Annotated in this window: 44 protein-coding genes and 2 pseudogenes; 17 read left to right on the forward strand and 29 right to left on the reverse strand. The window is 67.8% G+C overall.

Going from position 1 to position 50,630, the window contains the following annotated elements; translation table 11 throughout:
- Positions 1–82: 82 nt before the first annotated feature.
- Positions 83–1,105, forward strand: coding sequence for an NAD(P)-dependent oxidoreductase (locus tag CQY20_RS21285; RefSeq protein ID WP_097942074.1), 1,023 nt, complete (start codon positions 83–85; stop codon positions 1,103–1,105).
- On the opposite strand, the gene CQY20_RS21290 is transcribed toward CQY20_RS21285, so the two are convergent.
- The 3 genes from CQY20_RS21290 to CQY20_RS21300 all read right to left on the reverse strand — a co-directional run bounded on the left by CQY20_RS21290 (position 1,106) and on the right by CQY20_RS21300 (position 3,768).
- Complete coding sequence (locus CQY20_RS21290; protein ID WP_234816342.1) at positions 1,106–1,762, reverse strand: hypothetical protein; 657 nt, start codon at positions 1,760–1,762, stop codon at positions 1,106–1,108.
- Positions 1,759–2,394 (reverse strand): PaaI family thioesterase, encoded by a 636-nt coding sequence (locus CQY20_RS21295; protein ID WP_097942075.1) that lies wholly within the window; start codon positions 2,392–2,394, stop codon positions 1,759–1,761. The genes CQY20_RS21290 and CQY20_RS21295 overlap by 4 nt, the downstream gene beginning before the upstream one ends.
- Positions 2,395–2,472: 78 nt before the next feature.
- Positions 2,473–3,768 carry an adenylosuccinate synthase gene (locus tag CQY20_RS21300; protein ID WP_097942076.1) on the reverse strand — a complete coding sequence of 432 codons (1,296 nt, stop codon included), beginning with the start codon at positions 3,766–3,768 and terminating at the stop codon, positions 2,473–2,475.
- Positions 3,769–3,837: 69 nt separating this feature from the next.
- On the opposite strand from CQY20_RS21300, the gene CQY20_RS21305 reads away from it, so the two are divergent.
- From CQY20_RS21305 to CQY20_RS21320, 4 genes are read left to right on the forward strand one after another with little or no spacing between them, the layout of a single operon-like run.
- Positions 3,838–4,437 (forward strand): peptidase M50, encoded by a 600-nt coding sequence (locus CQY20_RS21305; protein WP_097942077.1) that lies wholly within the window; start codon positions 3,838–3,840, stop codon positions 4,435–4,437.
- A gap of 5 nt (positions 4,438–4,442) precedes the next feature.
- Entirely contained in the window at positions 4,443–5,252 is an 810-nt protein-coding gene (locus tag CQY20_RS21310) for an SDR family NAD(P)-dependent oxidoreductase (protein ID WP_097942078.1), read from the forward strand.
- A gap of 15 nt (positions 5,253–5,267) precedes the next feature.
- A complete protein-coding gene (locus tag CQY20_RS21315; protein WP_097942079.1) occupies positions 5,268–6,047 on the forward strand; it encodes a site-2 protease family protein in 780 nt (259 codons plus the stop codon).
- 55 nt (positions 6,048–6,102) lie between these two features.
- Positions 6,103–6,993 carry a cation diffusion facilitator family transporter gene (locus CQY20_RS21320; RefSeq protein WP_097942080.1) on the forward strand — a complete coding sequence of 297 codons (891 nt, stop codon included), beginning with the start codon at positions 6,103–6,105 and terminating at the stop codon, positions 6,991–6,993.
- On the opposite strand, the gene CQY20_RS21325 is transcribed toward CQY20_RS21320, so the two are convergent.
- Positions 6,990–7,406, reverse strand: a complete 417-nt coding sequence (locus tag CQY20_RS21325; protein WP_097942081.1) for a DUF3151 domain-containing protein — start codon at positions 7,404–7,406, stop codon at positions 6,990–6,992. The genes CQY20_RS21320 and CQY20_RS21325 overlap by 4 nt on opposite strands.
- A 122-nt stretch (positions 7,407–7,528) precedes the next feature.
- On the opposite strand from CQY20_RS21325, the gene CQY20_RS21330 reads away from it, so the two are divergent.
- Positions 7,529–8,398: an Rv0361 family membrane protein gene (locus CQY20_RS21330; protein WP_371871029.1), complete on the forward strand. Its 870-nt coding sequence runs from the start codon at positions 7,529–7,531 to the stop codon at positions 8,396–8,398.
- Positions 8,399–8,409: 11 nt separating this feature from the next.
- On the opposite strand, the gene fbaA is transcribed toward CQY20_RS21330, so the two are convergent.
- The gene (gene fbaA / locus CQY20_RS21335) at positions 8,410–9,447 is read right to left on the reverse strand and encodes a class II fructose-bisphosphate aldolase (RefSeq protein ID WP_097942082.1); all 1,038 of its coding nucleotides are present in this window, start codon (positions 9,445–9,447) and stop codon (positions 8,410–8,412) included.
- A gap of 123 nt (positions 9,448–9,570) precedes the next feature.
- On the opposite strand from fbaA, the gene CQY20_RS21340 reads away from it, so the two are divergent.
- Positions 9,571–10,254 (forward strand): DedA family protein, encoded by a 684-nt coding sequence (locus tag CQY20_RS21340; protein ID WP_097942083.1) that lies wholly within the window; start codon positions 9,571–9,573, stop codon positions 10,252–10,254.
- On the opposite strand, the gene CQY20_RS21345 is transcribed toward CQY20_RS21340, so the two are convergent.
- The 8 genes and pseudogenes from CQY20_RS21345 to CQY20_RS21380 all read right to left on the reverse strand — a co-directional run bounded on the left by CQY20_RS21345 (position 10,251) and on the right by CQY20_RS21380 (position 18,804).
- Positions 10,251–11,447, reverse strand: a complete 1,197-nt coding sequence (locus CQY20_RS21345; protein ID WP_097942084.1) for a vWA domain-containing protein — start codon at positions 11,445–11,447, stop codon at positions 10,251–10,253. The genes CQY20_RS21340 and CQY20_RS21345 overlap by 4 nt on opposite strands.
- Positions 11,444–12,124 carry an SRPBCC family protein gene (locus CQY20_RS21350; RefSeq protein ID WP_097942085.1) on the reverse strand — a complete coding sequence of 227 codons (681 nt, stop codon included), beginning with the start codon at positions 12,122–12,124 and terminating at the stop codon, positions 11,444–11,446. Before CQY20_RS21350 ends, CQY20_RS21345 begins: the two co-directional genes overlap by 4 nt.
- Before the next feature lie 39 nt (positions 12,125–12,163).
- Positions 12,164–13,048 (reverse strand): AAA family ATPase, encoded by an 885-nt coding sequence (locus tag CQY20_RS21355; RefSeq protein ID WP_097942086.1) that lies wholly within the window; start codon positions 13,046–13,048, stop codon positions 12,164–12,166.
- A 10-nt stretch (positions 13,049–13,058) separates the two neighbouring features.
- The gene (locus CQY20_RS21360) at positions 13,059–13,793 is read right to left on the reverse strand and encodes an XdhC family protein (RefSeq protein ID WP_097942087.1); all 735 of its coding nucleotides are present in this window, start codon (positions 13,791–13,793) and stop codon (positions 13,059–13,061) included.
- A 10-nt stretch (positions 13,794–13,803) separates the two neighbouring features.
- Positions 13,804–16,203 (reverse strand): aerobic carbon-monoxide dehydrogenase large subunit, encoded by a 2,400-nt coding sequence (locus tag CQY20_RS21365; RefSeq protein ID WP_097942088.1) that lies wholly within the window; start codon positions 16,201–16,203, stop codon positions 13,804–13,806.
- A complete protein-coding gene (locus CQY20_RS21370; protein ID WP_097942089.1) occupies positions 16,200–16,691 on the reverse strand; it encodes a (2Fe-2S)-binding protein in 492 nt (163 codons plus the stop codon). The genes CQY20_RS21365 and CQY20_RS21370 overlap by 4 nt, the downstream gene beginning before the upstream one ends.
- Positions 16,692–16,704: 13 nt before the next feature.
- Positions 16,705–17,594 (reverse strand): annotated as a pseudogene (locus tag CQY20_RS21375) (FAD binding domain-containing protein).
- Positions 17,595–17,604: 10 nt separating this feature from the next.
- A complete protein-coding gene (locus tag CQY20_RS21380) occupies positions 17,605–18,804 on the reverse strand; it encodes an XdhC family protein (protein ID WP_165789287.1) in 1,200 nt (399 codons plus the stop codon).
- A gap of 23 nt (positions 18,805–18,827) precedes the next feature.
- Here CQY20_RS21380 and CQY20_RS21385 point away from each other — a divergent pair.
- Positions 18,828–19,790, forward strand: a pseudogene (locus tag CQY20_RS21385) (LysR family transcriptional regulator).
- Here the strand turns inward: CQY20_RS21385 and nhaA are convergent.
- From nhaA to clpB, 8 genes are all read right to left on the reverse strand, one after another.
- On the reverse strand, positions 19,779–21,602 hold the full coding sequence (gene nhaA, locus CQY20_RS21390) for a Na+/H+ antiporter NhaA (RefSeq protein WP_097942113.1): 1,824 nt from the start codon (positions 21,600–21,602) through the stop codon (positions 19,779–19,781). The pseudogene CQY20_RS21385 and the gene nhaA sit on opposite strands and share 12 nt — an antisense overlap.
- 50 nt (positions 21,603–21,652) lie before the next feature.
- Positions 21,653–23,593 carry an acetoacetate--CoA ligase gene (locus CQY20_RS21395; RefSeq protein WP_097942091.1) on the reverse strand — a complete coding sequence of 647 codons (1,941 nt, stop codon included), beginning with the start codon at positions 23,591–23,593 and terminating at the stop codon, positions 21,653–21,655.
- Positions 23,590–24,717, reverse strand: a complete 1,128-nt coding sequence (locus CQY20_RS21400; RefSeq protein WP_097942092.1) for a glycoside hydrolase family 76 protein — start codon at positions 24,715–24,717, stop codon at positions 23,590–23,592. Before CQY20_RS21400 ends, CQY20_RS21395 begins: the two co-directional genes overlap by 4 nt.
- Positions 24,718–24,732: 15 nt before the next feature.
- The gene (locus tag CQY20_RS21405; RefSeq protein ID WP_097942093.1) at positions 24,733–25,377 is read right to left on the reverse strand and encodes a TrmH family RNA methyltransferase; all 645 of its coding nucleotides are present in this window, start codon (positions 25,375–25,377) and stop codon (positions 24,733–24,735) included.
- Entirely contained in the window at positions 25,370–26,269 is a 900-nt protein-coding gene (locus tag CQY20_RS21410; RefSeq protein WP_097942114.1) for a hypothetical protein, read from the reverse strand. The genes CQY20_RS21405 and CQY20_RS21410 overlap by 8 nt, the downstream gene beginning before the upstream one ends.
- A 6-nt stretch (positions 26,270–26,275) precedes the next feature.
- Complete coding sequence (locus CQY20_RS21415; RefSeq protein WP_097942094.1) at positions 26,276–27,052, reverse strand: SDR family NAD(P)-dependent oxidoreductase; 777 nt, start codon at positions 27,050–27,052, stop codon at positions 26,276–26,278.
- Between the two features lie 13 nt (positions 27,053–27,065).
- Positions 27,066–27,878, reverse strand: coding sequence for a trehalose monomycolate transport factor TtfA (gene ttfA / locus CQY20_RS21420; protein WP_097942095.1), 813 nt, complete (start codon positions 27,876–27,878; stop codon positions 27,066–27,068).
- Between the two features lie 183 nt (positions 27,879–28,061).
- Positions 28,062–30,608: an ATP-dependent chaperone ClpB gene (clpB, locus tag CQY20_RS21425; protein WP_097942096.1), complete on the reverse strand. Its 2,547-nt coding sequence runs from the start codon at positions 30,606–30,608 to the stop codon at positions 28,062–28,064.
- 123 nt (positions 30,609–30,731) lie between these two features.
- Here clpB and CQY20_RS21430 point away from each other — a divergent pair, with 123 nt between their 5' ends.
- The 4 genes from CQY20_RS21430 (at position 30,732) to CQY20_RS21445 (ending at position 36,545) form a co-directional block, all read left to right on the forward strand.
- On the forward strand, positions 30,732–31,916 hold the full coding sequence (locus tag CQY20_RS21430) for a macrolide family glycosyltransferase (RefSeq protein ID WP_163700954.1): 1,185 nt from the start codon (positions 30,732–30,734) through the stop codon (positions 31,914–31,916).
- A 128-nt stretch (positions 31,917–32,044) separates the two neighbouring features.
- Positions 32,045–32,851 carry an FAD binding domain-containing protein gene (locus tag CQY20_RS21435; RefSeq protein ID WP_097942097.1) on the forward strand — a complete coding sequence of 269 codons (807 nt, stop codon included), beginning with the start codon at positions 32,045–32,047 and terminating at the stop codon, positions 32,849–32,851.
- The gene (locus CQY20_RS21440; RefSeq protein WP_097942098.1) at positions 32,848–35,565 is read left to right on the forward strand and encodes a molybdopterin-dependent oxidoreductase; all 2,718 of its coding nucleotides are present in this window, start codon (positions 32,848–32,850) and stop codon (positions 35,563–35,565) included. The genes CQY20_RS21435 and CQY20_RS21440 overlap by 4 nt, the downstream gene beginning before the upstream one ends.
- Positions 35,566–35,573: 8 nt before the next feature.
- A complete protein-coding gene (locus CQY20_RS21445) occupies positions 35,574–36,545 on the forward strand; it encodes an antibiotic biosynthesis monooxygenase (protein WP_097942099.1) in 972 nt (323 codons plus the stop codon).
- On the opposite strand, the gene CQY20_RS21450 is transcribed toward CQY20_RS21445, so the two are convergent.
- A complete protein-coding gene (locus tag CQY20_RS21450; protein ID WP_097942100.1) occupies positions 36,542–39,703 on the reverse strand; it encodes a multicopper oxidase domain-containing protein in 3,162 nt (1,053 codons plus the stop codon). The two genes, CQY20_RS21445 and CQY20_RS21450, sit on opposite strands and share 4 nt — an antisense overlap.
- A 131-nt stretch (positions 39,704–39,834) precedes the next feature.
- On the opposite strand from CQY20_RS21450, the gene CQY20_RS21455 reads away from it, so the two are divergent.
- Complete coding sequence (locus tag CQY20_RS21455; protein WP_097942101.1) at positions 39,835–40,512, forward strand: GAP family protein; 678 nt, start codon at positions 39,835–39,837, stop codon at positions 40,510–40,512.
- Here the strand turns inward: CQY20_RS21455 and CQY20_RS21460 are convergent.
- The gene (locus CQY20_RS21460; RefSeq protein ID WP_097942102.1) at positions 40,501–41,127 is read right to left on the reverse strand and encodes a TetR/AcrR family transcriptional regulator; all 627 of its coding nucleotides are present in this window, start codon (positions 41,125–41,127) and stop codon (positions 40,501–40,503) included. The genes CQY20_RS21455 and CQY20_RS21460 overlap by 12 nt on opposite strands.
- A gap of 98 nt (positions 41,128–41,225) precedes the next feature.
- Between CQY20_RS21460 and CQY20_RS21465 the strand changes: the two genes are divergently transcribed.
- From CQY20_RS21465 to CQY20_RS21475, 3 genes are all read left to right on the forward strand, one after another.
- The gene (locus CQY20_RS21465) at positions 41,226–42,242 is read left to right on the forward strand and encodes a hypothetical protein (RefSeq protein WP_097942103.1); all 1,017 of its coding nucleotides are present in this window, start codon (positions 41,226–41,228) and stop codon (positions 42,240–42,242) included.
- Between the two features lie 16 nt (positions 42,243–42,258).
- A complete protein-coding gene (locus tag CQY20_RS21470; RefSeq protein ID WP_097942104.1) occupies positions 42,259–43,425 on the forward strand; it encodes an FAD-binding oxidoreductase in 1,167 nt (388 codons plus the stop codon).
- 64 nt (positions 43,426–43,489) lie between these two features.
- Positions 43,490–44,557 (forward strand): NAD(P)-dependent alcohol dehydrogenase, encoded by a 1,068-nt coding sequence (locus CQY20_RS21475; protein ID WP_234816343.1) that lies wholly within the window; start codon positions 43,490–43,492, stop codon positions 44,555–44,557.
- Here CQY20_RS21475 and CQY20_RS21480 read toward each other — a convergent pair.
- Positions 44,548–45,051 (reverse strand): nuclear transport factor 2 family protein, encoded by a 504-nt coding sequence (locus CQY20_RS21480; protein ID WP_097942105.1) that lies wholly within the window; start codon positions 45,049–45,051, stop codon positions 44,548–44,550. The genes CQY20_RS21475 and CQY20_RS21480 overlap by 10 nt on opposite strands.
- Positions 45,052–45,104: 53 nt before the next feature.
- On the opposite strand from CQY20_RS21480, the gene CQY20_RS21485 reads away from it, so the two are divergent.
- Complete coding sequence (locus CQY20_RS21485; RefSeq protein ID WP_097942106.1) at positions 45,105–46,007, forward strand: aldose 1-epimerase; 903 nt, start codon at positions 45,105–45,107, stop codon at positions 46,005–46,007.
- Here CQY20_RS21485 and CQY20_RS21490 read toward each other — a convergent pair.
- The 5 genes from CQY20_RS21490 to CQY20_RS21510 form a co-directional block, all read right to left on the reverse strand.
- On the reverse strand, positions 45,994–46,404 hold the full coding sequence (locus CQY20_RS21490; RefSeq protein WP_097942107.1) for a heat shock protein transcriptional repressor HspR: 411 nt from the start codon (positions 46,402–46,404) through the stop codon (positions 45,994–45,996). The genes CQY20_RS21485 and CQY20_RS21490 overlap by 14 nt on opposite strands.
- The gene (gene dnaJ / locus CQY20_RS21495) at positions 46,404–47,591 is read right to left on the reverse strand and encodes a molecular chaperone DnaJ (RefSeq protein WP_097942108.1); all 1,188 of its coding nucleotides are present in this window, start codon (positions 47,589–47,591) and stop codon (positions 46,404–46,406) included. Before dnaJ ends, CQY20_RS21490 begins: the two co-directional genes overlap by 1 nt.
- A 35-nt stretch (positions 47,592–47,626) precedes the next feature.
- Entirely contained in the window at positions 47,627–48,310 is a 684-nt protein-coding gene (gene grpE, locus CQY20_RS21500; protein ID WP_097942109.1) for a nucleotide exchange factor GrpE, read from the reverse strand.
- The gene (gene dnaK / locus CQY20_RS21505) at positions 48,307–50,172 is read right to left on the reverse strand and encodes a molecular chaperone DnaK (RefSeq protein WP_097942110.1); all 1,866 of its coding nucleotides are present in this window, start codon (positions 50,170–50,172) and stop codon (positions 48,307–48,309) included. Before dnaK ends, grpE begins: the two co-directional genes overlap by 4 nt.
- 203 nt (positions 50,173–50,375) lie before the next feature.
- Positions 50,376–50,630 (reverse strand): IS30 family transposase (locus CQY20_RS21510; RefSeq protein ID WP_109789712.1); only part of this gene is annotated, 255 nt, incomplete at its 5' end.

Here is a 50,630-nt window from a genome sequence, read left to right on the forward strand (position 1 = left end):
GAAAGCCATACCCGACATCCCTGGGTGATTCGAAGCCTAAGGCCGACGACCCCAAACACCCTTCAAGAAAGGTAAGGATCCGATGCGCGTAGTCGCCGGGTGGCACGCGACCGCTGCGGAACTCGACACTGTGCGCCGCGCCCTCGGCAGTGACGTCGACGTCGTCGGTCTGCCCTGTCGCGACGACATCGTGTTCCCCTACGGCGCCGAGCGCGAACCCTATCTCGCCGCGATGGCCGACGCCGACGCCGTGATCACGTGGACGCTGCCGCCCGAGGTGGTTTCGGCGGCGCCGAATCTGAAATACGTGTCGTGGCTGCACTCCGGCTGCGACCGCCTTCCCTTCGACGATTTCAAGGCCAGAGGCATCCAGCTCACGAATGTGCCTGAGGCACACCAGCCGGCGATCGCCGAACACGCCTGGTCGTTGATCCTCGCCTGCATCAAGAAGACGGTGTGGAAGCACGAGCAGCACGTCGCCGGTCGCTACGTGCCGTACTGGCATGACGACGGCGTCGGCTCGGTGCTGTACGGGCGCACCATGGTACTGCTCGGCGTCGGCGGTATCGGCCGTCGCATCGCTGCGGTGGCGAAAGCATTCGGTATGAACGTGATAGCCGTCCGCAAGAACCCTGATCTGCCCGCGGAGAACACCGATGCGGTGTACGGCCAGGAGCGGCTGCACGACGCGTTGGCACTGGGGGACGTGATCGTCGTCGCCACTCCGTCCACCAACCGGACCCGCGACATGATCGACCACGACGCGATCGCCGCCATGAAACCGCATGCCTACCTTGTGAACATCGCGCGCGGTGACATCGTCAACGAGAAAGCGATTCGCGACGCGCTGGTGAACAATCGCATCGCCGGTTTCGCGTCCGACGTCTGGTGGGATTACGCCGACGCGATGCCGCCCGACCAACACTTCGGATCGCCGTCGCGGCTCGGAGTGCACCTTCTCCCGAACGTCGTGGTGTCCGGCGACCAGGCATCGAATGTGTTCTTCGCGCGCGATGCGATGCTCGACCTGGGGTTGCAGAACCTCGCCGCCATGCTGGCCGGGAAGCAACCCCCACACTTGGTCGATCTCGACGCGCAGTACTGACTACCGCGGTTCACGCGCCACAAGGCCCGCACGGGCCAACAGCAGCACGCTGACCACCAGGACCCAGGCCGGGAAGGCCAGCGTCAACCACATGGTGATGTCGCTGGCCAGGATAAGGCCAAGGGCCAGAACGTACGTCGTCACGCTGAGCCAGCGCGGCATCAGGCCGGTGCGCAGCCAGATCGTCGCCAGCGAAATCATGAACACCGCGCCCATCCGCAGTGCGTACGTCTTCGACACCGACAGCAGGAACATCTGCCCGAACGTCGCCACTTCGGCGTGCGCATCGGGGTCGACGATGAGGCTGTTGGTCGCTTCCAGCCCGGCACCGACCCCGACTGCGACGAACATCATGGCCAGATAGAGCAATCCGCTGCCGATGAACACGGTGGAGAAGAACTTGTCCTCGTAGGCGCCGAAACCGTCGCGCACCACTCCGATGAACCACAGAAACGCGATGCCTGCGAACGGCATCAGGATCGCGGCGACCCGCAGGTTGGTGTCGCCCGCGATGAGCCACTGCGAACCGGGCTCCGCACCCTCCGGCAGCGCCAGCCGCACCAGCACCAGCACCGTGCCGAACAGCAGGGCAAACAACACCCCCGCCAGCGCCGCCGCCCGTGGCGTCGACAGCCGGTGCGGGGCCTTCGCGGTCACGGCTGTCCGGGCAGCAGCCTGATCATCAACCCGTTGGCCTCGGCCAGCAGATTTCCGTCGGGATCGCGCAGTTCGGCGTTGACGAACGCCTTGCGGCCCTCGGCCCTGTTCAGCCAGCCGCGCACCGTCAGCGGTGTGTTGATCGGCGTCACCTTGCGGTAGTCGACATGCAGGAAAGCGGTGCGGCTGATCGGCCGGCCGGAGGCGTGGATCACCATGCCGAACGTCGAGTCGAACATCAGCGGCAGCACGCCGCCGTGCACCGCGTAGTTGCCGCCCACGTGGTAGCGGCTGAACTGGACCGTCAACTCCACGGCCTCGGCGTCGAACTTCGTGACCTTGTACGGCGGCATCAACAGGCTGCCCGAGCCAGGCAGGTCCGGCACCCGGTTGGCCGGACCGACACCCTCGGGCGCCTCGAACGGGTCCAGCAGCTTCACCAGCTGTTCTGCGAGATCGGCGGCCTGCTCCCACGTCTCGCTGTCGGGGTCAGCCGACACCGCGAGATCCTGTGCGCGCCGCATCGCCGCGAGGAACCGCCCGAAGCCCGGACCCGGTTGCGCGGGTTGGAAATTGGGGAAACCGCCGTGCTTGTCGTAGTCCGGGTCGAGCAGATGCGGGTCTTCAGTCATTGCTCGACTCCCGCTCGCTCCGGTCGTCGCTCGTTCCTCGCTGCGATCCTCACTCGCGGTCGTCTTCGGGAAGTCATATCATCGAGCCGCCAGGATGTCGCGGCGCACGATCGTCTGATCTCGGCCGGGACCGACACCGATGCACGAGATATGGGCGCCGGCAAGCTCTTCCACCCGAAGCACGTAGTCGCGTGCCTTGGCGGGCAGGTCGTCGAATTCACGGGCGCCCGAGATGTCCTCCCACCAACCGGGCATCTCCTCGTAGATCGGTTCGGCATTGGCGATGTCGCTCTGGGTCATCGGCATGTCGTCGGTGCGCTTGCCGTGCACGGTGTAGCCGACGCAGATCGGCACCGTCTCCAGGCTGGACAGCACGTCGAGCTTGGTCAGGAAGTAGTCGGTGATGCCGTTGACGCGGGTGGCGTAGCGCGCGATCACCGCGTCGAACCATCCGCAGCGGCGGCGCCGGCCCGTCGTCACGCCGAACTCGCCGCCGGTCTTGGACAAATACTCGCCGTTCTCGTCGAACAACTCGGTGGGGAACGGACCGGACCCGACACGCGTCGTGTAGGCCTTCAGGATGCCCAGCACCGTGGTGATGCGCGTCGGGCCGATGCCCGAGCCGACGGCCGCACCGCCCGCGGTCGGATTCGACGACGTGACAAAGGGATACGTGCCGTGGTCGACGTCGAGCAGGGTGCCCTGCGAGCCCTCGAGCAGCACGGTCTCGCCGTTGTCGAGCGCGACGTTGAGCAGCCGCCTGGCGTCGGCGATGCGGTGCTTGAAACCCTCGGCCTGGGTCAGCAGATTGTCGTACACCTCGGTCGGCGAGAGCGCCTTGCGGTTGTAGATCTTGACCAGCACCTGATTCTTGAATTCCAGTGCGGCCTCGATCTTCTGGGCCAGCAGCTCCTCGTCGAGCACATCGGCCATCCGGATGCCGATGCGGGCGATCTTGTCCTGATAGCAGGGGCCGATGCCGCGTCCGGTGGTGCCGATCCTCTTGCTGCCCGCGTAGCGCTCGACGACCTTGTCGATCGCCACGTGATACGGCATCAGCAGATGCGCGTCGGCGGAGATCAACAATCGTTCGGTGTCCACGCCCCGTTCCCCGAGGCCCTTCAGCTCGTCGAGCAGCACGCCCGGATCGACCACCACCCCGTTGCCGATCACGTTCGTGACGCCAGGGGTGAGAATGCCCGACGGAATGAGATGCAGCGCGAAGTTCTCGCCAGTCGGAAGGACGACGGTGTGGCCGGCGTTGTTGCCGCCCTGGTACCGCACGACCCACTGCACCCGGCCGCCGAGTAGATCGGTGGCCTTACCCTTGCCCTCGTCGCCCCACTGGGCGCCGATGAGCACGATTGCCGGCATGGCGTTTCTCCCGCTTATTGTGTTCCAGCCGGTGAGCCACCCTATCCCAGCCGTCCGCAAGGAGCCGATTTGATCACCACCGACGCCGGGGTGTTGCTTTTCGGAGGCCGACGCCCGCCACGGCCGCTGGCCGGTTTGCCCACCCGGGCCGTCGCCGGGCCCGACGACATCGACGCCGCGCTCGACGCCTGCAAGCGCCTCATCGTGGTGGGCGGCGACGCCGACCTGGCCGCGGTGCTGACCCGGCTGCTGCGCGCCGACCGGCTCGACATCGAGGTCGGCCACGCCACCAACTGGCGCACTGCCCGCCGGGCCCGACGCGGCAGCGCGCGGCGGGTGCCGCTGATCCGCGACGACACCGGCCAGGCCCTCGTACGCGCGGCCGAATGGCGTGGCGAGAACGGCGCTGCGCTGGTCGGCGAGGCCGTCGTCGACGACACCCAGCTGTTCTACGGGGAGGTCGTCGGCGTGCGGATCGAGCCGACCTACGACATGCCTGGGCTGCGGGCCAGCGTCATCGGGCGGGGACGGCGCGGCTGGGTGCCCGGACGGGCCGCTCAACTCGGCACCACCGGGGCCGTAGTGGTGCGCGACGGCGTCGCCGGACCGAGAATTGTTCCCCGTTCTACCTTCTACCGCCACACGCAGGGCTGGCTGATGGTGAAATAGCGGCCGTGCGAATCATCGTTACCGGCGGCAACAGCGGAGTTGGCAAAGAAACGGCGGCGGCGCTCGCGGCGGTGGGTCACAGCGTGCTCATCGCGGCGCGTGACGTCGCCAAGTCGGAGCGCGTGGCCGCGGAGATGGCGGGCGACGTCGAGATCGCGCAGCTGGATCTGGCGGATCTGACCAGCGTGCGCAAGTTCGCAGACGCGGTCGACAGCGTCGACGTGCTGCTGAACAACGCGGGCGTGCTGGGTCTACCGCTGACCCGCACCGCCGACGGGTTCGAGGGCCACATAGGCACCAACTACCTCGGCCACTTCGCGCTGACCTGTTTGCTCGGCGACCGCATCAAGGACAGGGTCGTCTCCGTCACGAGCATGAACCACATGTTCGCCCGCATGCACTTAGACGACCTGAACTGGCGCACCCGCCCGTATTCGAAGTGGGCGGCATACGGGCAGTCCAAGCTCGCGCTGATGCTGTTCACCTGCGAACTGGCCCGCAAGGGGGTCCGCGCGATCGTCGTCGATCCCGGCGGCGCCGACACCAACATCGTCCGCTACAGCGGCGGCTTCCTCGGCTGGTCCTCGCATCAGAGCTGGTTGAAGAACTTCCCGCAGAGCGCGGCGACCGCGGCCCGGTCGAGCATCATCGGCGCGACCGAGGACCTGCCGCCCGGCACCTACGTGGCGCCGATGTTCAAGCAGTTCGGCAAGCCGCGGGTGACCCGGCCGTTGAAGAAGTGCCGCGACACGCAGACCGCGGCCAGGCTGTGGCAGCTGTCGGTCGAGCTGACCGAATGCGACTGGCCGCGCTGACGGTAGCTTCGTGAGGTGAGCGTTCCAGACGTGCGGGGATCGGTGCGGCCCAGCCCGATCTTCCTGCTGATCGTCACGATCACCGCCGCGGGCGGAGTGCTGGCCTGGCAGGCCGCCGACAGCGTCGAGCCGCTCGCCTACGTCGGGGTGTTCGTCTTCATCATCGCCGGCTGGGTGGTGTCGCTGAGCCTGCACGAGTTCGCCCACGCCTTCAGCGGGTGGCGGTACGGCGACCACGGCGTGGTGATGCGCGGCTACCTGACGCTCAACCCGTTCAAGTACGCCCATCCCGTGCTGTCGATCGTCTTCCCGGTGCTGGTGATCCTGATCGGCGGCATCGGGCTGCCCGGCGGCGCGGTATGGGTGCGGACGGCGTTCATGACGAAATGGCAGAAGAGCCTCGTCAGCCTGGCCGGACCGATGACGAACGTCCTCACCGCCGTCGTGTTGCTGATCCTGACGCGGATCTACTACGACCCCCAGCACAGCGTGTTCTGGTCCGCCGTGGCCTTCATGGGCTTCCTACAGGTCACCGCTTCGGTGCTGAACCTGCTGCCGATCCCCGGCCTGGACGGCTACGGCGCGGTGGAGCCGCATCTGAGCCCGGACACCCGGCGTGCCCTGGAGCCCGCAAAGGGCTGGGCGTTTCTGATTTTGTTGCTTCTGCTGCTCGCGACGCCGCTCAATCAGTACTTCTTCGCGGTCGTGACCTGGTTCTTCGACGCCTCCGGGGTGCCGAGGGCGCTTGTCGCCAGCGGGCTGAACCTGACCCGGTTCTGGTCGGCCTGGCTATAGAAGTTCGCGCCCAACCGCTTGCGACATATGCGACTTTGCGCATACATTGGAGCCCATGGGCGCGGGTCACAGTCACGGCGGTTCTGATGCCCGTGTCAGCCGGATGATTCTGGCCGCGGCGATCCTGACCGGCTTCTTCATCCTGGAACTGACCACCGCGCTGGTGATCAACTCGATCGCGCTGCTGGCCGACGCCGGCCACATGCTCACCGACCTGGTCGCGCTGTTCATGGGCCTGACCGCGGTGCTGGTGGCCCGCCGCGGCAGCGCATCGCCGTCGCGGACCTACGGCTGGCACCGGGCCGAGGTGTTCACCGCGGTGGCCAACGCGGTGCTGCTGCTGTTCGTCGCCGCATTCATCCTCTACGAGGCGTTCGAGCGGCTGAGCGACGCACCCCGCATCCCCGGCGTGCCGATGATCCTCGTCGCGCTGGCGGGCCTGGTGGCCAACGTCGTCGTGGTCATGCTGCTGCGGTCGTCGTCGGACAAGAGCCTCGCGGTCAAGGGCGCCTACATGGAGGTGCTCGCCGACACCGTGAGCAGCATCGGTGTGCTGATCGCGGGCATCGTCACCGTCACCACAGGATGGCCCTACGCCGACGTGGTGGTGGCCGTCTTTGTCGCGCTTTGGGTGTTGCCGCGGGCGATCTCGCTGGCCAGGGCGGCGCTGCGGATCCTGTCCGAATCCTCGCCGACCCACATCGACGTCGAGGAACTGCGTTCGGCGCTGTGCGCGGTCAAGGGCGTCACCGAAGTGCACGATCTGCACGTGTGGACGCTGGTGCCGGGCAAAGACATGGTCACCGCGCACCTGACGTCATCGGCCGATTCGGCGCGGGTGCTCGACGACGCGCGGGCGGTGCTCACCGCGCGCGGGCTCGAGCACGCCACCGTCCAGGTCGAGCCGCCGAGCGCGGCCAGCGACTGCAACTGCGAGGCGACCTAGGCCAGACCGAGTTCGGCGCGCGCGGTGGGATCGCAGTCGTCGAGCAGATCCAGACAACGAGCGTATTCGTCGGACTCGCCGATCGACTCCGCTGCCTTGGCGAGCGCGGCGACGCAGCGCAGGAAGCCCTGGTTCGGCTTGTGCGAATACGGTACGGGCCCAAAGCCTTTCCAACCGTTGCGGCGCAGCTTGTCCAGGCCGCGGTGATAGCCGGTGCGGGCGTAGGCGTATGCGGTGATGGCCTCGTCCTCGGCCAGGGCGTTCTCGGCGAGCACCGCCCAGGCGATCGACGCCGCCGGGTGAGCGGCGGCCACGATGGCGGGGTTTTCGCTGGCCTCGAGTTCCGCCTCGGCGGCGTCGTCGGCAGGCAGAAGTATCGGATCCGGTCCTAGGAGGTCACCCATCCGCGTCATGAGGCCTATTGTGCCGTGAGGTCGATAAGCTCGAAACATGGCGTCGGCGTTGCCGGCGAGGTGTTGATCGTCGGCCGAGCCGGCGAGGTGTTGATGGCCAGCACGGGAGGACTGCAGTAGGGATGTCGAACCCATCTGGGCCCGACCACGTGAGTGATCCGGCTGTGGAACCGGCGAACGACCCGGCGAACGACCCGGCGAACGACCCGGCGAATGATGTAGCCCACGACGTTGCCCACGACGACTCGACACCCGACGACAGCAACGCCCCGACCGAGCAAGCACCGGTCGTCGAGGACAACCCGACCGAAGTGATGTCTGTCGATCCGGCCGAGTCGACGGCGACGACGCCGCAGCAGGAGCAGGCCGCCGAGCGGCGCTTCACCGCACCCTCGGCGATGGACTCGTCGACGCGGCGGATCGAGACGCCGCCCGATCCGGCGACCGAGGTCTTCACACCGCCCACCCAGCAGTTCGCCGGAGCCAATGGTGTTGGGCCGCAAATGATTCCACCACGGGGAGACGCTCCGCCGGTGCCGGCCGCCCACCGACGCAGTTGGGGCTGGGTGGTGGCGCTGGTTCTGGTCATCGCCGCGCTGGCCGCCGTCGCGATACTGGGCACGCTGCTGCTGACCCGCGACTCCGATTCGCGCGCCTCGCAAGAGGAAATGGTGCGCTCCACGATCGAGAGCTTCGATGTCGCGGTGCAGAACGGTGACCTGGCCACGTTGCGCAGCATCACCTGCGGTGCCACCCGCGACAGCTACGTCCAGTACGACGACAGCGACTGGGCCGAGACGCACGCCAGGGTCGCGGCGGCCAAGCAGTACCCCGTCGTCGCCAGCATCGACCAGGTCGTCATCAACGGCGACCACGCTGAAGCCAATGTGACGACGTTCATGGCGTACGCGCCGCACATCCGGTCGACGCGCAGTTTCGACCTTCAGTTCCGCGACGATCAGTGGAAGGTCTGCCAGTCGCCGAGCACCTGAACCGGTGACGGTCAGCCTGCGCTGATCGAGCGGCCCGCGCTGTGCAGGTCGTTGCACGCCTCGACCACGCGCTCGGCCATGCCCGCCTCGGCCTTCTTCAGGTAGCTGCGCGGGTCGTAGGCCTTCTTGTTGCCGACCTCGCCGTCGATCTTGAGCACGCCGTCGTAGTTGGTGAACATGTGGCCCGCGATCGGGCGGGTGAAGGCGTACTGGGTGTCGGTGTCGACGTTCATCTTCACCACGCCGTAGCGCAGCGACTCCTCGATCTCCGACTTCAGCGACCCGGAGCCGCCGTGGAAGACGAAGTCGAAAGGCTTTGCGTCGTCGGGCAATCCGAGCTTGGCGGCGGCCACCTTCTGGCCCTGGGCCAGCACGTCGGGGCGCAGCTTGACGTTGCCCGGCTTGTACACGCCGTGCACGTTGCCGAACGTCGCGGCCAACAGGTAGCGGCCGTGCTCGCCGGCGCCGAGCGCCTCGATCGTCTTCTCGAAATCCTCAGCGGTGGTGTAGAGCTTCTCGTTGATCTCGGCTTCCACCCCGTCCTCTTCACCGCCGACCACGCCGATCTCGATCTCCAGGACGATCTTGGCGGCGGCCGCTTCCTTGAGCAGTTCCTTGGCGATGGTCAGGTTCTCGTCGATCGGCACCGCCGAGCCGTCCCACATGTGCGACTGGATCAGCGGGTTGCCGCCGTCGGCCACCCGCTTCTGGCTGAGCGCCAACAGCGGCCGCACATAGCTGGCGAGCTTGTCCTTGGGGCAGTGATCGGTGTGCAACGCCACCGTGACCGGGTAGCGCTCGGCGACGACGTGGGCGAACTCGGCCAACGCCACCGCACCGGTGACCATGTCCTTGATCCCCAGCCCGGATCCGAACTCCGCGCCTCCGGTGGAGAACTGGATGATGCCGTCGCTGCCGGCGTCGGCGAAGCCCTTCAGCGCGGCGTTGATCGTCTCCGACGACGTGCAGTTGATCGCCGGGAACGCATACGAGTGCTCCTTGGCGCGGGCCAGCATTTCCGCATAGGCCTCGGGCGTGGCGATGGGCATGGCGCTTCCTCTCGCTGGCGGCTGTCGGTGAAGTATCTCAAGAAAGGCGGCCCGATACCCGGGTGCCGAACGCCCTCGTTGCTCAGCCTGGGGTTTTCGCCGCCGCCGGTATGTTGGTTAGCCATGACCAACACCGTGATGCTGATACCGGACTTCATGGACCCGATCAAATTGATCGGGTACTTCGGCGTCTGGGCGCTTGTCGGCCTGCTGGTGGTGGTCTTCGTCGAGTCAGGGGTGCTGTTCCCGGTGCTGCCCGGCGACTCGTTGCTTTTCGTCGCCGGCATGCTGGCCGCGGGCACCGCGGCCCAAGGCGAGGCGGTCAACGCCAACTTCACGCTGTGGCAGCTGCTGGTGTTCATCCCGATCGCCGCCATCGCGGGCGGTCAGGTCGGCTATTGGATCGGCCGATTCATCGGCACGTCGATGTTCAAGCCGAACGCGCGCTTCCTCAAGCAGCGGTATCTGGACGAGGCGCACTCGTTCTTCGAGCAGCGCGGCCCGTTCGCGATCGTGCTGGCCAGGTTCGTCCCGATCGTGCGGACGTTGGCCCCGATCACCGCGGGCGCGGCCGCGATGCGCTATGTGGTGTTCACCATCTACAACGTCGTCGGCGCCGTCATCTGGGGCGTCGGTTTGGTGCTGCTCGGCTACTGGCTGGGCAATTTCGAGATCGTGCAGAAGCTGCTCGAGCCGATCCTGGTGCTGATCGTCGTCGCCTCCATCGCCCCGATGATCATCGAGTGGTACAAGCGGCGGCGCGCGGCCAAGGCCGCCGGTGGCGCGGCTGCCGAGCAGCCGTCCTAGACGCTCAGAGCGTCGAACAACTCGCGCACACCCGCGAGCGAATTCGCGGGTAGGAACAGGTCGCAGTACGGCAGGGCGGCCGCCATCGACCCGGTCAGCGGCCGGAATCCCGGCTGTGCGGCCCGCGGGTTGAGCCAGACCACCATGTGCGCGCGGCGGCGCACCCGCGCCAGCGCCCGCTCCAGCACCTCGGGCGGGTCGCTGTCCCAGCCGTCCGACGCGATGACCACCACCGCGCCGCGCAGCGTGCTGCCGTGCGGGGCGGCCAGCAGCGCACCGACGCTGCGACCGACATGCGTGCCGCCGTAGCGGTCGACGACCCTGTCGTTTGCCCGTGACAGCGCAACCTCCGCCGACCGGTGCGACAACGCCGGTGTCAGACGGGTCAACGACGTCGAGAACGCGAACACCTCGGGGCGAATCCCCTTGCGGCGCAACGCTGCCGCCCGCATCAGGTGCAGATAGATCCCGGCGTAGGGCCGCATCGAGCGGCTGACGTCGCACACCAACACGATTCTGCGTGGCCTGCTGCGCCTGCGGGCGCGCGCCAGTCGCAGCACCTCGTAGCCGGTCGCGCGGGACGACCGCATCGACTCCCGCACGTCGATGCGCTTGCCGCGGCGATGCACCTCGCGGCGCATGGTTCGCCGGCGCGGCCACTGCCCCGACATCCCCTCCAGCCAGCCGCCGATGCGGCGCAGGTCGTCCTCGTCGAAACGGTCGAACGGCTCGTCGGCGCGCGCCACGATGCGGCTCGGCAGCACATCGGGCAGCGCGACACCGCTGTCGGCGGCGGACTCGGCGGCGCCGACCGGCGTCGGCGGGGTGGACCACGGCAGTCCCTCGTCGTCGCTTCCAGCGCCGCCGTTGCCGCCGTCGACCCCGGGCACCGGGGCGACGGGCAGCCGCGGGTCACGGTCCTCGGGCTGGATGTTGCGGGCGGGGCCCGCATCGGCGAACACGGCGTCGAACACCGCCTCGAAGGCGGGCAGGTCCTCGGCCCGGTTCACCAGCGTCAGCCGGGTCGCCCAGTACAGCGCGGTGCGGGACTGCGGCGCGATGTGCCGCATCGCCGCGACTAGCGTGGCAGGGCCGTCGGCCGACACCGCAACGCCGCCGCTGTGCAGCCTGGCCACCAACGCCACGGCGAACGCGGAGACGTCGACACCACGCAGCACATAGGGCGTCGTCATCGCCTACAACGCCGCCCCAGGATCAACACCAGCGCTATCACCACCAACGCAGCGACAACGGCCGGGGCGTACTTCTTCAACGCGCCGCCGCCTGCCAGCTCGATGAGGTCGATGGCCTCGGCCTCGCGCGGCTGGGCAGCGGCGGTGGGCGATGCTCCCGTCGCGGCGGCCGCGGAGGCCTCCCCGGCAGCCGCCTGCCCGTCGGTGGCTGCCGCCGCCGTCGGCGCGGCGGTGTCTGCCGCGAGCTTCGCCTCGAGCGACTCGACGAACTGGCCGAGCAGTTTCTCCGAAACCTGTTGCAGCATGCTGCTACCGAACTGGGCCAGCTTGCCGACCACCTTCAGGTCGGTGTCGACGGTGACGCGGGTGTGGTCGCCGGCGTCGTGTAGCTGCGCGACGACGGTGGCCGCGGCGTTGCCCGTGCCGCGGGCCTCCTTGCCCTTGCCGTCGATGACCGCGCGATAGTTCTCGTGGTCCTGCTCGACGAAATGCACCCTGCCGCTGAACTCACTTGTCACCGGGCCGACCTTGACCTTCACCTTTCCCAGCACGTCGTCGCCGTCGCGGCCGGTCATCTGCGCCCCCGGCATCAACGGGATGACCTGCTCGAGGTCGGTGAGAACGTTCCAGGCGTCCTCGATCGGCACGCTGACGGTGAACTCGTTGGCGATCTTCATGAAGCTGGTGCCTTTCCGTGGGTTTCGATGCGAGCTTATTCACTGCGAGCTGTACTCGGCGAACGCCTCGCTGATCAAGGTGTAGTCGTCGGGCGTCTTCGCCAGCGCGCCCAGGCCTGCCAGCCCGGATTCGGTGTCGGCATCCACCAGGTCGGCGACGCCGAGCGCGACGAGCGCGGCCACCCAGTCGATCGTCTCGGCGACACCGGGCGGCTTGTCGAGATCGAGATTCCTTGTGGTGGCGATGAATTGCGTCGCGTGTTCGATCAGCGGGGTCGTTGCGCCCGACACCGTGCGCCGCACGATCGCGACCGCGCGCGACGGCTCGGGGTAGTCGATCCAGTGATACAGGCAGCGCCGCCGCAGCGCGTCATGCAGGTCGCGGCTGCGGTTGGAGGTGAGCACCACGATCGGCGGCTGCTCGGCGACGAACGTGCCCAACTCGGGCACCGTCACCGCAGCCTCACCGAGGAACTCCAGCAGCAGCGCTTCGAATTCGTCGTCGGCACGGTCGATCTCGTCGATCAGCAGCACCGGCGGGGCCGCACCCCGATAGCGCACGCACTGCAGGATCGGGCGGTCGACGAGGTAGTCCTCGGTGTAGAGGTCCGCTTCGGCCAGCGTGGTTCCCGTCGTCTCGGCGAGCCGGATCGCCAGCAGCTGCCGCTGGTAGTTCCAGTCGTAGAGCGCCTCGGCCGGCGTGAGCCCCTCATAGCACTGCAGCCGCACCAGAGGCGTGTCCAGTACGGCGGCGAGCGTTTTGGCCGCCGTCGTCTTGCCGACGCCGGGCTCACCCTCCAGCAGCAGCGGCCGACCGAGCGTGACGGCAAGATAGATCGCCGACGCCGTGCCGATGTCGAGCAGATAGTTCTTTTCGTCGAAGCGCCGGATGACGTCGTCGACGTCGGCGAAGGGATGCGTCATCGCCCCACGCTCATGCGGGTGCTTTCAGCCCGTCGACCCGGATCGCCTTGACCACTTCGGCCGCGATCGACACGGCGATTTCGGCGGGCGTCTTCGCGCCGATCGGCAGGCCGACCGGGGTGTGCACCCTGGCGCGTTCGGATTCGGTCAGATCCAGCCCCGCCAGGATCGCCTCACCGCGGGCCCGGCTGGCCACCAGCCCGATGTAGCCCACGTTCGCCTCCAGCGCGGCCCGAACGATCTCGGCCTCCGGGCCGCCGAGGCTGGCGATCACCACCGCGGTGGTGCCGGTCAGGTCGTTGACGTCGCCGACGGCCGCGTCGTAGTCCATGGCGCCGCACAGGTTCACCACCGCGTCGGCGATCGGCGTCGTGCCGAACACCCGGATCATCGGCGGCGGCACCTGCGGCACCAGGAAGATCTCCAGCGCCCCGCCCGACAGGCAGGGGTTGACGACGACGCAGGCCCCCGGCGCATCGGGGAAGTGCAGGTCGCCGTCGGGCAGCACGCGCAACAGCATGCTCTCGCCTGACTGCAGCGCACCCATCGCGGCCTTGCGCACCGAGTTCTGCGCGCAGTGCCCGCCGACGAAGCCCTCAATTGTGCCGTCCGACAGCAGGATTGCCTCGTCTCCAGGGTGCGCGGAGGTCGGCGGCGCCGCGCGTACCACCGTGGCGTGCACGAACGGGGTGCGGGCGCGCCGCAGTTGGGCAACCCGTTCCTCGATCCTCGTCGCTGTGCGCATGCTTCCTCCGCTAGATCGGTGGGGTGGCCCTGCCCTGCATCGCCTCCCACACGCGGGACGGGGTCAGCGGCATGTCGACGTGGCGCACCCCGAACGGCGCAAGCGCGTCGACGACGGCGTTGACCACGGCCGGCGGCGACCCGACGGTGGCGGACTCGCCGACGCCCTTGGCCCCGATCGGGTGGTGCGGCGACGGGGTGACGGTGAACCCGGTCTCCAGCGGCGGCACCTCCATCGCCGTGGGGATCAGGTAGTCCATCAGCGAGCCGCCGAGGCAGTTGCCCTCCTCGTCGAAGGCGATCATCTCCATCAGCGCCATGCCGATGCCGTCGACGATGCCGCCGTGGACCTGGCCCTCGACGATCATCGGGTTGATGCGGGTGCCGCAGTCGTCGACGGCCAGGAAGCGGCGCACCTTGACCACCGCGGTGCCGGGATCGATGTCGACGACGCAGAAGTAGGCGCCGTAGGGATAGGTGAGATTCTCTGGGTTGTAGCAGATCTGGGCGTCGAGGCCGCCCTCCAGGCCCTCCGGCAGGTCTGCCGAACCGTGGGCGCGCATCGCGATGTCCTGGATGGTCACCGATGCCGCCGGGTCACCCTTGACGCGGAAAGAACCCTTGTCCCACTCCAGGTCGGCGATCGAGGCTTCCAGCATGCCGGAGGCGATGATCTTGGCCTTGTCGCGCACCTTGCGCGCCACCAGGGCGGCCGCGGCACCCGACACCGGTGTGGACCGGCTGCCGTAGGTGCCCAACCCGAACGGGGTCTGGTCGGTGTCGCCGTGCACCACCTCGATGTCGTCGGGCGGGATGCCCAGCTCTTCGGCGACGATCTGGGCGAACGTCGTCTCGTGGCCCTGCCCCTGGGTCTGAACCGACAGCCGCACAACGGCTTTGCCGGTCGGATGGACGCGCAGCTCGCAGCCGTCGGCCATGCCAAGGCCGAGGATGTCCATGTCCTTGCGCGGGCCCGCGCCGACGGCCTCGGTGAAGAACGACATGCCGATGCCCATCAGCTCGCCGCGCTCGCGCTTCTCTTTCTGCTCGGCGCGCAGCTGGTCATAGCCGATCATCTCCATGGCCTTGCGCATTGTGGTCTCGTAGTCGCCGGAGTCATACACCCAGCCGGTCTTCGACTTGTACGGGAACTGCTCCGGGCGCAACAGGTTCTGCAGCCGCAGCTGCGCCGGATCCATCTTCAGCTCGTAGGCCAGGCAATCGACGAGACGCTCAACGAAATACACCGCCTCGGTGATGCGGAACGAGCAGGCGTAGGCCACACCGCCAGGCGCCTTGTTGGTGTACACCGCCGTCATGTGGCAGTAGGCGGCCTCGATGTCGTAGCTGCCGGTGAATACTCCGAAGAAGCCGGCGGGATACTTCGTCGGCGCGGCGGTGCCGTTGAACGCGCCGTGGTCGGCGAGCACGTTGGACCGGATCGCCAGGATCTTGCCGTCCTTGGTGGCCGCGATCTCGCCCACCATGATGTAGTCGCGGGCAAACCCTGTGCTGGTGAGGTTTTCGCTGCGGTCCTCCATCCACTTGACCGGCTTGCCCAGCAGCAGCGACCCGACGATCGCGCACACGTAGCCCGGGTAGATCGGCACCTTGTTGCCGAAGCCGCCGCCGATGTCGGGTGAGATGATGCGGATCTTGTGCTCGGGCAGGCCTGCCACCAACGCATACAGCGTGCGGTGCGCATGCGGCGCCTGCGTCGTCGACCACAGGGTCAGCTTGCCGCTCACCGGGTCGAGATCGGCCACGGCGCCGCAGGTTTCCATCGGCGCGGGATGCACCCGCGGGTACACGATCTCCTGCTTGACGACGACGTCGGCCTTGGCGAACGCGGCCTCGGTCGCCGCAGCGTCGCCGGTCTCCCAGTCGAAGCAGTGGTTGTCGGTCTTGCCCTCGAGGTCGGTGCGGATGACTTCGGCGTCGGGATCGAGCGCCTTGCGCGCGTCGACGACGGGTGCGAGTGGCTCGTAGTCGACGTCGATCAACTCCAGCGCGTCACGCGCGGAGTAGCGGTCCTCGGCGACCACGAAGGCCACTTCCTGACCCTGGAAGCGCACCTTGTCGGTGGCCAGCACCGCCTGCACGTCGTTGGACAGCGTCGGCATCCACGCCAGGCCCTTCTCGGCCAGGTCGGCGCCGGTCACGACGGCCTTGACCTTCGGATGTGCCTGCGCGGCAGAGACATCGATGCTGTTGATGCGGGCGTGCGCGTACGGCGAGCGCAGGATCGCGAGGTGCAGCATGCCGGGGAGGTTGACGTCGTCGACGTAGTTTCCTCGGCCGCGGATGAAGCGCGGGTCCTCCTTGCGCAGCATCCGGCCGTGGCCGCAGGGCTTCTGGTCGTTGTCGGTGAGGTCGTCGCCGGACGGTGGGCGGGACTCGAGCGTGGTCATGCGGTGGCCCCCTCTTTCTCGGCTTGGTCCTTGCGGGCTTTGGCCGCCCACTGCACCGAGCGCACGATCGTCGTGTAGCCGGTGCAGCGGCAGATCTGGCCCGAAATGGCCTCGCGGATCTCGTCTTCGGTCGGATCGGGGTTGCTTTCGAGCAGACAGCGGGCGGTGATCATCATCCCCGGGGTGCAGAAGCCGCACTGCAGGCCGTGGCACTGCATGAACCCCTCCTGCACGGGGTCGAGCCGCCCGTCGACCTCGAGCCCCTCGACGGTGCGCACCGAATGGCCGGAGGCCATCGCGGCGAGCATGGTGCACGACTTCACCGGTTCGCCGTCGACCTCGACGACGCATGTGCCGCAGTTGCTGGTGTCACAGCCCCAGTGAGTTCCGGTGAGCTGCAATTGATCTCGAAGGAAATGCACGAGCAGCATCCGAGGTTCGACTTCCGCGGTCACCTGTTCGCCGTTGACTGTCATCGTCACCTGCATGGTCGCTCGCTTCCTAATTGCCTTGCGGTTCTGGGGCTTCGCGCACCCGCTGGATCGCGGTGCGCAATGTTCGGATCGTCAGCTCGCTTGCGAGGTGGCGCTTGTAGTCGGCGCTGCCGCGCATGTCCGTCACGGGCTCGCAGGCCGCCGCGGCGCGCCTGCCCGCTTCGGCGAGCACCTCGTCGGTGGGCGTCTGGCCGACCAGCGCTTCGGACACCGCGGCCAGCCTGTCGGCGTCGGCGTTGACGGCGGTGAGGCCGACGCGGGCGGCCGCGATCGAGCCGTTGTCGAGCGTCACCGCCGCGCCGGCGGCGGCCACCGCCCAGTCCCCGACCCGGCGTTCGACCTTCGCGTAGGCACTCGACGTGCGGTGCCGCAGCGGGATCCGGACCTCGACGAGCATCTCGTTGAATGCCAGCGACGTCTCGTACGGGCCGGTCAGGAATTCGTCGATGGGGACCTCGCGCTGACCGGACGGTCCGCGCACCACGCAGACGGCGCCCAGCACGGTGTTGACCGTGGTCAGGTCCTCGGCGGGTCGGCCTGGCACAGGGAACCGCCGAGCGTGCCGCGGTTGCGCACCACCGGGTCGGCGATCACCCGTTCGGCGTCCCGGAAGATCGGGCACACCTCGGCCAGCTGGTCGTGCTCGAGCACCTGGCGGTGCCGGGCCATGGCGCCGATCCTGGCCAGCGTCGGCTCCACGATGATGTAGCCGAGCTCGTCGGCCAGGTCGTTGATGTCGACGAGGTATTCGGGGTTGGCGATGCGCAGTTTCATCATCGGCAGCAGGCTGTGCCCGCCGGCCACGATCAACGCGCCGTCGCCCAACCGGTCGAGCAAGCCGACCGCGTGATCGACGCTCGTCGCACGTTCGTATTCAAAAGGACCAGGTACCTGCATGTGATTGACCTCACAGAGATGGGCTGTGCGGCCAGTCTGAGCCGGTCCGGCGCGATCGTGAATATTGAGTTAAGTGATCGCTTAACTCGCTGCTTTCGTGGTGGATGCGGCCCGTCATCTCGGTCAGCGGACGGCCGCCGCCGCCCCACCGGCCGGCGATGATCTCGGCCGCGATCGACACCGCCGTCTCCTCGGGCGTGCGCGCCCCGAGGTCGAGGCCGATGGGACTGTGCAACCGTTCGAGTTCGGCGTCGGTCAGCCCGGCCTCGCGCAGCCGCGCCAACCGGTCCTCGTGCGTGCGCCGCGAGCCCATGGCGCCGATGTAGCCGACCTCGGGCAGCCGCAGCGCGACCTCGAGCAACGGTACGTCGAACTTCGGGTCGTGGGTGAGCACGCAGATGACGGTGCGGCCGTCGATCTCGCCGGCCTCCTGCTGGGCGGCCAGGTAGCGGTTGGGCCATTCGACGACGACCTCGTCGGCGGTCGGGAAACGCGCGCGAGTCGCGAAGATCGGCCGCGCGTCGCACACGGTGACCCGGTAGCCCAGCAGCGAGCCCTGTTGGGCCAGCGCCGCCGCGAAGTCGATGGCGCCGAACACCAGCATCCTTGGCCGCGGCGCGTAGCCGGCGACGAACACCTCCATGCCGGAGCCGCGGCGCTGCCCGTCGGGGCCGTAGGTGAGCACCTCGCTGCGCCCGGCGGCCAGCAGCCCGGCGGCGTCGTCGGCGACCGCGGCGTGGGCGCGCGGCGAGCCGAGCGACCCGCGCGCCGTGTCCGGCCCGACGATCAGCCTGCGACCCACCCACTCGGGGTCGATGTGGGAGATCACGGTGGCCACCGCGACCGGCCGGTGCTCGGCGATGTCGTCGGCGACGGTCTTCAGTTCGGGAAACGTCGTCCGCGACACCGGCTCGACGAAGACATCGAGGATGCCGCCGCAGGTGAGCCCGACGGCGAACGCGTCGTCGTCGCTGATGCCGTAGCGCTCCAGCCGGGGCGTCCCGTCGGCCATGACCTCATTGGCAAGGTCGTAGACCGCGCCCTCGACGCAGCCGCCCGACACCGAGCCGCTGACCGTGCCGTCGGGCGCCACCACCATCGACGCCCCCGGCGGTCGCGGCGCGGACCGGAAGGTCCGCACGACGGTGCCGACGCCCGCCGTTTCACCCGCTTCCCAGACAGCCAGCAGCTCGCTCAGCACCTCACGCACGTCTCCCATAGTAGGCTCAATTCGTGACACCGGCTCAGCTTCGGGCCTTTTCGGCCGTGGTGCGGCTGGGATCTGTGCGGGCCGCCGCCGAGGAGCTCGGCATGTCAGACGCGGGCGTCTCGATGCATGTCGCCCAGCTGCGCAAGGAACTCGACGACCCGCTGTTCTCCAAGACGGCCGCGGGCCTCGCGTTCACGCCAGGCGGTTTGCGGCTGGCGAGCCGGGCGGTGGAGATCCTCGGCCTGCAGCAGCAGACGGCCATCGAGGTCACCGAGGCCGCGCGGGGCAAGCGATTGTTGCGCATCGCGGCCTCGAGCGCATTCGCCGAACACGCCGCGCCGGGTCTGATCGAGCTCTTCTCCTCGCGGGCCAAGGACCTGTCGGTGGAACTGTCGGTGCATCCCACCGGCCGCTTCCGCGAGCTGATCACGTCGCGCGCGGTGGATATCGCGCTGGGCCCCGGCGCCGACGACGACAGCGCCGACGGTTCGATCGTCGTGCGGCCGTTCTTGAAGTACCAGACCCTCACCGTCGCCGCGCCGGACAGCCCGCTGGCCGGCCATCAGCCGAGCAAGGGCTTGCTGGCCGAACAGCAGTGGATGCTTGGCCCGTCGGCGGGCAACCCCGACGGTGAAATCGCGGCGATACTACGGCGATTGGCGATCCCGGAGTCGGCGCAACGGATCTTCCAGAGCGACGCCGCGGCCCTCTAGGAGGTGCTGCGCGTCGGCGGGGTCACGCTGGCGATCGGCTTCACGGTCGGCAAGCATCTGGCTGCGGGCCGGGTGATCCAGGTCAAGGGTCACGATCTCACGGCGCCCGGCGAATGGTGTGCGATGACGCTGCCGCCCGCCGCGCGTCAGCCCGCGGCCTCCGAACTGCTGCGCTTCATCACCACGCCGCGCTGCACACAGGCGATGCTGCGCGGCACCGGTGTCGGGGTGACGAGGTTCCGCCCCAAAGTTCATGTGACGCTATGGAGTTGACGGCCGGGTCTCGTCGAGCGCGCGGATCAGGCTCGCGGCGTCCCACGGCCCCTTGTGCCGTTTGCCGTTGACGAAGAACGTCGGCGTCGAGTTCAGGTCCATCACCTCCGCGTCCTCGACGTCGTCCTGCACCCGGTGGGTGACCTTCGAGCCGTGCACGCGCACGTCGTGGTCGAAGCGGTCGATGTCACAGCCCACGGCGACGGCGTAGCGATACATGTCCGACCACTCGAGGTCGTCGGGATGCTCGAACAGCGTGCGGGCCATCTCCCAATACTTGCCCTGCAGCGCGGCGGCCTCGCTGGCCCGGGCGGCGTCGAACGCACGCGGATGCACCCGCTCCAGCGGCAGATGCCGCCACACGTACCGCATTTGGGGGCCGAAGTGTTCGCGCACCTGGTCGATGGATCCGGTGGCGCGGCTGCAGAACGGGCATTCGAAGTCGCCGTACTCGACGAGGGTGAGTGTGGCGTCGGGGTTGCCAAGGATGTGGTCGCGCTCGGGGTCGACCGGCCGCACCAGCTTGAGCCCGACGGGTTCGGGCGGGCTGACCCAATCGGTGATGCGGAAGATGGCGTAGCCGAGCAGAAATGCCAGCAGCGACGCGAGCAGCACGCCGACCCGCGCCTCGTCCTGAAGCAGCGGGTCCTCGATCGCGATCTCGATGATGAAAAGCGAGATGGTGAACCCGATTCCGGACAGCGCCGCGCCGCCGGCGATGCGCCGCAGCGTCAGGCCCGGCGCCAGTTGGCCCAACCCGATCCGCTGCACCAGCCACGTCGCACCGGTGATGCCGATGAATTTGCCGAGCACAAGGCCTCCGACGATGCCCCACGTCAGCGGCGAGCGCATGGCCGCCGACATGGTCTCGCCGGTCAGCCGAACGCCGGCGTTGACCAATGCGAACAGCGGCAGCACCAGAAACGACACGTACGGCCCGAACTGGGCCTGCAGGCGTTCGTTGATCGAGATCGACTCGCGCAGGCCACGACTGGCGGCGCGGGCGTACTGAGAGTTGGGCGACTGGCGAAACGCCCGGATCAACTCGACCGTCTGCTCGACCTGTCGGCGTTCGGGGGTGAACACGGGTATCAGCAGCGCGATCGCCACGCCGGCCAGCGTCGGGTGCACGCCGCTCATATACGTCGCCACCCACAGCGCGAAGCCCGTGGCCGCATACGCCGGGCCGCGGCCGGCGGGCAGGTAGCGCACCAGCGCGATCACCGCGATCAGCACCGCGGCGACCAGCAGGGGCATGACCCGGATGTTGTCGGAGTAGAACAACGCTATCACCGCGAGCGCACCGACGTCGTCGACCACGGCAAGGGTGAGCAGGAAAATCCGAAGCCGGGCAGGGAATTTGGGGTTGATGACGGCCAGCGCGCCGATCAGGAACGCGGTGTCGGTGGAGATGACCACGCCCCATGCATTCGTCGCCTCACCCGAGGAGTTGATGATCAGGAAGATCAGCGCGGGCACGGCCAGACCCGCGGCGGCCGCGAACACGGGCACCGCCGCCCTGGCACGGTCGGTCAACTCGCCGATGGTGAACTCCGCCATCACCTCGAGGCCGACGACGAAGAAGAAGAACGTCATCAAGCCGTCGTTGATCAGGTGCTTGACCGTCAGCTCGAACGTGGCGTCGCCGAGGCTGAACCCGACGTGGGTGTCCAGCAGGTTCCAGTAGCTCTCGGTCCACGGGGAATTGGCCCACAGGATGGCCACCGCGGTGGCCAGCAGCAGGAACCCAGCGGCGCAGTTCTCGGTGGTGCGGGAGGTCTTGGCGTCGCGGCTGAACCGCGAAGGCAGCATCCGCGCGATGCGCGGGAAGCCGCCGGTCCCCGCCTCTCCCGCGTCGGTGGTCACGTCCGTGCGTGCTCGGTGAAGACGGGAAGCAGGTCGGGCTGGTCCACGGCGCTGCGGGATACCACATCTTCGGGCTTGGCGCCCAGAAGGATTCGCTTGATCGGGATCTCCAACCGCTTGCCTGTCATGGTGCGCGGGATGCCCGGCACGTCGATGATGTCGTCGGGCACGTGACGCGGTGAGGCGCCGTTGCGGATGGCCGTGACGATCTTGTCGCGCAGCGCGTCGTCCAGTTTCGCGTCGTCGGCCAGGTGCACGAACAGCGGCATCCAGTAGCCGCCGTCCTCCTGCTCCACCCCCACCACGAGGCAGTCCTTGATTTCGGGCAGTGTCTCGACCGAATTGTAGATTTCGGCGCTGCCCATGCGTACTCCCATGCGGTTCAACGTGGCATCGGAACGGCCATGCACGACAACGGAATTGCGTTCGGTAATGGTGATCCAGTCGCCGTGACACCAGACGCCGGGGTACTTGTCGAAGTAGGCCTTGCGGTAGCGGCTACCGTCGGGGTCGTTCCAGAAGAACACCGGCATCGACGGCATCGGCTGGGTCAGCACCAGCTCGCCCGCCTCGCCCACCACCGGGGTGTTCTCGTCGGTCCAGGCCTGCACGTCGGCGCCGAGGCAGATCACGTTCAGTTCGCCCGCGACGATCGGCACCAGCGGGCAGCCGCCGATGAACGCGGTCACCACGTCGGTGCCGCCGCTCATCGACATCACCGGCAGCTGGCGGCCGACGCCCTCCTGGATCCAGCGGAATCCGGCTGCGGGAAGCGGCGAACCCGTCGATCCGACGCACCGCAGCGCGTCGAGCGGATAGTTCGCACCGGGCTTGGATTGTTCCTTCGCGCAGCCGAGGAAATAGCCTGCGCCCGCGCCGAAGAGGTTGACTTTGTTGTCGGCGACGATCTTCCACAGGCTGTCGGTCTTCGGGTAGGTGGGGCTGCCGTCGTAGCAGACCACGGTCGCGCCGACGAGCAGACCGGACACCAGCAGGTTCCACATCATCCAGCTGGTGGTGGAGAACCACATGAAACGCTCGCCGGGGTTCAGGTCGGCGTGCAGGCTCAGATACTTCAGGTGTTCCAGCACGACGCCGCCGTGGCCGTGCACGATGCCCTTCGGCGTGCCGGTGGTGCCGGAGGAGAACAGCACCCACAGCGGATGGTCGAACGGCACCGGGGTGATCTCCAGCGGCGCGTCCAGCTCGAGCACCGTCGACCACGGAACCACATCGTCGGGCGGCTGCGTGCCCAGCCGCGGCACCAGCACCGTCGCCTTGAGTGTCGGCAGTTTGGCACGGATTTCGGCGAGCTCCTTGCTGCGGTCGTGGCGCTTGCCCGCATACACGGTGCCGTCGCTGGCGACCAGCACGGTCGGTTCCAGCTGTCCGAGCCGCGCCACCACGCCGTCGACGGCCAGGTCCGGATTGCACACGGCCCAGGTCGCCCCGACTGCGGCGGCGCCGAGGAAAGCCGCGACGGCCTCGCCGACGTTGGGCAGGTATCCGACGACGCGGTCGCCGGGCTTGACGCCGAGCCTGCGCAGATAGTTGGCGAACGCCGCGGTCTCGGACCGCAGCCGGCTCCACGACCACTCCGTCGCGCCGTCCTCACCCGCGACGACCAGTGCGGGATGCCGGTCGGTCTCGTGTCGGAACGCCTCGACCGCGTAGTTCAGCGTCGCGCCTGGAAACCATTGCGCGCCAGGCATTTCCCTGCTGGCGAGCACCGTGTCGGCGGGCGTGGAGGCGCGGATGTCGAAGTAGCGCCACACCGCGTCCCAGAACCAGGCGATGTCGTCGATCGACTTCTGCCATAGCTGCTGGTAGTCGGCGAAGTCACCGCGGCCGGTTTCGGACAGCCATGCCATGAAGCGGGTCAGGTTGGCGTGTTTGACCGTGTTTTCGTCCGGTGTCCAACCGCCGGGTTCGGTCATGCCGTCGTGTCCTCCTCTGTGTCGTGCACGGTGATCGCGTGCGCCGCTTCCATCAGCATCCAGCCCGACAACTGCACCGACAGGTCGCGTTCGGGGATCTCGGACGCGTTGACGGCGCCCCCGACGAACTGGGCCTCCTTGCCGCCGGGCTTGGGCAGTTCGGCGTTACGGTCCCAGAACGGCCCGAACAGGGGCAGCCCGTCGACGGTCTGCCGGTAGTCCCATGCCGACTGCGCGGACTTGATCACGATATTGCGGGCCGTCTCTTTCGCCGTTGTGTCTTCCGGTGATTTTTCCGGCAGCGTGGTGACGACGAGCGCGAGGTAGCGCGCCAGGATCCCATTGAACAGCCCGCCGTCGCCGCCTCCTGCCCCCTTGATCACCCCGCCGGGTGCCATCTCCTTGTCCACGGCGGCGACGAGTCGGTGCACCCGCTGCGCGTGCTCGTCGTCGCTGGTGCGCGCGGCGAGTTCGGTTTCGAGCCCGATCACGACGCCCTGGCAGTAGGTGTACTGCGCCCGCACCAGCGAACCGCCCTTGATGCCGTCGAACACCAGGTGCGTCTGCGGGTCGATCAACGTCTCGTCGATCCAGTCGGCCATCTGCTGGGCGCGGCGCAGCCGGTCGTCGTAGCGGGCCAGGAAGATGCCTGCCGGGCCGTTGGCGGGGGCGTTGAAGAACTGGTCCTGTTTGCGCCACGGGATGCCACCGCCGTCTTCGGGCACCCACGCGTTGACGAACTGCTCGCAGAGCTTCTTCAGCGCGCCGGGCTTCTCGACGCCGGCGAGTCGGCCCGCCCGTTGGAGCGCCAGCGCCAGCCACGCCATGTCGTCGTAGTAGTCGTTGACCCAGGACATGTTGTTGCGCAAGCGATGTGAGCGAATCTGGCGCTTGATCGTGACGATTCGCTCGGGCTGCGGATCGCGCACCTGCGCGTCGACGAGGTTGTCCAGCAGATGCGCCTGCCACCAGTAATGCCAGGTGCCGAACCAGCGGTCCCGCCGCGACGGCGGCCATGCGACGACGCCGAGTTGCGTCCCTGGGAGTTGCCACAACCGTCTCAGATGGCGTTTCGTGATGGCCGCCTCAGCGCTTGCCGCCCTGTTCGCCCAGATCGGAGCCATGGCCTCGATCCTGCCCTACCACGCCCGCGACATGTCAGCGTGTTGGGTGATCCAGGTGTGCATCGCGATGCCCGCGGCGACACCAGCGTTGATGCTGCGGGTGGAGCCGAACTGCGCGATCGAGACGGTCATCGCGGCGCCTTTTCTGGTGTCCTCGGTGATGCCGGGGCCTTCCTGGCCGAACACCATCAGGCATTCCTTGGGCAGCGTGGTCTGCTCGAGACGCTGCGCGCCGGGCACGTTATCGACGGCGACCACGGTCAGGCCCGCGTCGGCGGCGAACGCCAGCAGGTCGGCGGTCGTGTCGTGGTGGCGTAGCCGCTGGTAGCGGTCGGTCACCATGGCGCCGCGCCGGTTCCAGCGCCGCCGCCCGACGATGTGCACGGTGTGCACGGCGAACGCGTTGGCGGTGCGGACCACCGCGCCGATGTTGGCGTCGTTGATGAAGTTCTCGATGGCGACGTGCAGGGCGTGGCGGCGGGTGTCGATGTCGGCGATGATCGCGTCGCGGGTCCAGTAGCGGTAGGCGTCGACGACGTTGCGGGTGTCGCCGTCGCGCAGCAGCACGGGGTCGTAGCGCGGATCGTCGGGCCAGGGCCCCTGCCACGGGCCGACGCCAGGTCCCTCGCCCCATTCGGTGGGGCCGACGTCGTCAGCCATCCTTGGTCCACAGTCCGGCGTGCGTGCCGATCACAGACACCGACGCGTACAGCAGCGCGGCGGTCATGTCGCCCTGTGTGCACAGCGACGCCCGCACGTGCACGGCGTCCAGCGACGCGTCGGGCAACACCAGCAGCGACGCACCGTAGATGTCGCAGGCGTGCGACAGGCCCGGAGGGGGCAGCGACGGCTGCACCAGAACCATCAGCGGGCCGCCGCGTTTGGCCGAGTCGTCGCGGTATCGCTGTGCCGGGCCGTCGATTTCGAGGCCGAGCAGCATGTAGCCCTTGCCCTTGAAGGCGTCCGGGTCGCCGAGCACGGCCGGGGAGAGTTGGGCGCCGTCGGCGCTGAACGCGTCGACGCTCGTCGTCTTGATCGTCAGCCCGGTGTCGTAGTCGTTCGTCGGCGGCACCCCGATCGGGAAGGCGGCGCCGTAGGTCACCGTTGTGCCGGGCATCCGATCGGTCGGCGAGTACGCGTACACGCCGCGCACCTGGGACTGGTCGCGCATCGGGCCGATGCACACCGTGCCCGCGAGCCGGTTCGGCCCCTGCGCCGCCGCGGGCTGGATCGCCAGGTTCGTCACGTCGCGGCAACCGCCAATAGCGTTGGCCTCCAACGGATGTGCCAACGCGCCGTATAGGCCGAAGCGGATGTCCTCGGGTTTGGCATGCGGGGCGTCGGGCTCCGTGGGCGCCGCGTCGACGTCGAACAGCACGTAGTCGCCGTCGAACCGCAGATTGGTCACGCCGATGTTCCAGCCGAGCACGGCAAGCGACTCCCCGATCGCGGCGGTCTGCACGCTGTAGGGGTGCGCACCGTTGTCGTCGCCCGAGCATGCCGACGTCGCCAACATCGCGACCGTCGACAGCAGGGCGACTAGCGTCCGCAGCACAGCTCAGGTGCGGCCACGGCCCTTGCCCACCGTTTTGTTGATGCGGCGCACCAGGTTTCGCGGCACCAGCCGACCGGCGATGGTGAGCGCCTTGTACTGCGGGCCGGACACGATGACGACCTTGTTCTTGGCGACGCCTGCCAGGCAGTCGCGCACGACGTCGTCGACCTCCAGCCACAGAAACGACGGCGTGCCGTCCATCGAGATGCCTGCGCGTTCGTGAAACTCGGTGCGAATGAAGCCGGGGCACAACGCGTGTATGCCGACGCCGGTGCGTGCGAGCCCGTTGGCGAGGCCTTCGGTGAACGACACCACCCACGCTTTGGATGCCGAGTAGGTGGACCCGCGGCCCGGCAGCAGCCCCGCGACGCTGGCGACATTGATGATCGTGCCCGCGTCGGCGTCGAGCATCGCGGGCAGCGCCGCGTGCGTCAGCTGCATGACCGCGGTGACGTTGACGTCCAGCTGCGCCTGCAGCACGGTGTAGTCCGAGGTCCAGAACTCACCGGAGGTGGCGAAGCCCGCGTTGTTGACCAGCACGCGGACCCCGGCGCGGACGCGGTCGGCGACCTTCGCGCGGTCGGCGGCATCGGTCAGGTCGGCGGGCAGCACCTCGACGGCGGCGCCCGCCTCGTCGCGCAGTTCGGCGGCGAGCCGTTCCAGCCGGTCGACGTCGCGGGCCACCAGCACGAGGTCGTAGCCGTCGACGGCGTAGCGCCGCGCGAAACCGGTGCCCAGACCCGACGTCGGTCCGGTGATCAAAGCGACGGGGCGCGGCATGCGGACAGGTTACTCAGCGCTGATAGTGCGGCGATTGGCGGCCGTTGCGCGGCGGGGGCGGCGGGCGCCGGATCCCCGGGTCAGAGAGGTTCGGGTCCGGCCGCGGCGGTGCGGGCCGTGCCTCGGGCGGCGCGGGCCGGTCAGCGGGCGCGGGTTTCAGAGGGCGGCCGGGCGCGGGCCGGCGGGGCGGCTGGTTGGCCGTGGCCGTCGTGCTCTGCGGTATCGGCGGCAGCACCCGCAGCAGGTCGTTGAACTGGCGCACCGTGCGCAAACCCTCATCCCACTGCGCGCGGCTGCTGGTGACGGGCATGCTGACCAGCGTCCAGTTCTGCTCGTTCCACATGATCTCGGCGCAGTCGGGCGCGGTGTGGGCGAACGTGACCATGCGCCGGTCGCAGGCGCGCCGGGCGGCGTCGAGGTTGGTCGAGTAGACCATCCGCGGGCCGATCGCGCCGAGCAGCCAGATGTCGTTCTCACGTGGCTCTTTGATGCCCTTGAGCCGCAGGTCGACGACGACGTTCGTGCCGACCTTGCGGTGCAGGGCGATGACGGTCGCGACGTCTTCGATGTCGAAGATGAACACCGCCTCGCCGCGGATCTGCCCCAGCACGACGTTCTTGGCGGGAACGTCGCCGACGGTGGACATGACGCCGCGCTTCCAGCGCTTGATCAAGTCCGGCGACTCGGGCTCGTAGTCGAACCCGTGCGACTTGGCCCATGACTTGCGGCGACGCCCCAGCCCGCGCCGACGGTCGATGTCGACGTACAGCAGCACGGCCGCACCCACGAAACAGAGTGCGGACAGCGTGAACCAGAGGGGAACCATTACGACTAGCGTACTGGCAGCGGCTTGATATTCCCGAACTCAAGCGGGTCACAAGCGCATCTCGGCCGCGAAACTGTAGTCCGGCAGGTGTTCTCTCGAACTTTCGCTGCCGGAATACAGTTCCGCGGGCCGACTAGCGCGCTAGACCAGGACGACGGTCTTCGCGGGTCTTCGCGCGAGCGCTCATCCCAGGACCAGCGAGTCGCCGTCCGGGGCCACGTTGACCGGCACCACGTCGCCGTCATGGACCTCACCGGCCAGCAACAGCTTGGCCAACTGGTCGCCGATGGCCTGCTGGATGAGCCGCCGCAGCGGCCGGGCGCCGTATTGCGGGTCGAATCCGCGCTGGGCCAGCCACTTCTTGGCGGGCAGCGAGACCTCCAGCGTCAGCCGGCGTTGCGCCAACCGCTTGCCCAGCTGCTCCAGCTGGATGTCGACGATCTGCACCAGCTCCTCGGGGTTGAGCCCGTCGAAGACGATGATGTCGTCGAGGCGGTTGAGGAACTCTGGCTTGAACGCCGAGCGCACCGCCGCCATCACCTGCTCCTCGGAGCCGCCTGCGCCCAGGTTGCTCGTCAGGATCAGGATCGTGTTGCGGAAGTCGACGGTGCGACCCTGACCGTCGGTCAACCGGCCGTCGTCGAGCACCTGCAGCAGGATGTCGAAGACGTCAGGGTGGGCCTTTTCGATCTCGTCGAACAGGATCACCGAGTACGGCCGGCGACGCACGGCCTCGGTCAGCTGACCGCCCTGGTCGTAGCCGACGTAGCCGGGAGGCGCACCGACGAGGCGGGCCACCGAGTGCTTCTCGCTGTACTCGCTCATGTCGATGCGGATCATCGCCCGCTCGTCGTCGAACAGGAACTCCGCCAACGCCTTCGCCAGCTCGGTCTTACCGACGCCGGTCGGGCCGAGGAACATGAACGACCCGGTCGGGCGGTTCGGGTCGGCGACGCCGGCCCGGCTGCGGCGCACGGCATCCGAAACGGCCTGCACGGCTCGCTTCTGGCCGACGACGCGCTTGGCCAGCTCGTCTTCCATCCGCAGCAGCTTGGCGGTCTCGCCCTCGAGCATCCGGCCGGCCGGAATGCCGGTCCACGCCGACACCACATCGGCGATGTCGTCGGGCCCGACCTCCTCCTTGAGCATGACGTTCTCACGCGCCTCGGCGTGCGGCAGCGCAGCCTCGAGCTTCTTTTCCACCTCGGGGATGCGGCCGTAGCGCAGCTCGGCGGCCCGCTCCAGGTTGCCGTCGCGCTCGGCCCGGTCGGCCTCGCCGCGCAGCGTCTCGAGCTGTTCCTTCAGCTCGCGCACGGTGTCGATGGCGTTCTTCTCGTTCTGCCACCGGGTGGTCAGCTCGGCCAGCTTCTCCTTTTGGTCGGCCAACTCGGCGCGCAGCTTTTCCAGCCGCTCCTTGGACGCCTCGTCCTCTTCCTTGGCGAGCGCCATCTCCTCGATCTCCAGACGCCGCACCAGCCGCTCGACCTCGTCGATCTCGACGGGCCGCGAGTCGATCTCCATCCGCAGCCGCGACGCGGCCTCGTCGACCAGGTCGATGGCCTTGTCCGGCAGGAAGCGGCTGGTGATGTAGCGGTCGGACAGCGTGGCCGCGGCAACCAGCGCGGAGTCGGTGATGCGCACACCGTGATGCACCTCGTAGCGGTCCTTGAGCCCGCGCAGGATGCCGACGGTGTCCTCCACCGACGGCTCACCGACGAACACCTGCTGGAAGCGACGCTCCAGCGCGGCGTCCTTCTCGATGTACTTGCGGTACTCGTCGAGCGTGGTCGCGCCGACCAGCCGCAGCTCGCCGCGGGCCAGCATCGGCTTGATCATGTTGCCCGCGTCCATCGACGAATCGCCGGTCGCGCCTGCGCCGACGATGGTGTGCAGCTCATCGATGAAGGTGATGATCTGGCCCGCCGAATTCTTGATGTCGTCGAGCACGGCCTTGAGCCGTTCCTCGAATTCACCGCGGTACTTCGAGCCGGCCACCATCGAGCCCAGGTCCAGCGCTATGACCTTCTTGTCGCGCAGGCTCTCCGGGACGTCGCCGGCGACGATGCGCTGGGCCAGGCCCTCGACGATCGCGGTCTTGCCGACGCCGGGCTCGCCGATGAGCACCGGGTTGTTCTTGGTGCGGCGGGAGAGCACCTGCACGACGCGGCGAATCTCGTTGTCCCGGCCGATGACCGGGTCGAGCTTGCCTTCCCGGGCGCGTGCGGTCAGGTCGGTGGAGTACTTCTCCAGCGCCTGATAGGTGCCCTCAGGGTCGGGGCTGGTGACACGGGCGCTGCCGCGCACCTTGACGAACGCCTCGCGCAGGGCCTGCGGCGATGCGCCGTGACCGGTGAGCAGCTTGGCGACGTCCGTGTCGCCGGTCGCCAGGCCGACCATCACGTGCTCGGTGGAGACGTACTCGTCGTCGAGCTCGGTGGCCAGCTGCTGGGCCGTGGTGATGGCCTGAACCGACTCACGGGACAGCTGCGGTTGCGACGCGGCGCCGGTGGCGCTGGGCAACCGGTCGAGAAGTCGCTGGGTCTCGGCACGAATGGTCGCGGGATCGACACCGACGGCCTCCAACAGCGGTGCGGCGATGCCATCGTTCTGCGTGAGCAATGCCATCAATAAATGGGCCGGCGTGATCTGCGGGTTGCCAGCGGTGGTAGCCGCCTGCAACGCCGCGGTCAGCGCGGCCTGGGTCTTGGTCGTCGGATTGAACGAATCCACGACTACCTCCGATCTGTCCCCTCGGGACGTGAAGAAAATGCTTGTCGTAAGGCTCAACGCCGTCAAGGTTGAGTCTGTTCCGCTCAACTTTAAATTCTTTGCCGAAACCGGAGAATGGCCGGGATGCCCAAGCTGCACATCGCATTCGTCGCGTCCTCCGCGCCAAGCCACATGTTCCCACATTTCGCCGTCCTGACCGAGCTCGTGCGGCGCGGCCACCGGGTCAGCTACCTGGTGGGTCACCACCTCACCGAGGTGGTGGCGACGACGGGCGCCGACGTCGTCGGCTACGAGACGCTGCTGCCCGGGTCCCCGAACGCGCAGAACTGGCCCGACCACGACATGGCCGGTGCGCGGATGTTCCTCGACGACTCGATTCAGGTGCTGCCGCAGGTGCATGCGGCGCTCGACGGCGACCGGCCAGACCTCGTCCTCTACGACATCGGGGGCATGGCCGGGCCCATCGCGGCCGAGCGCTGGGGCGTGCCCGCCGTGCAGGTGTCGCCGAGCATCGTGGCGTGGGAGACCTATCACGACGACATGGCCGAGGTGCTGGGGCCGATGCTGGCCAGCGCCGGCTACCGCGAGTACCGACAGGCTTTCGACGACTGGCTCGCGCAGACGGGCACGTCGCTGACCTTCGAGCAGGTGACCGGCGAGCCGCGGCGGTGTCTGGTGATGATTCCGCGGGCCATGCAGCCGCATGCCGACAAGGTGGGCGAGCGCTACCGCTTCGTCGGGCCGTGCATCGACCCGCGCCGCGAGGACCCCGGCGGCTGGGCGCCCCCCGCAGGCGACGGGCCGCTGGCGCTGGTCGCCCTCGGCACGTCCTACACCGATCGAATCGATGTGTACCGCAACGTGATTGACGCACTGGCGCAGACGGACTGGCGGTTGGTGATTGCGACGGGCAAGGTGGCGCCCGAACGGGTCGGCGCGGTGCCGGAGCGGGTCCAGCTGCGCGCCAGGGTGCCACAGCCCGCGGTGCTGGCGCGGGCCGACGCGTTCGTCACGCACGCCGGGATGGGGTCGTGCACCGAGGCGCTGTGGTACGCCGTGCCGATGGTCGCCATTCCGCAGGCCGTCGACCAACCGCTCAACGCCGCCCGGCTCGAAGAGCTCGGCGTGGGCAGGCACCTGACCGCCGATCCACCGGGCCCGGACGAGTTGCGTGACGCCATCCTTTCGGTGGCCACCGATCCCGGGGTGCGCAGCCGCGTCGACGCGATCCGTGACGAACTGCACGCCGTCGGTGGTCCCGTGCCCGCCGCGGACGCTGTCGAAGACGTCGCCGCAGGCCGCTGGTAAACAATTTGCTGCGCAAATTGATCATTAACCGTCAATAACGCGTGGCGGCCATCAGGAACGGCTACAGTCAGCGAAGTCGGTGTCGACGCCCGGCGCTTCGTCTTTTGCGCGCGAAAGGGCCCACCGACATGGACATCAACACCATCAACGATGTCGTTCGCCGACCTGCCGAACCGCCCGGCAGCCACTGGCGCGAGGGCGACGCATGGCTGGCCGGCGGCACCTGGCTGTTCTCCGAACAGCAACCCAACCTACGTCGCCTCATCGACCTGGCGCCGCTCGGCTGGCACAGTCTGTCCACGAGCCCCGCCGGACTCGAGATCGGAGCGACGTGCACCGTCGCCGACCTGTACCGGTTCGCCGCGCCCGACGACTGGCAGGCCGCCGCGCTGCTGCGCACGAGTTGCGAAGCGTTCCTGGCGTCGTTCAAGGTGTGGAACGCCGCGACCGTCGGCGGCAACATCTGCATGTCACTGCCCGCAGGCCCGATGATCACGCTGACCGTTGCGTTAGAGGCGACCTACACGCTGCAGGCGACCGACGGGTCCGAACGCACCGTCGACGCCGCCGACTTCGTGACCGGCAACCATCAGAACGTCCTCGCCGAGGGCGAGTTGCTGCGCAAGATCCACATACCCGCGGCTGCGCTGCGGAAGCGGTTCGCGCACCGGAGGTTCAGTCTGACCCGCCTGGGCCGCTCGACCATCTTCATGATCGCGACGCAGGGTGTCGCGGATCTGCTGCTGACCATCACGGCCGCCACCACGCGCCCCATCCGGTTGAGGTTCGACGCCGCCCCCGACCCAGAGGCGTTGCGCCACAGCATCGATTCGTTGCCCGCCGACGTGTGGTTCGACGACCCGAACGGCACGCCCGATCATCGTCGGCATCTGGTCAAGCATTTCGCCGAGGAGATCAGGGGTGAGTTGGCATGACCTACACCGTTAACGGCCAGCCGTTCGAGGACGAGCCGAGACCCGGGCAGTGCCTGCGCACGTTCGTACGGTCGCTCGGCTGGCACGGTGTCAAAAAGGGTTGCGACGCAGGCGATTGCGGTGCCTGCACGGTGTGGCTGGACGGCGCCCCGGTGCACAGCTGCATCACGCCCGCGTTCCGCGCCGAGGGCCGCGAGGTCACCACGATCGAAGGGTTGGGCGCGCCGGACGACCTGCACCCGTTGCAACGACAGTTCCTCGAGGCGCCCGGCTTCCAATGCGGCTTCTGCACCGCGGGCATGATCATGACGGCCGCGACGTTCACCGACGAGCAGAAGGACGACCTGCCCCGCGCGCTCAAGGGAAATCTCTGTCGCTGCACGGGATACCGCGCGATCGCGGACGCGATCAACGGCGTTGGCGAGATCGAGCAGGCCGCGCCGGGCGCGGCGGTCGGGACGAGTGTGGCGGCCCCCGCGGGAGCCGACATCGTCACCGGCGGGGCCGAATACACCATGGACACCGACATGGCAGGCATGCTGCACCTGAAGGTGCTGCACTCGCCGCACGCCCATGCCCGCATCGTCTCGATCGACAAGTCCGCCGCGCTGGCGGTGCCGGGCGTGCACCGCGTCTACACGTGGGAAGACGTACCACGCAAGCGGTTCAACACCGCCATCCACACAGACCACCTCGTCGATCCCGACGACACCTTGATCCTCGACAATGTCGTGCGCTTCGTCGGCCAGCGCGTGGTGGCCGTGCTGGCTGACTCCGTCGCGGCCGCCGAGGAGGGTTGCCGCCGGGTCGCGGTCGACTACGAGATTCTGCCCGCGGTGTTCGACCCCGAGGAGGCCATGGCCGACGGCGCACCTGTGCTGCACAGCTCCCACGACCCCTTCATCCAGGATGCCGAGCACAATATCCTGATCGAGTTGCACAGCGAAATCGGCGATGTCGCTGCGGGTTTCGCCGAGGCCGATGTCCTCCACGAAGCCATCTACCACACGCCGCGGGTGCAGCATGCCCACCTCGAAACACACGGGTCGATCGCCTGGATGCAGGACGGCCGGTTGCACGTGCGAACAAGCTCGCAGTCGCCGTCGATCTGCAAGCTCAAGCTGGCGCACCTGTTCGACCTGCGCCCCGATCAGCTGCGGGTGTTCTGCAAGCGGGTCGGCGGCGGATTCGGCGGCAAGCAGGAGGTCATCTCCGAGGATCTGGCCGCGTTGGCGGCGATCGACACCGGCAGGCCGGTGTGCTTCGAGTACACCAGGGAAGAGGAGTTCACCACCGCCTCGCCAAGGCATCCGATGACGATCACCGTCAAGCTCGGTGCCAAGGCAGACGGCACCCTGACCGCGATCGCGTTCCGCAACGTCTCCAACACCGGCGCCTACGGCAACCACGGCGGCGAGACGCTCTTCGCGGGCGGCGCCGCCCTCATGCAATACCGCTGCCCGAACAAGAAATTCGACGGCTACTCCGTTTACACCAACACCGTGCCCAGCGGCGCGCTGCGCGGATACGGGATGACGCAGCCGACGTTCGCGGTCGAGTCGGCCATCACCGAACTGGCGATCGCGCTCGACCTCGACCCGATGGAACTGCGCCGCCGCAACGTCATCCGGCCCGGCGACGCCCTGCTGGCCATCGGTGAGCATCCCGACGATGTGATGTTCACCGAGGACGGGCTCACCGCATGCATCGACAGGGTCGACGCCGCCCTGCAGCGCAGCGCCAACGGCCACGCGCCCGACGAGCGCTGGCTGGTCGGCGTCGGCACCGCCAGTTCGATCCACGAAACCGCACCGCCCACCGAGCACGTCTCCGACGCGTGGGCCACCCTACGCGCGGACGGCATCTACGAAATAGCGGTCGGCACCGTCGAATTCGGCGAGGGCACCTCGACCGCTCACGTGCAGATCGCGGCGAGCGTGCTCGGCACGACGCCGGCACGGGTCGAGCTGGTGCAATCCGACACCGACAGAACCGGCTTCGACACCGGCGCCTTCGCCAGTGCGGGCCTGTTCGTGTCCGGGCGCGCCGTGCACAAGGCCGCGACCGGGCTGCGTGACACGATCCTGCGCTTCGCGGCCGCCCATGTCGGCGTCGACGTCGACGCGTGCGCGCTGGGCGATGGCGCGGTGCGCTGCGGCGACGTGACCGTGCCGTTGACCGAACTGCTGGCGGCCGCGAGTCAACGCGGCGTCCGGTTCACGGTGTCCCGCAAGGCCTACGGGTCGCCGCGCAGCGTGACGTCCAACGCGCACGGCTTCCGCATCGCCGTTCACCGGATCACCTGCGAGATCCGCATCCTCTACAGCGTGCACGCGACGGACGCGGGCGTGGTGATCAACCCGGCGCAGGTTCGCGGGCAGGTCGAAGGCGGAGTGGCCCAGGCGATCGGCTTCGCGCTGACGGAGAACTACCGCGTCGACGACCGCGGCGTAATGGTCAACCCGAACCTGCGCAACTACCGCATCCCCACGTTCGCCGACATCCCCCGCACCGAGGTGCTCATCGTCGAATCGTCGGACTCCTTCGGGCCGATGGGCGCCAAGGGCATCGCGGAGTCGAACGTCAATCCGGTGGCGCCCGCGCTGGCCAACGCGCTGCACAACGCCACCGGCGTCCGCTTCCGCGAGTTGCCGCTGACACCGGAGCGGATCTATCGCCGACTCGCCGAATCCGTTCTGCTTCCGACGATCTGAGGGCCGGCATGGACACCAAGAGCCCTACCGACACCGCGGCAACGGTCATCATCGGACAGATGGTGCGCCCGGGGTTCGAGCAGGCCTTCGAAGAATGGCAGAACGACCTCAACCGCGAGGCGTCCAAGTACCCGGGTTTCCTCGGGGCCGAGGTCAATCCGCCCACCGCGGTGCAGCCCGAGTGGATCGTGGTTTACCGGTTCGACTCCATCGCACACGTGCAGGCCTGGATCAACAGCGGTACCCGGCAGGAACGGTTGGCGGCGGGCGAGAAGTTCTTCGACGGGCCAGGCACACAGCAGGTGCTCGGCGGCGGTGCACGCCATACCGATCCGCTGGTGACAGTGGCGGTCAGCCACCACGTCACACCCGACAATGTTCCGGATTTCCTCGCCTGGCAGGAGCGACTTCGGCTGGCCGAAAGCAGATTCCCCGGCTTCCGCGGCACCGAACTGTTCCGCCCGGTCGCAGGCGTACAGGACGAATGGACCACGCTCTATCGGTTCGACACCGCAACGGATCTGGACCGCTGGCTGGTCTCCGAGGAACGCAAACAGCTACTGGCCGAAGGCGAGAAGTTCGCGGAGTTCAGGTCGCGCACCATCGACAACTCGTTCGGCAGCTGGTTTGCATTCGACGAGAACGGCGCCGAGACAAAAGGCCCCTCGGAGTTCAAGACCTCGATTGCGGTGTGGGTCGGCCTGTACCCCACCGTCGTGCTGCTCACGCTCGCGATGTCACCGCTGCACATGCCGCTGTGGCTGGGACTGCTGATCGGAAACCTGCTCTCCAGCCTGGTGATGAGTTTCGTGGCGATGCCCTATTACGTGAATCCGCTGCTCAAGCACTGGCTGCGTCCGCCGCCCAATGTGCCTGCCGTGAAGTCGGATTGGCGCGGTATCGGCGTCGCAGCGGCCGCGCTGGCGGTGTGGACCGTGGTGTTCTACCTCGTGACGCGGGTGTTCTGGCAGCTGCCCTAACGCCCCGCCAGCGGCGCCGGGCCGCTCACCCCTGCCAACGGCGGCAGCGTGCCCAGCAGCGTGGGCGTCACTGTCGTCGCATCCGCGGTGGGCCGGGCAAGGCCGTACGTGCGGACCTCCGCGCCGCGTCCAGCCCCGCCGCTGACCAACAGGTCCGCGCCGCTGGTGGTGCTCGTGGTCGCCACCGTCACACCGCCGGTGAACGGTTCGAACGACGCGATCTGGCGATAGGAGATGTCGCCGTCGTGGTGGTTCGGGCTTTCGGTGTAGACGGCTGGAAAACCGTCCAGCCGTGACCCGTTCGACCACACCCGCACGGTGCCGCGGTCACCGAGCTGTCCGGTGACGATGCTCTTGGCGCCACCCTCCGCGCCTGCCACCCAGCCGGTCGTCAGCGACACCCCACCGGTATAGCCCTCGTCGTAGGCCAGGAAGCTCGATGTCATCCTCGGCTCGTTGGGCTTTCCGTGATGCTCGCCCGCGGTGCCGCTGGCCCGTGCGCGGGCCGTCGGGGTGTACAGGTCGTAGCGAAACGTCCTGATCCGCGGCGCAGCGCCCGGCCCTGGCGCGGTGACGATGCTCTCCCGACCGGAGCCGAGCTCGACCATCCCCGTCGCCACCGTCACACCGGATTTCGACTCGCCGTACGGGGTGAAGGCGTTGAACACGTCTGGGGCCGTGCCCGTTTCGGCGGGCAACGTCGACGAGAACACCTTCACCTGCGATTCGATGCCCGGCCCGGAGCCGACGATGATGTTGTCGGCCAACGCATTGCCGTCGATGTCGGCGGCGGCGACGCTCACACCTCCGGTGAATCCGGCGTCGAACGGCGCGAATCGGGTCAGCTCGGAGGTGAACCGGCCCTCGGCGGTGTCGTTGCCGTCGTAGGCGACCACCTCGGCGTCGACACCGGCACCGGTGCCGACGATCAGGTCGAGGATCATGTCGCCGTTGACATCTCCCATCGCCACGCTCGGTGTGCCCTCGTAGGACGGGAACGGCGTGACGAAGCCGACGGACTTGTCCCCGTCGCCGTCGCGCACGGCCACGGTCGCCGGCTTGCCCTTCCCGCCCGGCGTCGCGACCGCGTACGTGGACACCTCGGTGATGACGTTGATGGTCATCATCAGGCCGTTGTCTTCGTGGTTGAGCCGGTGGCAGTGCACCACGTAGGTGCCGATGTACTCGACGAAGTCGGAGCGCAGCGTCAACGACGAGGTCGCCGTCGGGTTGTCCTCGGAGTCGATCTCCGGCGGTGGAACGTTCGCGTTGTCGATGCCGAACGGCTGCACTCCGGTCGTGGTGCCGAGCAGCGGGCTGACCACCTGCTGCACCTGAAAGTCGTTGACGTGGATGTGGATCGGGTGGCTGTCGTTGTTGTAGTTGGTGAACTTCCACTCCTCGACGGAGTTCAGCCGCGGCTGGATCAACGGGATGTTCGGGAAGATGTTGTCCTGGAACTGGTAGGTGAATGCCTTCGGGTCGTTCTTGTTGGCCAGCGTGTCGTTGAACCCGCCGCCGATGTCGAATTCGCGTGTGACATCGGGCTTCATCACCGAGGTGTCGACAAACGAGGTGTAGGCCTCGAGGTTCTGACCGGGCTCGAACGCGGTGGTCCGGCCCTCCCCCGCATCGGCCGTCACCTTCAACAGAGTCTGCGTCGGAAAGGTGAAGAACCCGTCGCGCGCGGCGATGTACTTCGGGTCGATGGTGACGCGACCGAGAACCGCGGGCGAGTCGTCGGTGCCGTTGTTCGTGTAGAGCACGGCGGGTTCGTCGATGCCCTTCACGCCCTCGCCCGGTGGCATGTCCACCACGAGGTCGCCGGTCTTCGGCATGGTGACCGCGATGGCGTAGCGCGAGCCGGGCGGGATCTCGAGGTAAGTTCCGTCGCCGTCGACCGGCCGCTGCACCTGCGTGTAGGGGTTTCCGTCCTGGCCGACGATGGCGAACTTGGGGTGGTCACCCGTCGCGGTCTCGGTGAATCGCAGTGGCACGAAAGCGATATCGCTCATGTTGGCGAACACCCAGATCTCGGTTTGACCGGGTTTGAGCTTCAGCTCGGGCTGGAACTGCCCGTTGATGGTGAACTGCACATCGCGCTCGTTCTCCGGCAGCGACGGGTTGGCGGGCACCGTCTTGGTCGGGCTGGTGAACGTCTGCAGGTTCTGCGGGATGAACTGGTTCTGGCCGCGGTGGTTGTGTACTGACAGCGGGCCCGCATACCAGTTCGTGATGAACTCGGCGCTCTCGCTGGCGTCCTTGAAGTTCACCGGTGCCAGGCTCGGCCGGTATGTGCCGTCGGCCAGTTGATCGCCCTTCGGCGGTGTGAACGTGTTGACCCACTGCTCCCAGTACGGGTTGTTGAGTTGATGCCAACCGTTGCGGCGGTCGAAGACGAAGTTGTACTGCACGGCCATGGTGCGAATCGGGATGTCGTTCTTCGTCACCAGCGGCAGATTGCCGTCGGGACGACCGATTTCCAACATTCCGGCCAAACCGAAATAGGTCTGTTGTGCGGTGACGGTGTGGCGGTGACTGTGATACCAGTACATCCCGTTCGGCATGTTCTTCGGCACCGCGTACTCATACCGATTACCCATCCCCGGCGGGATCGACAACAGCACGTTGTCGGCGTTGCCCGACGGGCTGACGTGCAGGCCGTGGGTGTGAAGATTCAGCGGCGCCGACCGCAGCACAGGCGGATACAGCGGGATGTCGTCGCCCGCCGGAACATAGGCCGGATCGTTGAAATCGTCGATCGTCAGGCCTTGCAGGTCGTTGTCGAAGTGGATGATCAGCCGCTCGCCCGGGTCCACACGCAAGGTCGGTGCGGGATAGGTGTTGTCCCCCTTGGTCGAACCGTCCGAACTTGTGCCCTTGATGAGCTCGTAGCCGAAAACCAGGAAGTTCGTCACGGGTTGCCGCACCGTGTCGAGCGTGATCGTGCCCTGATGCGCGGACAGCCGCACCTCGAGCACGCCGTCCTCGCTCGACAGCTTGACCGGCTCCCGGTACGGCGCAGGGTTGCCGTCCGGTCCTGCGTTGACACCGGCCTGCGGCTGCGGCGTGCTGCCCAGGCGGGCGCACGACGTCATCGCCGTCATCGACACGATCAACAGCACAGCGACGACTACCGAGAATCTGCCGCGGCCCATTGCATACCCGGATTCTGGTACGAGAAGCCGAACAGCAAACGCCGCACCGCCAGACACGCGAGTATGTCAGCTACGACAAAGTTCGGTGGCAAATTTGCTAGGTTTCAGGGGCGGCGGACGGAAGGCGGGCGATGACGGACGAATGGGTGTCGGTGCTCACTGAACTCGTTCCGCTGGCGCTGGTCATCGCGTTGTCGCCGCTGTCGATCATCCCCGCCGTGCTGGTGTTGCACACCCCGCGCCCCAGGCCGACAGGCGTGGCCTTCCTGGCCGGCTGGCTGATCGGCTTGACCGCACTGACCGCGATCTTCCTGCAGGTGTCGAGCCTGGCCGGCGGCCTGCGCGACAAGCCACCGGGCTGGGCGTCGTACGTGCGCATCGTCGCAGGCGTCGCGCTGATCGCGTGGGGACTCTATCGCTGGTTGACCCGTAAACGGTCCAGCCATGCGCCGAAGTGGATGAGCAGCATGAGCAAGCTGACCTCGACCCGCGCGGTGGCCACCGCCGCGGCGCTGACGGTGCTCAACCCGAAGGTGCTGTTCATCTGTGCCGCAGCGGGTTTGGCGATCGGCACCGCGGGGCTGCGGGCTCCTGGCGCGTGGAGCGCGGTGGTGTGGTTCGTCGTCGTCGCCGGCTCGACGGTGGCGATTCCCACGCTGGCCTACGCCGTGGCGGGGGAACGGCTGCACGAACCCCTGACCAGACTCAAGGACTGGATGGAGCTACAGCACGCCGCGCTCGTCGCAGGCATTCTCATCGTCATCGGTATTTTGGTGGCCTACAAGGGAATTCACGGACTACTCGGGTAGCCCCAGCTCGTCGGCCTGCGCTGTCAGATAACGCGTGATCGTGGGAGCGATGAGCCGGACGACATTCTCGACAGGCAGGGTCGCCAGCGGCGGCACCTTCATGACGTAGCGCAGGATGGCTGTCCCGACCAGATTCGTCGCGGCCAGCATCGCCCGCAGCGGGGCGTCCTCGCCGCCGCCCAGAGCGGTCGTCAACGCGGTCAGTACGTAGTTCTGGATGAAGCCGCGAAATGCCTCGTGCGCATCGGGGTTTGACGTGGCCGACTGCAGCATCGCCACCATGGTGTTGCCGGTGTCCGGGTTCTCCCAGATCCCGAGGTAAGTGCGCGCCATCCGGGTACCGATGTCGCCGTCGCCCTCGAGCAGGGCGGCGACCAGCACGTCGGTGTCGATGATCAGGCGCAGCGACTCCCGGAACAGCTCTGCCTTCGACCCGAAGAGATACAGCACCATCGACGGGTCCACGTGGGCGTCGTCGGCGATCGCCCGCAGGGTCGTCTTCTCGAAGCCCTCCATCGCGAACCGCTTCTTTGCGGCGCGCAGAACGGCGTCCCGCGAAACCGGCTCGCCCTGGCGCCTGCCACGGCGCCGGGTTGTTTTCGCTGGTCGGGCCATGCATCGACACTAGCATTTCATTACATGTTGAAATCTGCCCTGCGCAGCGTTACGCTCACACGGTAGAAATTCAACGTCGGATGAAAAGTGAGACAGCAATGACAACGGAGTCGCTGCCCAGACACACCCGGCATGCAGCGCCGTCCCACGAACCTCCCGCCGCGGTACGCGCCACCGGCGTCGTCCTGGTGCTCGCGGTGGTGGTCGCCATCGTCGCGATCGCCTTCGCCCTGCCCGCGGCCCACTCCAGACCCCACGACGTGCCGATCGGCGCGGCCGGTCCGCAAGCCGCCAGCGGCCAGCTTGCCGACCTGCTGGAACAGCACGCGCCGGGCGCCTTCGACATCACCTACTACCCCGGCGAGGAGGCGTTGCGGGACGCGATCCGCAATCGCGATGTCTACGGCGGCATTTCGTTCGGACCCGACGGGCGCACCCTGCTGATCGCCACCGGCGCCAGCCCCGCCGTGGCCCAACTGCTCAGCCAGGTCGGCAACGGCATCGCCCAGCACGCGGGCGTGCCGCTGCGCACCGAGGATCTCGCTCCGCCGACCGCCGAGGACCCACGCGGTGCGGGACTGGCCGCCGCGACGTTGCCGATCACACTGGCTGGCCTGCTGCCCGCTGTCGCCCTCGTGCTCGTGTTGAAGCGTGAGGTGTGGACCCGCTTCGCCGCCGCGGTGGTGTTCGCTGGGCTGGCCGGCGGAACGATCGCGGCGCTGCTGCGTTACGTGCTCGGCTCGATCGAGGGAAACTTCTGGGGCGTTGCTGGCGGGCTCACGCTCGGGCTGCTGGCCGCGGGACTGTTCCTGCTCGGCCTCGGCTCCCTGTTCGGCCGCGCAGGTCTGGCCGTCGGCGCCGTGCTCGCGCTGTTGCTGGGCAACCCGCTGTCCGGCTTGGCGAGTGCGCCCGAGCTTCTCCCCAGCGGATGGGGCGCGTTGGGGCAATGGTTGCCGCAGGGCGCCACCGCCACGCTGCTGCGCTCGACAGCGTTCTTCGACGGCGCGGGCGCCACCATGGCGATCGCCGTACTTGCGTGCTGGGCGCTGGCGGGCACTGTGCTGATCGTCATTGCCGCGACGCGAAACGGCAAGGAGTTGCGCGCCGCGCGCTGACCTACACTCGATCGGCGTGGGACTCGACGACCGTGATGGGCTGCGCATGCTGCGCGACGCGGTCGACCCGTCCCGCGACGGCCTCGACGTGATCCGCCGGTTCTACGCCCAGTGGTTCGCGATCGACATCGCGGTGCGGGACTTCTTCCCACCCGACCTGACCGAGCAGTTCAAGGTGTTCAGCCACGCCCTGACGTGGCTGTTCGGCCAGTTGATCGACCGACGCGCCGAAGAGCCCATCGCCTTTCTCGCCCAACTCGGCCGCGACCACCGCAAATACGGCGTCGATCGCAGCCACTACGCCAGCATGCACGAGGCTCTCTACGTCACACTGCGCAAGCACTTGAGCGAGAACTGGGACGACAAGCTCGACGACACCGCGCGCGCGGCGCTGCAGCTGTTCATCGGGGTGATGAGCGGCGCGGCCGACGCCGAACCCGGACCGCCGTTCTGCGACGGCACCGTCATCGAGGCCAACCGGGTGTCGCGCGACGTCTCGGTGATCCGGCTGCAGCTGGACCAGCCGCTGGCCTACTACCCCGGCCAGTACGTCACCGTGCAGGTGCCGCAGTGGCCGAGGCGGTGGCGCTACCTCAGCCCTGCCATCCCGCCGGACCCCCACGGGGGCATCGAATTTCACGTCCGCTCCGTGATCGGGGGGATGGTCAGCCCGTCCATCGTCACCGAAGCGCAGCCCGGCGACCGCTGGCGGGTGTCGAATCCGCACGGCGGTTTGCAGATCGACCGCGAAGCCGGCGACGTGCTGATGGTGGCCGGCAGCACCGGGCTGGCACCGCTGCGGGCGCTCATCATGGACCTCGCACGGTGGGCCGAAAACCCGCGGGTGCACCTGTTCTTCGGCGCCCGCTACCCCTGCGAGCTCTACGACCTGCGCACGCTGTGGCAGATCGCCGCGCACAATCCGTGGTTGTCGGTGTCGCCGGTTTCGGAGTTCAACTCCGATCCGCCGTGGGCCGCCGACTATCCCGACGTGCAGCCGCCGCGCGGGCTGCATGTGCGCCAGACCGGCAGGCTGCCCGAGGTCGTGACGAAGTACGGCAACTGGAGCGACCGGCAGATCCTGATCTGCGGCGGCCCGAAGATGGTGGCCGCCACGAAGGAGGCGCTGATCGCCAAAGGCGCGCCGCCCGAACGCATCCAGCATGATCCGCTGGCCGACTGAAACTCCCGCGCATTCGGCCATCCGGCCATAGACTCCTCAAGATCAATCCCGATCTGGAGACGACATGGCCAAGATGCGCGCGGCGCGAATGTACGGCTACAAGCAACCGCTGAAGCTGGAAGAGATCCCTGTTCCGGACATCGCACCGAGCGAGGTTCTGGTCAAGGTCGGCGCAGCGGGCATGTGCCGCACCGACTTTCAGCTCATCGACGGCTACTTCCATGCCAACCTACCGATGGAGTTCCCCGCCGTTCCAGGCCACGAGATCGCGGGCACGATCACCCGTGTCGGCGCAGACGTGCCCGCCGACGCCGGTCTCGGCGAGGGCGATCAGATCGTGGTGTTCGGCCCGCACGGCGACCGCTCCTGCCGTCAGTGTCACCGCGGCAACGAGCACATCTGCAAGCGGGGCCAGTGGATCGGGTTCGGTCCGCACGGCGGATACCAGGAATATGTGCCGATCGACTACCGGCAGGCCATCAAGACCAGCACGACGTTGTCGCCGGTGGCGCTGGCGCCGCTGACCGACGCCGGGCTGACGCCCTACCGAGGGCTGAAGAAGCTGCGCGCCGCGGGCGTGCTGCGGCCCGGCGCCACACTGGCCGTGATGGGGATCGGCGGCCTGGGCGCATACGCCGTGCAGTACGCCAAGCTGCTCGGCGCGGGCGCGACGGTGGTGGCGTTGGCGCGAAGCGACGAAAAGCTAGCGCTGGCAACGGAAAACGGTGCCGATCACGTCATCAACACCCGCGACAAGTCCGACGATCAGATTCGCGATGCGCTCGAACAGGCCACCGGCGCACGCGAGGTCGACGCGGTCATCGAGTGCGTCGGCGCCGAAGACAGCGTGCGCCTGGCATTCTCGTTGCTGGCCACCGAAGGCGCGGTGGCGTCGGTGGGCCTGGTCGGCAACAGGATCGACATGCCGCTGTTCCCGTTCGTCGGGCGCGAGTTCAGCTACTTCGGCTCGTTCTGGGGCAATTACACCGACCTCACCGAGGTGGTCGCGCTCGCCGAGGCCGGCCAGATCAAGGACTCGCTGACCGAGGTGGCGTTCGAAGACGTCAACGACCACATCGACGCCCTGGGCCGCGGCGACTTCGTCGGGCGCGCGGTGATCGTCTACGACTGAGCCGGGGCCACCCGGCGCCAGAAGTCGTCGAACGCGATGCTGTCGAAGAAGGCCGTCGCCTTGACGATGCGGTCGTCCCGCAGCGTCAGGTACCAGGAGTAGGTGTTGCGGTAGGGCACGTTGTCGCGCGCCGTGCCCTCGGCGTCGAACAGCACGATGACCGTGTCGCCGTCGGCGTACATCTCGCGCACAGTGGGTTTCAGCGGGCCGGCCATTCGCGCGTTGAACGGCCGGATCACGTTCGCCATGAAGTCTTCCTTGCTGGTGTAAACCCGCGCTGCAGCCGAGTTTCCGGTGATCTCCCACGTCGCGTCGTCGGCCAGCGAGTCGTAGATGCTTCCTGTGCCGTCGCGCCACGCGTCGAAGCCGGCGCGCACGGTCGCAAGATTGCGGGTCTCGGTTGCGTCGGAGGGTTCGGCGCCCGCCTCCGCGGACAGGGCGATCAGCCAGGCGATGGTGAGCGCGGGGGCCAGCAGCCAGCGAGACGGGATCATTCGTTGATTGAACCGGAGCGACCGGCCCTTCGTCCATGGCAGGATCGATGCCCATGCCGGAATTTCCCTCGGTGACGCTGCGCGACCCGTCGTCGACCCTGACGGCCACCTACGTGCCGGTGGCGGGGATGATCTGCACGTCGCTCGCCGATGACGGTGTCGAGTTCCTCGGCCAGCGCCGCGGCCTGAACGCCTATGTGACGGCGGGCAAGACGATGGGCATCCCGATCCTCTATCCGTGGGCGAACCGCTTGAGCGCCACCAAGTACGGGATCAGCGGCGCGGTGGTGTCGCTGACCGTCGGCACCGGCGGTGTGCGCGCCGACGAACACGGTGCGCCGATCCACGGCGTGCTGGCGGCCTATCCCGGGTGGCTTGTCACCGAGATGTCGGAGAATTCGTTGACCGCCGTGCTGGACTACGGCGGGCGGCCCCGCCTGCTGGCGACCTTCCCGTTCCCGCACGTGCTGACGCAGCACATCACGTTGGCGGGCCGGACGCTGACCATCGAGACCACGGTGATGCCCACCACGGCGGCGTCGGTGCCGCTGTGCTTCGGCTATCACCCGTACTTCATGATTCCCGGTGTGCCCCGCGAGGAGTGGATAGTGACCACTCCGGACATGCGGCGGCTACCGGTGGACAACTGGGGCATTCCGACCGGGGAAACAGAGGACTGGCACGCCGGCAACGAACCGCTCAAGACCGCGGAGTACGACGACGGCTTCGACCAGGTGCCCGAAGGCGCCGCCTTCGCGTTGTCAGGTGGCGATCGCCGCATCGAGGTGAAGTTCGAAAAGGGGTATCCCGCAGCGCAATTGTTTGCGCCCCGCAATGACGATGTGGTGTGCATCGAGCCGATGGCGGCGCCGACGGACGCGTTGCGCCGCGGCAACTACCGCGTGGCCGCCCCGGGTAAGCCCGAAACGGCGCGGTTCTCGATTACTGTGAGTTAGGCCGGTTCTTCGACCTCGGCTGCCACACCACCAGCGCGGTGCTCTTGGGCAGCACCGCCAGGTCGCGGCGCTGTCTGGCGGCGCGCAATTGCTCGAGTTCCTCGGTCATTTCGGCGATGCGCGCCTGCAGTGCCTCGACCTGGTTGGTCAGCTCGATGATCCGTTTGATGCCGGCCAAGTTGACGCCCTCGTCCTGCGACAACCGCTGCACCTCACGAAGCAGTTCGACGTCGCGTTGCGAGTAGCGCCGACCACCGCCGGAGCTGCGACGCGGACGCACCAGGCCGAGCCGGTCGTATGTACGCAACGTCTGTGCGTGCATACCGGCCAACTCGGCGGCGACTGAAATCAGGAACGTCCGCGCCGAATCCCGGTCCTCAGAACGCTTTCCGGCCATCACGCACCTGCCCATCCGGCCCGCGGGTCGAACCCGCTGGCCCGTTCGGCCTTCGCGTACGCCTCCAGCGCTTCCTTCGCCTCACCTTCGAGGTTGGGCGGCACCACCACCTTGACCTTGACCAGCAGATCGCCGCGGCCACCACCCCGTTTCGGCACGCCTTTGCCGCGCACCCGTAGGATACGCCCGTCCGACGTCCCCTTCGGAACGCGCACGCCCACCTTGCCTTCCAGCGTCGGCACGGAAAGCGTTGTGCCGAGCGCCAACTCGGCGAAGCTGACCGGAACGGTGACGGTCAGGTCGTCACCCTCGCGCCCGAACACCTTGTCCGGCTTGACGTGCACGGTCACGTACAGGTCGCCCGACGGCGCACCCCGCAGACCGGCCTCACCCTGGCCGGGCAGCCGGATGCGCTGGCCGTCCTCCACACCCGGCGGGATCCGCACGTTGATGGTGCGGGTGCGGGTGGTGACCCCGGTGCCCCGGCACTGGTCGCAGGGATGCTCGATGATCGAGCCGCTGCCACGGCATTCGGTGCACGGCTCCGAGAAGCCGAACGCGCCCTGGTTGCGGCTGACGACGCCCGTGCCGTTGCAGTTGGGGCACACCTTGGGGCTGGTGCCCGGGCGTGCCCCACTGCCATGGCAATTCGTGCACGGCGCCGGGCTGGTCAGCCGCAACGGCATCATCACGCCCTTGGCGGCCTCCATGAACGACAGCTCGGTCTCGGTCTCCAGGTCGTTGCCGCGCCGCGGCCGACTCGGCCGTGGCTGCGCGGCACCGCGACCAAAGAGCCCGCCGAACAGGTCGCCGATGTTGGCACCGCCGGTCTGGCCTGCCGCGTCGAACAGGTCGTTCAGGTTGAACTCGACACCGTCGCCGCCGAACCCGCGGAAATTGCCGCCGCCGCCGCCGAAGTTTCCGAACCGGCCGCGGCCGAAGCCGCCACCGGCGAACAACCTGCGGGTCTCGTCATACTCCTTGCGCTTCGCCGGGTCGGTGAGGACTTCTTTGGCCTCCGACACCGCCTTATAGCGCTCCTCCGCTGCCGGATTGCCCGGGTTGCGGTCGGGGTGATTCTGGGCGAGGAGCTTGCGGGCGGCCCGCTTGATCTCGTCGGTGCTGGCGTCAGAGGAGACGCCGAGTTCTTTGTAGAAGTCCTTCTCCACCCATTCGCGCTGGGCCACCCCGCGTCACCTCCTCTCGCTCCAACTTGATCTTGCTAGTTTTCTGATTCTGCTGCCTGCGCGTCGGCCGCGTCACTCTTATCAACCGCGTCGGGTCCCTCGCTGCTTCCGGCCTCGGCCTGCTCCTCGGCGTCCGGCACGGTGTCCACGACACCGACCATGGCGTGGCGCAGCACCTGGTCGCCGATCTTGTAGCCGCGTCGCATCACGGTGCCGACGACGGGATGTGTGCCGTCGCCCTCGTGCTGAACGGCCTCGTGCAGCGCCGGGTCGAATTCCTCGCCCTCGGTGCCGAAGGCCGAAAGGCCAAACCCCTCAAGCGTGCTCACCAGCTTGTCGGCGATCGCCTTCAGCGGGCCCGACTCCAGATCGCCGTGCGCGCGGGCCCGGTCGATGTCGTCGAGCACACTGAGCAGTTCGGAAATCACCGCGGCCTTGGCGCGTTCGGCGGCCAGCTGTTGGTCACGCAGCGCGCGCTTGCGGTAGTTGGTGTATTCCGCCTGCACCCGCTGCAGGTCTGCGGTCAGTTCGGCGACCTTGTCACCCGTATCGGCCTTCTCACCCCCGGCGGCCCCCGGCGCCGACCCGCTGGGGGCCGGCCCGGAGGCCTGCTCGGGCGTCTCCGCTTTCTCTGTGTGCGAGCGAACCTCGCCGGTTTCGGGATCGACCCGCCGTTTGTCGGTGACGGTCACCGGTTCGTGCGAATCGTTCGAGCTCACTTGTTCTCCTGCTCATCCTCGACAACTTCGGCGTCGACGACATCGTCGCTCGACGACCCATTACCACCGGACGGTCCTGCGCTCGCCCCTGCGCCCTGCTGGGCCTGCGTGGCCTCGTAGATGGCCTGGCCGAGCGCCTGCGACTCGACGCCGAGCTTCTCCATCGCGGACTTGATCGCGCCGATGTCGGAGCCCTTGAGCGCCTCCTTGGCGTCGTTGATCGCCGAGTCCACCTTGGCCAGCGTCTCCTCAGGAACCTTGGATCCGCCCTCGGCCTCGCGCTGCTCCTTGACGAACTTCTCCGTCTGGTAGACCAGCGTCTCGGCCTGGTTGCGGACGTCAGCTTCCTCGCGGCGCCTGCGGTCCTCTTCGGCGTGCGCCTCGGCGTCCTTGATCATCCGGTCGATCTCCTCCTTGGACAGGCCGGAGCCCTCCTGGATTCGGATCGTGTTCTCCTTGCCGGTGCCCTTGTCCTTCGCGGTGACGTGGACGATGCCGTTGGCGTCGATGTCGAAGGTGACCTCGATCTGCGGCACGCCACGCGGCGCCGGCGGGATACCGGTCAGCTCGAAGCTGCCGAGCAGCTTGTTGTGCGCGGCGATCTCACGCTCACCCTGATAGACCTGGATCTGCACCGACGGCTGGTTGTCGTCGGCCGTGGTGAAGGTCTCCGACCGCTTGGTCGGGATCGTGGTGTTGCGCTCGATCAGCTTGGTCATCACGCCGCCCTTGGTCTCGATGCCGAGGCTCAGCGGGGTGACGTCAAGCAGCAGAACGTCTTTCACCTCACCCTTGAGCACGCCGGCCTGCAGCGCGGCGCCGACGGCGACGACCTCGTCCGGGTTGACGCCCTTGTTCGGCTCCTTGCCGCCGGTCAGCTCCCTGACCAGATCGGCGACCGCGGGCATACGGGTCGAACCACCCACCAGCACGACGTGGTCGATGTCGGACACCGAGATGCCGGTGTCGGCGATCACCGACTGGAACGGCTTGCGGGTGCGGTCCAGCAGGTCCTGGGTGATCCGCTGGAATTCCGCGCGGGTCAGCTGCTCGTCGAGGAACAGCGGGTTCTTGTCCGCGTCCACGGTGATGTAGGGCAGGTTGATCGAGGTGCTCTGCGAGCTGGACAGCTCGATCTTGGCCTTCTCGGCGGCCTCGCGCAGCCGCTGCATCGCCATCTTGTCCTTGGTCAGGTCGATGCCGGTGCTGCCCTTGAACTTGTCGACGAGCCAGTCCACGATGCGCTGGTCCCAGTCGTCACCGCCGAGGTGGTTGTCACCGCTGGTGGCGCGGACCTCCACGACGCCCTCACCGATCTCGAGCAGCGAGACGTCGAAGGTGCCGCCGCCGAGGTCGAAGACCAGGATCGTCTGTTCCTTCTCGCCCTTGTCCAGGCCGTAGGCCAAGGCAGCCGCGGTCGGCTCGTTGACGATGCGCAGCACGTTGAGGCCTGCGATCTGGCCTGCGTCCTTGGTGGCCTGACGCTGGGCGTCATTGAAGTAGGCCGGGACGGTGATCACCGCGTCGGTGATGTCCTCACCGAGGTAGGCCTCGGCGTCCCGCTTGAGCTTCATCAACACGCGCGCACTGATCTCGGGCGCGGTGTACTTCTTTCCGTCGATCTCGATGGACCAGTCGGTGCCCATGTGGCGCTTGACCGAACGGATGGTCCGGTCGACGTTGGTCACCGCCTGGTTCTTGGCGGGCTGGCCCACCAGCACCTCGCCGTTACGCGCGAACGCGACGACCGACGGGGTGGTGCGCGAGCCTTCGGAGTTGGCGACGACGACGGGCTCGCCACCCTCCAGTACCGCGACGACGGAGTTGGTGGTCCCGAGGTCGATTCCGACCGCACGAGCCATGGTGTTCCTCCTGGATAGCTTTTGTTAGGGTCTGAGCGGACCGCACTCAAGACTGCTCCTGGTCCACTTCCCTGTCAACCAGACTTGAGCCTACTCCACTCAACTTGTCGATTGGGTCAACAGCACCCGTGCGCCGATTTGTTCCCGGGAGCCCCCTTTTTTTGCGCGAGCAGACGCTTGTGCCCGCAAAAGCCCAGGCGATTTCAGGCAGTGGATGCAACAGCGGGTGGTTTTGGCGGGTTTGAGAGTAGCTCGTCGAGGACTTCAGCGGGTTTCTTCCAGCCGAGGGTTTTGCGGGGTCGGGTGTTGAGTTGGGCGGCAACGTAGTCGAGGTAGTCGGCCGGGAACACTGATAGGTCGGTGCCTTTAGCAAAGTATTGGCGCAGCAGCCCGTTGGTGTTCTCGTTACTGCCGCGTTGCCATGGCGAGTGCGGATCGCAGAAGTAGATATCGAGCTC

Origin of the sequence: Mycolicibacterium agri (assembly GCF_002553505.1) — a bacterium.
Lineage (GTDB): Bacteria > Actinomycetota > Actinomycetes > Mycobacteriales > Mycobacteriaceae > Mycobacterium > Mycobacterium agri.

Bases quoted from the DNA above. Each gene is read 5' to 3' on its own strand.
- CQY20_RS21355 (WP_097942086.1), bottom strand. From the start codon at position 13,048: ATGACGCATCCCTTCGCCGACGTCGACGACGTCATCCGGCGCTTCGAC.
- CQY20_RS21330 (WP_371871029.1), top strand. From the start codon at position 7,529: ATGTCGAACCCATCTGGGCCCGACCACGTGAGTGATCCGGCTGTGGAA.
- CQY20_RS21400 (WP_097942092.1), bottom strand. From the start codon at position 24,717: ATGGCTCCGATCTGGGCGAACAGGGCGGCAAGCGCTGAGGCGGCCATC.
- CQY20_RS21475 (WP_234816343.1), top strand. From the start codon at position 43,490: ATGGCCAAGATGCGCGCGGCGCGAATGTACGGCTACAAGCAACCGCTG.
- CQY20_RS21480 (WP_097942105.1), bottom strand. From the start codon at position 45,051: ATGATCCCGTCTCGCTGGCTGCTGGCCCCCGCGCTCACCATCGCCTGG.
- CQY20_RS21415 (WP_097942094.1), bottom strand. From the start codon at position 27,052: ATGCCGCGCCCCGTCGCTTTGATCACCGGACCGACGTCGGGTCTGGGC.
- CQY20_RS21455 (WP_097942101.1), top strand. From the start codon at position 39,835: ATGACGGACGAATGGGTGTCGGTGCTCACTGAACTCGTTCCGCTGGCG.
- CQY20_RS21340 (WP_097942083.1), top strand. From the start codon at position 9,571: ATGACCAACACCGTGATGCTGATACCGGACTTCATGGACCCGATCAAA.
- CQY20_RS21405 (WP_097942093.1), bottom strand. From the start codon at position 25,377: ATGGCTGACGACGTCGGCCCCACCGAATGGGGCGAGGGACCTGGCGTC.
- CQY20_RS21320 (WP_097942080.1), top strand. From the start codon at position 6,103: ATGGGCGCGGGTCACAGTCACGGCGGTTCTGATGCCCGTGTCAGCCGG.
- CQY20_RS21345 (WP_097942084.1), bottom strand. From the start codon at position 11,447: ATGACGACGCCCTATGTGCTGCGTGGTGTCGACGTCTCCGCGTTCGCC.
- nhaA (WP_097942113.1), bottom strand. From the start codon at position 21,602: ATGCTGCCTTCGCGGTTCAGCCGCGACGCCAAGACCTCCCGCACCACC.
- CQY20_RS21430 (WP_163700954.1), top strand. From the start codon at position 30,732: ATGCCCAAGCTGCACATCGCATTCGTCGCGTCCTCCGCGCCAAGCCAC.
- CQY20_RS21285 (WP_097942074.1), top strand. From the start codon at position 83: ATGCGCGTAGTCGCCGGGTGGCACGCGACCGCTGCGGAACTCGACACT.
- CQY20_RS21350 (WP_097942085.1), bottom strand. From the start codon at position 12,124: ATGAAGATCGCCAACGAGTTCACCGTCAGCGTGCCGATCGAGGACGCC.
- CQY20_RS21295 (WP_097942075.1), bottom strand. From the start codon at position 2,394: ATGACTGAAGACCCGCATCTGCTCGACCCGGACTACGACAAGCACGGC.
- CQY20_RS21360 (WP_097942087.1), bottom strand. From the start codon at position 13,793: ATGCGCACAGCGACGAGGATCGAGGAACGGGTTGCCCAACTGCGGCGC.
- CQY20_RS21465 (WP_097942103.1), top strand. From the start codon at position 41,226: ATGACAACGGAGTCGCTGCCCAGACACACCCGGCATGCAGCGCCGTCC.
- CQY20_RS21440 (WP_097942098.1), top strand. From the start codon at position 32,848: ATGACCTACACCGTTAACGGCCAGCCGTTCGAGGACGAGCCGAGACCC.
- CQY20_RS21395 (WP_097942091.1), bottom strand. From the start codon at position 23,593: ATGACCGAACCCGGCGGTTGGACACCGGACGAAAACACGGTCAAACAC.
- dnaK (WP_097942110.1), bottom strand. From the start codon at position 50,172: ATGGCTCGTGCGGTCGGAATCGACCTCGGGACCACCAACTCCGTCGTC.
- CQY20_RS21435 (WP_097942097.1), top strand. From the start codon at position 32,045: ATGGACATCAACACCATCAACGATGTCGTTCGCCGACCTGCCGAACCG.
- ttfA (WP_097942095.1), bottom strand. From the start codon at position 27,878: ATGGTTCCCCTCTGGTTCACGCTGTCCGCACTCTGTTTCGTGGGTGCG.
- CQY20_RS21325 (WP_097942081.1), bottom strand. From the start codon at position 7,406: ATGACGCGGATGGGTGACCTCCTAGGACCGGATCCGATACTTCTGCCT.
- CQY20_RS21370 (WP_097942089.1), bottom strand. From the start codon at position 16,691: ATGCAGGTGACGATGACAGTCAACGGCGAACAGGTGACCGCGGAAGTC.
- CQY20_RS21485 (WP_097942106.1), top strand. From the start codon at position 45,105: ATGCCGGAATTTCCCTCGGTGACGCTGCGCGACCCGTCGTCGACCCTG.
- CQY20_RS21445 (WP_097942099.1), top strand. From the start codon at position 35,574: ATGGACACCAAGAGCCCTACCGACACCGCGGCAACGGTCATCATCGGA.
- CQY20_RS21460 (WP_097942102.1), bottom strand. From the start codon at position 41,127: ATGGCCCGACCAGCGAAAACAACCCGGCGCCGTGGCAGGCGCCAGGGC.
- CQY20_RS21300 (WP_097942076.1), bottom strand. From the start codon at position 3,768: ATGCCGGCAATCGTGCTCATCGGCGCCCAGTGGGGCGACGAGGGCAAG.
- CQY20_RS21365 (WP_097942088.1), bottom strand. From the start codon at position 16,203: ATGACCACGCTCGAGTCCCGCCCACCGTCCGGCGACGACCTCACCGAC.
- CQY20_RS21490 (WP_097942107.1), bottom strand. From the start codon at position 46,404: ATGGCCGGAAAGCGTTCTGAGGACCGGGATTCGGCGCGGACGTTCCTG.
- CQY20_RS21450 (WP_097942100.1), bottom strand. From the start codon at position 39,703: ATGGGCCGCGGCAGATTCTCGGTAGTCGTCGCTGTGCTGTTGATCGTG.
- fbaA (WP_097942082.1), bottom strand. From the start codon at position 9,447: ATGCCCATCGCCACGCCCGAGGCCTATGCGGAAATGCTGGCCCGCGCC.